The sequence below is a fragment of the Undibacterium umbellatum genome (genome assembly GCF_014284125.1).
Taxonomy (GTDB): Bacteria; Pseudomonadota; Gammaproteobacteria; order Burkholderiales; family Burkholderiaceae_D; genus Undibacterium; species Undibacterium umbellatum.
Window position 1 is genome coordinate 115,343 of the sequence record NZ_JACOFX010000002.1, and the last position, 56,680, is coordinate 172,022.

General features: G+C 50.9%; 58 protein-coding genes (2 of these 58 cut by a window edge). 37 read left to right on the top strand and 21 right to left on the bottom strand.

What is annotated here, in order from left to right; genetic code table 11:
- From H8L47_RS04990 to H8L47_RS05005, 4 genes are all read right to left on the bottom strand, one after another.
- A protein-coding gene (locus tag H8L47_RS04990; protein WP_186952131.1) for a symmetrical bis(5'-nucleosyl)-tetraphosphatase crosses the window boundary here: on the bottom strand, positions 1-241 show its 5' portion. The gene continues 584 nt to the left of window position 1, outside the view; 241 of the gene's 825 nt are visible here — the first part of the coding sequence; the start codon lies at positions 239-241; the stop codon falls past the left edge of the window.
- A gap of 7 nt (positions 242-248) precedes the next feature.
- On the bottom strand, positions 249-1,355 hold the full coding sequence (hemH, locus tag H8L47_RS04995) for a ferrochelatase (RefSeq protein ID WP_186952132.1): 1,107 nt from the start codon (positions 1,353-1,355) through the stop codon (positions 249-251).
- 14 nt (positions 1,356-1,369) lie between these two features.
- Positions 1,370-3,016, bottom strand: a complete 1,647-nt coding sequence (recN, locus tag H8L47_RS05000; protein WP_186952133.1) for a DNA repair protein RecN — start codon at positions 3,014-3,016, stop codon at positions 1,370-1,372.
- 122 nt (positions 3,017-3,138) lie between these two features.
- The gene (locus H8L47_RS05005; RefSeq protein ID WP_186952134.1) at positions 3,139-4,032 is read right to left on the bottom strand and encodes an NAD kinase; all 894 of its coding nucleotides are present in this window, start codon (positions 4,030-4,032) and stop codon (positions 3,139-3,141) included.
- Positions 4,033-4,107: 75 nt separating this feature from the next.
- Here H8L47_RS05005 and H8L47_RS05010 point away from each other — a divergent pair, with 75 nt between their 5' ends.
- From H8L47_RS05010 to H8L47_RS05020, 3 genes are read left to right on the top strand one after another with little or no spacing between them, the layout of a single operon-like run.
- Positions 4,108-4,794: an HAD family hydrolase gene (locus tag H8L47_RS05010; RefSeq protein WP_186952135.1), complete on the top strand. Its 687-nt coding sequence runs from the start codon at positions 4,108-4,110 to the stop codon at positions 4,792-4,794.
- Positions 4,795-4,838: 44 nt separating this feature from the next.
- The gene (hrcA, locus tag H8L47_RS05015) at positions 4,839-5,870 is read left to right on the top strand and encodes a heat-inducible transcriptional repressor HrcA (RefSeq protein ID WP_186952136.1); all 1,032 of its coding nucleotides are present in this window, start codon (positions 4,839-4,841) and stop codon (positions 5,868-5,870) included.
- 57 nt (positions 5,871-5,927) lie between these two features.
- Complete coding sequence (locus H8L47_RS05020) at positions 5,928-6,311, top strand: response regulator (protein ID WP_186952137.1); 384 nt, start codon at positions 5,928-5,930, stop codon at positions 6,309-6,311.
- Positions 6,312-6,374: 63 nt separating this feature from the next.
- On the opposite strand, the gene fur is transcribed toward H8L47_RS05020, so the two are convergent.
- On the bottom strand, positions 6,375-6,803 hold the full coding sequence (gene fur, locus H8L47_RS05025; protein ID WP_186952138.1) for a ferric iron uptake transcriptional regulator: 429 nt from the start codon (positions 6,801-6,803) through the stop codon (positions 6,375-6,377).
- Between the two features lie 75 nt (positions 6,804-6,878).
- On the opposite strand from fur, the gene H8L47_RS05030 reads away from it, so the two are divergent.
- The 16 genes from H8L47_RS05030 to H8L47_RS05105 all read left to right on the top strand — a co-directional run bounded on the left by H8L47_RS05030 (position 6,879) and on the right by H8L47_RS05105 (position 23,836).
- A complete protein-coding gene (locus H8L47_RS05030) occupies positions 6,879-7,442 on the top strand; it encodes an outer membrane protein assembly factor BamE (protein ID WP_230413598.1) in 564 nt (187 codons plus the stop codon).
- A 12-nt stretch (positions 7,443-7,454) separates the two neighbouring features.
- A complete protein-coding gene (gene dapB / locus H8L47_RS05035) occupies positions 7,455-8,261 on the top strand; it encodes a 4-hydroxy-tetrahydrodipicolinate reductase (protein WP_186952139.1) in 807 nt (268 codons plus the stop codon).
- 24 nt (positions 8,262-8,285) lie between these two features.
- On the top strand, positions 8,286-8,948 hold the full coding sequence (locus tag H8L47_RS05040; protein ID WP_408057688.1) for a MotA/TolQ/ExbB proton channel family protein: 663 nt from the start codon (positions 8,286-8,288) through the stop codon (positions 8,946-8,948).
- A 15-nt stretch (positions 8,949-8,963) separates the two neighbouring features.
- Positions 8,964-9,407, top strand: a complete 444-nt coding sequence (locus H8L47_RS05045; RefSeq protein WP_186952141.1) for an ExbD/TolR family protein — start codon at positions 8,964-8,966, stop codon at positions 9,405-9,407.
- 142 nt (positions 9,408-9,549) lie between these two features.
- Complete coding sequence (leuS, locus tag H8L47_RS05050; protein ID WP_186952142.1) at positions 9,550-12,177, top strand: leucine--tRNA ligase; 2,628 nt, start codon at positions 9,550-9,552, stop codon at positions 12,175-12,177.
- Between the two features lie 45 nt (positions 12,178-12,222).
- A complete protein-coding gene (locus H8L47_RS05055; protein ID WP_186952143.1) occupies positions 12,223-12,732 on the top strand; it encodes an LPS-assembly lipoprotein LptE in 510 nt (169 codons plus the stop codon).
- A gap of 1 nt (position 12,733) precedes the next feature.
- The gene (holA, locus tag H8L47_RS05060) at positions 12,734-13,753 is read left to right on the top strand and encodes a DNA polymerase III subunit delta (protein WP_186952144.1); all 1,020 of its coding nucleotides are present in this window, start codon (positions 12,734-12,736) and stop codon (positions 13,751-13,753) included.
- Positions 13,754-13,871: 118 nt separating this feature from the next.
- A complete protein-coding gene (locus H8L47_RS05065; protein ID WP_186953071.1) occupies positions 13,872-15,137 on the top strand; it encodes a glutamate-5-semialdehyde dehydrogenase in 1,266 nt (421 codons plus the stop codon).
- Positions 15,138-15,166: 29 nt separating this feature from the next.
- The gene (locus H8L47_RS05070; protein WP_186952145.1) at positions 15,167-15,589 is read left to right on the top strand and encodes a CopD family protein; all 423 of its coding nucleotides are present in this window, start codon (positions 15,167-15,169) and stop codon (positions 15,587-15,589) included.
- Positions 15,590-15,811: 222 nt separating this feature from the next.
- A complete protein-coding gene (locus H8L47_RS05075) occupies positions 15,812-17,026 on the top strand; it encodes a THUMP domain-containing class I SAM-dependent RNA methyltransferase (RefSeq protein ID WP_230413599.1) in 1,215 nt (404 codons plus the stop codon).
- A 111-nt stretch (positions 17,027-17,137) separates the two neighbouring features.
- Positions 17,138-18,619: an NAD-dependent succinate-semialdehyde dehydrogenase gene (locus tag H8L47_RS05080; RefSeq protein WP_186952146.1), complete on the top strand. Its 1,482-nt coding sequence runs from the start codon at positions 17,138-17,140 to the stop codon at positions 18,617-18,619.
- 98 nt (positions 18,620-18,717) lie between these two features.
- Complete coding sequence (locus H8L47_RS05085) at positions 18,718-19,953, top strand: multidrug effflux MFS transporter (RefSeq protein WP_186952147.1); 1,236 nt, start codon at positions 18,718-18,720, stop codon at positions 19,951-19,953.
- Positions 19,954-20,305: 352 nt separating this feature from the next.
- Entirely contained in the window at positions 20,306-21,415 is a 1,110-nt protein-coding gene (locus tag H8L47_RS05090; protein WP_222616417.1) for a porin, read from the top strand.
- 204 nt (positions 21,416-21,619) lie between these two features.
- Positions 21,620-22,063, top strand: coding sequence for a hypothetical protein (locus H8L47_RS05095; RefSeq protein WP_186952149.1), 444 nt, complete (start codon positions 21,620-21,622; stop codon positions 22,061-22,063).
- 31 nt (positions 22,064-22,094) lie between these two features.
- On the top strand, positions 22,095-23,057 hold the full coding sequence (locus tag H8L47_RS05100) for a homoserine kinase (RefSeq protein ID WP_186952150.1): 963 nt from the start codon (positions 22,095-22,097) through the stop codon (positions 23,055-23,057).
- On the top strand, positions 23,054-23,836 hold the full coding sequence (locus tag H8L47_RS05105; RefSeq protein WP_186952151.1) for a BPSS1780 family membrane protein: 783 nt from the start codon (positions 23,054-23,056) through the stop codon (positions 23,834-23,836). Before H8L47_RS05100 ends, H8L47_RS05105 begins: the two co-directional genes overlap by 4 nt.
- On the opposite strand, the gene H8L47_RS05110 is transcribed toward H8L47_RS05105, so the two are convergent.
- Positions 23,821-24,276 (bottom strand): OsmC family protein, encoded by a 456-nt coding sequence (locus tag H8L47_RS05110; protein ID WP_186952152.1) that lies wholly within the window; start codon positions 24,274-24,276, stop codon positions 23,821-23,823. The two genes, H8L47_RS05105 and H8L47_RS05110, sit on opposite strands and share 16 nt — an antisense overlap.
- 432 nt (positions 24,277-24,708) lie before the next feature.
- Between H8L47_RS05110 and rplM the strand changes: the two genes are divergently transcribed.
- The 9 genes from rplM (at position 24,709) to glcF (ending at position 32,895) form a co-directional block, all read left to right on the top strand.
- Complete coding sequence (gene rplM / locus H8L47_RS05115) at positions 24,709-25,137, top strand: 50S ribosomal protein L13 (protein WP_110255178.1); 429 nt, start codon at positions 24,709-24,711, stop codon at positions 25,135-25,137.
- A 9-nt stretch (positions 25,138-25,146) separates the two neighbouring features.
- Positions 25,147-25,539: a 30S ribosomal protein S9 gene (gene rpsI, locus H8L47_RS05120; RefSeq protein ID WP_110255177.1), complete on the top strand. Its 393-nt coding sequence runs from the start codon at positions 25,147-25,149 to the stop codon at positions 25,537-25,539.
- Between the two features lie 148 nt (positions 25,540-25,687).
- On the top strand, positions 25,688-26,725 hold the full coding sequence (gene argC / locus H8L47_RS05125) for an N-acetyl-gamma-glutamyl-phosphate reductase (protein ID WP_186952153.1): 1,038 nt from the start codon (positions 25,688-25,690) through the stop codon (positions 26,723-26,725).
- A gap of 8 nt (positions 26,726-26,733) precedes the next feature.
- A complete protein-coding gene (locus tag H8L47_RS05130; protein WP_186952154.1) occupies positions 26,734-27,459 on the top strand; it encodes a DUF6776 family protein in 726 nt (241 codons plus the stop codon).
- Positions 27,460-27,560: 101 nt separating this feature from the next.
- Positions 27,561-27,950, top strand: a complete 390-nt coding sequence (locus tag H8L47_RS05135; RefSeq protein WP_186952155.1) for a bactofilin family protein — start codon at positions 27,561-27,563, stop codon at positions 27,948-27,950.
- 48 nt (positions 27,951-27,998) lie between these two features.
- Positions 27,999-28,349: an iron-sulfur cluster insertion protein ErpA gene (erpA, locus tag H8L47_RS05140; RefSeq protein WP_110255173.1), complete on the top strand. Its 351-nt coding sequence runs from the start codon at positions 27,999-28,001 to the stop codon at positions 28,347-28,349.
- Positions 28,350-29,064: 715 nt separating this feature from the next.
- On the top strand, positions 29,065-30,543 hold the full coding sequence (locus tag H8L47_RS05145) for an FAD-linked oxidase C-terminal domain-containing protein (RefSeq protein ID WP_186952156.1): 1,479 nt from the start codon (positions 29,065-29,067) through the stop codon (positions 30,541-30,543).
- 31 nt (positions 30,544-30,574) lie between these two features.
- A complete protein-coding gene (gene glcE, locus H8L47_RS05150; protein ID WP_186952157.1) occupies positions 30,575-31,639 on the top strand; it encodes a glycolate oxidase subunit GlcE in 1,065 nt (354 codons plus the stop codon).
- A gap of 5 nt (positions 31,640-31,644) precedes the next feature.
- Positions 31,645-32,895 (top strand): glycolate oxidase subunit GlcF, encoded by a 1,251-nt coding sequence (glcF, locus tag H8L47_RS05155; protein ID WP_186952158.1) that lies wholly within the window; start codon positions 31,645-31,647, stop codon positions 32,893-32,895.
- Between the two features lie 43 nt (positions 32,896-32,938).
- Here the strand turns inward: glcF and H8L47_RS05160 are convergent, their stop codons facing one another.
- Genes H8L47_RS05160 through H8L47_RS05170 form a run of 3 tightly spaced genes read right to left on the bottom strand, consistent with a single transcriptional unit; the run spans position 32,939 to position 35,618 of the window.
- Positions 32,939-33,421 carry a glutathione peroxidase gene (locus H8L47_RS05160; protein ID WP_186952159.1) on the bottom strand — a complete coding sequence of 161 codons (483 nt, stop codon included), beginning with the start codon at positions 33,419-33,421 and terminating at the stop codon, positions 32,939-32,941.
- Positions 33,418-34,554, bottom strand: a complete 1,137-nt coding sequence (locus tag H8L47_RS05165; RefSeq protein ID WP_186952160.1) for a PilT/PilU family type 4a pilus ATPase — start codon at positions 34,552-34,554, stop codon at positions 33,418-33,420. The genes H8L47_RS05160 and H8L47_RS05165 overlap by 4 nt, the downstream gene beginning before the upstream one ends.
- A 20-nt stretch (positions 34,555-34,574) precedes the next feature.
- The gene (locus H8L47_RS05170) at positions 34,575-35,618 is read right to left on the bottom strand and encodes a type IV pilus twitching motility protein PilT (protein WP_186952161.1); all 1,044 of its coding nucleotides are present in this window, start codon (positions 35,616-35,618) and stop codon (positions 34,575-34,577) included.
- A gap of 136 nt (positions 35,619-35,754) precedes the next feature.
- On the opposite strand from H8L47_RS05170, the gene H8L47_RS05175 reads away from it, so the two are divergent.
- Both H8L47_RS05175 and proC read left to right on the top strand, forming a co-directional pair.
- A complete protein-coding gene (locus H8L47_RS05175) occupies positions 35,755-36,459 on the top strand; it encodes a YggS family pyridoxal phosphate-dependent enzyme (protein ID WP_186952162.1) in 705 nt (234 codons plus the stop codon).
- Positions 36,449-37,279, top strand: a complete 831-nt coding sequence (gene proC, locus H8L47_RS05180) for a pyrroline-5-carboxylate reductase (RefSeq protein ID WP_186952163.1) — start codon at positions 36,449-36,451, stop codon at positions 37,277-37,279. The genes H8L47_RS05175 and proC overlap by 11 nt, the downstream gene beginning before the upstream one ends.
- A gap of 89 nt (positions 37,280-37,368) precedes the next feature.
- Here proC and H8L47_RS05185 read toward each other — a convergent pair whose 3' ends face one another.
- From H8L47_RS05185 to ubiA, 4 genes are all read right to left on the bottom strand, one after another.
- Positions 37,369-37,698: a YqjK family protein gene (locus tag H8L47_RS05185; RefSeq protein ID WP_186952164.1), complete on the bottom strand. Its 330-nt coding sequence runs from the start codon at positions 37,696-37,698 to the stop codon at positions 37,369-37,371.
- Between the two features lie 3 nt (positions 37,699-37,701).
- Complete coding sequence (locus H8L47_RS05190) at positions 37,702-38,088, bottom strand: phage holin family protein (protein ID WP_186952165.1); 387 nt, start codon at positions 38,086-38,088, stop codon at positions 37,702-37,704.
- Between the two features lie 3 nt (positions 38,089-38,091).
- Positions 38,092-38,403: a DUF883 family protein gene (locus H8L47_RS05195; RefSeq protein ID WP_186952166.1), complete on the bottom strand. Its 312-nt coding sequence runs from the start codon at positions 38,401-38,403 to the stop codon at positions 38,092-38,094.
- 107 nt (positions 38,404-38,510) lie between these two features.
- Entirely contained in the window at positions 38,511-39,365 is an 855-nt protein-coding gene (gene ubiA / locus H8L47_RS05200; protein WP_456243384.1) for a 4-hydroxybenzoate octaprenyltransferase, read from the bottom strand.
- 198 nt (positions 39,366-39,563) lie between these two features.
- Here ubiA and ugpB point away from each other — a divergent pair, with 198 nt between their 5' ends.
- The 4 genes from ugpB to H8L47_RS05220 all read left to right on the top strand — a co-directional run bounded on the left by ugpB (position 39,564) and on the right by H8L47_RS05220 (position 43,901).
- Positions 39,564-40,877: a sn-glycerol-3-phosphate ABC transporter substrate-binding protein UgpB gene (gene ugpB, locus H8L47_RS05205; protein ID WP_186952168.1), complete on the top strand. Its 1,314-nt coding sequence runs from the start codon at positions 39,564-39,566 to the stop codon at positions 40,875-40,877.
- A gap of 182 nt (positions 40,878-41,059) precedes the next feature.
- A complete protein-coding gene (gene ugpA, locus H8L47_RS05210; protein WP_186952169.1) occupies positions 41,060-41,941 on the top strand; it encodes a sn-glycerol-3-phosphate ABC transporter permease UgpA in 882 nt (293 codons plus the stop codon).
- A 2-nt stretch (positions 41,942-41,943) separates the two neighbouring features.
- On the top strand, positions 41,944-42,795 hold the full coding sequence (ugpE, locus tag H8L47_RS05215) for a sn-glycerol-3-phosphate ABC transporter permease UgpE (RefSeq protein ID WP_186952170.1): 852 nt from the start codon (positions 41,944-41,946) through the stop codon (positions 42,793-42,795).
- A gap of 29 nt (positions 42,796-42,824) precedes the next feature.
- Positions 42,825-43,901, top strand: coding sequence for a sn-glycerol-3-phosphate import ATP-binding protein UgpC (locus H8L47_RS05220; protein WP_186952171.1), 1,077 nt, complete (start codon positions 42,825-42,827; stop codon positions 43,899-43,901).
- Positions 43,902-43,924: 23 nt separating this feature from the next.
- Here the strand turns inward: H8L47_RS05220 and H8L47_RS05225 are convergent, their stop codons facing one another.
- A complete protein-coding gene (locus tag H8L47_RS05225; protein WP_186952172.1) occupies positions 43,925-44,161 on the bottom strand; it encodes a hypothetical protein in 237 nt (78 codons plus the stop codon).
- 236 nt (positions 44,162-44,397) lie between these two features.
- On the opposite strand from H8L47_RS05225, the gene H8L47_RS05230 reads away from it, so the two are divergent.
- Positions 44,398-45,195, top strand: coding sequence for a helix-turn-helix domain-containing protein (locus tag H8L47_RS05230; protein ID WP_186952173.1), 798 nt, complete (start codon positions 44,398-44,400; stop codon positions 45,193-45,195).
- Here H8L47_RS05230 and H8L47_RS05235 read toward each other — a convergent pair.
- The 5 genes from H8L47_RS05235 to H8L47_RS05255 all read right to left on the bottom strand — a co-directional run bounded on the left by H8L47_RS05235 (position 45,168) and on the right by H8L47_RS05255 (position 52,126).
- On the bottom strand, positions 45,168-47,423 hold the full coding sequence (locus H8L47_RS05235; protein ID WP_186952174.1) for a patatin-like phospholipase family protein: 2,256 nt from the start codon (positions 47,421-47,423) through the stop codon (positions 45,168-45,170). The two genes, H8L47_RS05230 and H8L47_RS05235, sit on opposite strands and share 28 nt — an antisense overlap.
- A gap of 156 nt (positions 47,424-47,579) precedes the next feature.
- Positions 47,580-48,125 (bottom strand): ribosomal protein S5-alanine N-acetyltransferase, encoded by a 546-nt coding sequence (rimJ, locus tag H8L47_RS05240; RefSeq protein WP_186952175.1) that lies wholly within the window; start codon positions 48,123-48,125, stop codon positions 47,580-47,582.
- Between the two features lie 19 nt (positions 48,126-48,144).
- Positions 48,145-49,089, bottom strand: a complete 945-nt coding sequence (locus H8L47_RS05245) for a hydrogen peroxide-inducible genes activator (protein ID WP_186952176.1) — start codon at positions 49,087-49,089, stop codon at positions 48,145-48,147.
- A gap of 287 nt (positions 49,090-49,376) precedes the next feature.
- A complete protein-coding gene (locus H8L47_RS05250; RefSeq protein WP_186952177.1) occupies positions 49,377-50,288 on the bottom strand; it encodes an SDR family NAD(P)-dependent oxidoreductase in 912 nt (303 codons plus the stop codon).
- A 1,016-nt stretch (positions 50,289-51,304) separates the two neighbouring features.
- Positions 51,305-52,126: an SDR family NAD(P)-dependent oxidoreductase gene (locus H8L47_RS05255; protein WP_186952178.1), complete on the bottom strand. Its 822-nt coding sequence runs from the start codon at positions 52,124-52,126 to the stop codon at positions 51,305-51,307.
- A 140-nt stretch (positions 52,127-52,266) separates the two neighbouring features.
- Between H8L47_RS05255 and H8L47_RS05260 the strand changes: the two genes are divergently transcribed.
- Positions 52,267-53,145, top strand: a complete 879-nt coding sequence (locus tag H8L47_RS05260) for a LysR family transcriptional regulator (RefSeq protein WP_186952179.1) — start codon at positions 52,267-52,269, stop codon at positions 53,143-53,145.
- 24 nt (positions 53,146-53,169) lie between these two features.
- Here the strand turns inward: H8L47_RS05260 and H8L47_RS05265 are convergent, their stop codons facing one another.
- Positions 53,170-53,658, bottom strand: coding sequence for a GNAT family N-acetyltransferase (locus tag H8L47_RS05265; RefSeq protein WP_186952180.1), 489 nt, complete (start codon positions 53,656-53,658; stop codon positions 53,170-53,172).
- Positions 53,659-53,664: 6 nt separating this feature from the next.
- Positions 53,665-55,821, bottom strand: a complete 2,157-nt coding sequence (gene recG, locus H8L47_RS05270; RefSeq protein ID WP_186952181.1) for an ATP-dependent DNA helicase RecG — start codon at positions 55,819-55,821, stop codon at positions 53,665-53,667.
- A 196-nt stretch (positions 55,822-56,017) separates the two neighbouring features.
- Here recG and queA point away from each other — a divergent pair, with 196 nt between their 5' ends.
- Positions 56,018-56,680 carry the 5' portion of a tRNA preQ1(34) S-adenosylmethionine ribosyltransferase-isomerase QueA gene (gene queA / locus H8L47_RS05275; RefSeq protein WP_186952182.1) on the top strand. The gene runs 387 nt beyond the window's last position, so only the first 663 of its 1,050 coding nucleotides appear in the window; its start codon is at positions 56,018-56,020; its stop codon lies off the right edge, out of view.

The following is a 56,680-nucleotide window of genomic DNA, read 5'->3' on the forward strand; positions in this document are numbered from 1 at the left end:
GTATGTCATGCGCAACGGCGAGTAAATGCAGGTCATGGTTGCCGAGCACGGATTCTGCCCGTCCAGCGATTTGTAAATCACGTATCAGGCGTAGGCTGGCCAGTGATTTTGGGCCTCGATTGACCAGATCTCCGGCAAACAAATACTGGGCATGTGGCTCGGTCTGCTCTATCTTGCTGAGCAGGTTTTGCAACTGGTCGGCACAGCCTTGTATGTCACCGATAAAATAAGTCTTTGCCATTGCTGCCTCAGGGCTCTCCACCCAGGCGTTTGGCTTCTGCCCGGCTGATCAGTGCGTGTTGCTTTTGCTCTTCGCGCACGCTGGCAGTGATCATGGTAGGCCAGCCTATCAGGTGTTGTTCCGCGATTTCAGCCAGAGCGCGCATCCAGGCCGGTGATTCATTCAGACAGGGGATGTAATTGAATTCCTTGCCGCCCGCTTTGAGAAAATCATCTTTTACTTCCATGGCGATTTCTTCCAGGGTTTCAAGGCAATCCGCAATAAAGCCGGGGCAGACCACGTCCAGCCTTTTTATACCTTCTTTTGCCAGTTTGACGACAGTCGGCGCGGTATAGGGTTGCAGCCATTCTGCCCGCCCCAGGCGCGATTGGAAGGTGACGATATAATCATCTTTACCCAAGCCCAGTCTGTCTGCCAGCAGGCGGGCAGTCTTATAGCATTCACAATGATAGGCATCGCCACGCAGTAAAAAGGCCTTAGGCAAGCCATGAAAGCTCATGATCAATTTTTCTGGCCGCCCATGGGTTTCCCAGTGATTCATGATGGACAATTTCAGTGCCTGTATATAGCCATCATTGTCATGGTAATTTTTGATAAAGCGCAGTTCTGGCATGTTCCTGACTTGCTGGTAATGCTGTGCCACTGCGTCAAAATTTGAGGCCGTTGTGGTGGCAGAATATTGCGGGTAAGCAGGAAGTATCAGTATGCGTTCACAGCCGTCTTGTTTGAGCTTTTGCAAGACATCGGGTATGGAAGGTGAGCCATAACGCATGGCATAAGCAACCTGGACTTCATGGCCGCGTTCACCCAGATATCCCTTCAGCAAGGATGCCTGCTTTTGTGTGTGTATCTTTAGTGGTGAGCCATCCTTGGTCCAGACAGAGGCATATTTTTTTGCAGACTGGCCAGAACGGAAAGGCAAAATGACGCCATGTAAAATCAGCCACCAGATCGGACGTGGCACTTCGACTACGCGCCTGTCCCACAAAAATTGTTTGAGGTAGCGCCGTACTGCCGATGCCGTTGGCGCATCTGGTGTACCGAGGTTGATCAGCACCACGGCTGTCTTGGCGATTTTGCCGTGTGAATATTCAGGTTCTTTAAGGAAGCGCATGATGTATTTTTTTCTTAGGATGCCAGTAATTCTCTGGCGTGTTTGCGCGTAGTCGCCGTAATTTCTATGCCTCCCAGCATGCGGGCGATTTCTTCCACTCTTTGTTTATTGTCGAGTGTTTCTATCTGTGAAACGGTTTTGCCATTCTGGTTGGCTTTGCTGACTTGGAAGTGTTGGTTAGCCTGGCTGGCAACTTGCGGCAGATGGGTAACGCACAAGACTTGCCTGTCTTGCCCAAGACGTTTCAATAAACGCCCAACCACTTCAGCCACACCACCACCTATGCCGCTGTCAACTTCATCAAATATGAGGGTAGGGGTGGCTGTAGCGCAAGAGGTGATGACCGAAATCGCCAGCGAGATACGCGCCAGCTCGCCGCCAGATGCAACCTTGGCCAGCGGCCTTGCTTGTACCCCGGCATGGCCTGCCACCAGAAATTCCACTTGTTCAAGGCCATAGGCGGCTGGTTCAACCGGGTTCAGTGCGACCGAGAAACTGCCACCGCCCATGCTCAGGTCCTGCATGGCTGTGGTGACTGCGCCCCCCAAATCCTTAGCGACTTTTTGCCTGGTCTTACTGAGTTTTTGCGCGGTCTGCAGATAAGCAAGCCTGGCTTTTTCTTCCTGTGCTTTCAGCGCGTCCATATCGGTCGCATTTGACAATTGCGCCAGTTGCGCAGACAGCGTGGCGAATTCTTCATGCAGCTTTTCTGGTGCAACGTGGAAGCGCCTTGCCGTGGTGTGTATCGCTTCGACGCGGTTTTCCACGACGCGCAAACGGGCAGGGTCAAGTTCAGTGCGGCTCAGATAATCGTTGAGGGCATAAGTGGTTTCCTGCAAATTGATGCAGGCAGATTCCAGCGCATCAGTGACGGGCTTCAATGCAGCATCATAGGCCAGCAGTTTTAAGAGTTTTTGCTGAATGGCTGTCAGTTGAGACAAGACAGGATGCTCGGATTCAGAGATCAAAGCGGCTGCTTCCTGCCCGCCTTCCAGCAGACTGGCTGCATGGGCGAGGCGGGTATGTTCCTGGCTGATACTTTCCCATTCGCCCGGTTTGATCTGCAATTTATCGAGTTCACCGACCTGCCATTCGAGGCGCTCGCGCTCTTGCAAGACGCTCTTGGCATTGATTTCAAATTCTTCGCGTTGTTTGCTGATATTGCGCCAGGCGCGGTAACGCAAGCCAACTTCACTGACTTGCTCTTGCAATCCGCCTTGCATGTCCAGCAAATCGCGCTGTGCTTCGGTTTTCAACAGTGATTGGTGCGCATGCTGACCATGGATATCCACCAGCATGTCTCCTATCTCGCGCAACTGGCTTGCTGTGGCGGTGATGCCATTGATCCATGCCTTGGAGCGGCCTGCATTATCGATGGTACGGCGCAAGATCAGCGGTTGGTCCTGGTCAAAGAATTCATGTTCTTTAAGCCAGACGGCGAGTGTTTCATTGACGGCAAATTCTGCACTGATATCAGTTTTGCTGGCAGATTCGCGCACCATGCTGGCATCACCCCTGCCACCCAGGGCCAGGGTCAGTGCATCGATCAGGATGGATTTGCCGGCACCGGTTTCTCCGGTCAGCACACTGAAACCGGAAGAAAATTCAAGCTCCAGCGTATCGACAATGACAAAATCACGAATGGCAAGCGTGCGCAACATAATGGGCAGACATGAAGGAATTTGTTAAAAAACCGGCGCTGGAAAGTATCAGCCAGCATAGCGAAATCGCTATTCTAGCAACAGCCTGTGACTTCTGTGTTCGTAAGAGTGGGCGAAAAACCTTAATTCAGTGCACCCTCAACGGATGGATATTCATTCCAGTGCAGTTTCTCGCGCAAGGTGTTGTAATAATTCCAGCCTGGAGGATGCAGGAAAGTCACCGTATGGGCAGAGCGGTTGACGATAATCCTGTCCTGATGCTGCAGGCTGGCAAAATTTTGCATATCAAAATTCAGGCTGATATCGCGCCCGGCCACGATGGTAATCACGATTTCACTACTGTCTGGCAAGACTATGGGCCGGTTCGATAAGGCATGCGGGGCAATCGGCACCATCGCAATGCCGGACAGGCTGGGGTGCAACAAGGGGCCACCGGCAGAAAGTGCATACGCCGTAGAGCCAGTCGGCGTCGAGACGATAAGACCGTCCGAGCGCTGGTTGTACATAAAATGCCCGTCTACCTCTACCCGCAATTCGACCATGCCTGAACCAGCGCCACGTGATACGACGATGTCATTGAAAGCCACGCCGCTGAAAATCTGGTTGCCATCGCGTGTGACGATGGCCTGCAGCAGGCTGCGACGTTCTGAGACATATTTACCATCCAGCATTTCCGAAATGACAGGGATCATGCGGTCCAGTGCAATATCAGTGATGAAGCCCAGCCGCCCCTGGTTGATGCCAATCAGGGGAATATTATAGGGTGCCAGTTGCCGAGCTATTCCCAGCATTGTGCCGTCACCACCAACCACAATGGCCACATCCGCCAGCTTGCCTATCTCTGGGACTGGCATGCTGCTGAACTCGCTTAATTGCGGGTATTGTGCCGTTTCTCCTTCGATGACGACACGATGCCCTGCGCTCGCGAGAAAATTGGCCAGTTCCTTAATCGAGTCAGCAATGCCTGCCGCGTTAGATTTTCCAACAAGTGCAATTGTTTTGGCCTGTACTGTCATAAACAAGGGTAGGGTGACATGATGGCTAAGATTAGAACATAATTAGGGCATCTATGAATGGAATGAGTGCTCTTTATGGCAATTAAAGCAGTTTTGCTGGATCTGGATGATACTTTGTGGCCTGTTGCGCCGGTAATTCGCCATGCCGAATCGGTTTTGCAGCAATGGATGCATGAACATGTGCCTGTCGTTGCGCAAAATTATAATGTGGAAGAATTGCGTGAGCGCAGGAATCTGTTGGTGGCGAGCGACCAGCGTTTTCAATACGACCTATGGGCCTTGCGTCATACCTTGCTGAAACAAGTATTTGATGAGCATGGTGTTGCAGCCGAAAAAGCTGACCATGCCATGGCGGTATTTGCCGATGCGAGAAACAAAGTGGACTTGTACAGCGATGTCAGGCCCGCTTTGGAAGCCTTGCAAGAAAAACTGGCCTTAGGCACGGTCTCGAATGGCTTTGCGGATTTACAGGCGATAGGTCTGGCCCATCATTTCAAGGTGTCTATCGCTGCCTTTCGGTTTGGTTGTGCCAAGCCTGATCCCAGAATATTTTTGGCTGCTTGTCAGGAGCTGCGGCTGGAACCAGCAGAGGTCTTGTATGTAGGCGATGACTTATTGCTTGATGTGCAAGGTGCACAACAGGCGGGATTAAAAGGCGGCTGGATGAACCGTCAGGGTTTAAAAATTGAAGATGAGCGCCATCTTCATATCAAGCCCGATGCAGAATTTGCCAATCTGCATGAGCTGACTCTTTGGCTATGAATTTTTCTATGTTCATGTCAGTCATGAACGCATAAAATGAAACCATGCACCTAGATATCCGCGCACAAACTTTATTAAAAGCCCTGGTCGAGCGTTATATCGCTGATGGCCAGCCTGTGGGTTCCCGCGCCTTGTCAAAAATATCCGGCCTGGAATTATCGCCAGCGACGATACGCAATGTCATGGCAGATCTCGAAGAAATGGGTTTCGTCGCTAGCCCGCACACTTCTGCTGGCCGTATCCCTACCCCCAGAGGGTATCGCGTTTTCGTCGATAAATTGCTCACTGTGCAAGATATTCATGGAGGCGACATGGATACTCGCCTGCACTCCAGTCTGCAATCTCCTATGAATGCGCAGTCGCCGCAAAAGTTGATTGCCAATGCAGCGCAGATATTATCGTCTCTGTCTCAATTTGCCGGTGTTGTCATGACACCACGTACAGAGTCGATGTTCCAGCAAGTTGAATTTTTGCGCCTGTCAGAAAAGCGCATCTTGCTGGTAGTTGTTACTCCAAGTGGCGAAGTTCATAATCGTCTTTTATTGACGGATGTTGACTATACACCTACGCAATTGGTGCAGGCTGCCAATTATCTGAATCAGAATTTCGGTGGGCTGAGCTTCAGCGACGCACGTTCGCGTATCAATAGCGAGTTGCGGCAATTGCAGAATGATATGACCAGGCTCATGCAAGCCGCCGTCGAAGCTGGTAGTAATGCCATGGATGAGGATAATGATGAAGTCGTCATCTCTGGCGAGCGCAATTTGTTGAATGTGCAAGATCTGTCTTCAAATATGGGGTCATTGCGCAAATTATTTGATATGTTTGAACAGAAAAGCAGCCTTATGCAATTACTGGATGTCTCCAGCAAGGCAACGGGCGTACAGATATTCATCGGTGGTGATTCGCAACTTGTGCCGATGGAAGAAATGAGTATAGTCACTGCTCCCTATGAGGTGAATGGCAAGATAGTGGGTACCCTGGGCGTTATCGGCCCCACCCGCATGGCATATGAAAGGGTCATACCCATCGTAGACATTACGGCAAAATTATTATCTAATGCATTAAGTCAATAAGGCACGATGTCAATTGGCGATGCGTGTAAGTAAACATTCATCCGAAGCAGGGTTGCTATGGAAAAGAAAAACGCAAAGATTTTATTGATTGATGACAATGATGTAACCCGCGAAGTGCTCAGGGTTATATTGCGCAGTGAGGGGTATAATGTTGTCGGCGAAGCAACTGATGGCGGTAGTGGTCTGGAATTGGCGCTTAAACTAAAACCAGATTTGATCATGCTGGATATTGTCATGCCAAAAATCAGTGGCACAGAGATTTTACCCCGTATCAGGGATTTGCTGCCTGATACCAGAGTGCTGATGGTGACCGCGAATAAGGACCAGGAAACGATTACAGAGGTAGTCAAAACAGGCATACATGGCTATATCCTAAAGCCATTTAATGCGCAAAAAATTATTGATACTGTGGCCGGTGTGGTAGGCAAGATCAATAGATAGACGTATCAGAAGATTTTCAGTCAATTGATACGTCTGAAAAAAGAAGCACGTTTGAGGTTTGATTTATCCCTTGTGTTCGCAATTCGGCTTGGTGCAATTGCCATAAATCGCTAGCGCATGCTCAGCAATCTTGAACCCGCGGTCCAGGGCCACAGTTTGCTGGCGCTGTTCGATCTCCTCATCAAAAAATTCTTCTACACGGCCACAGTCGAGGCAAACCAGGTGATCATGATGTGAACCTTCATTCAATTCAAAAATGGCTTTGCCGGTTTCAAAATGATTGCGGTTTAACAGGCCGGCCTGTTCAAACTGGGTCAGCACGCGGTATACCGTTGCCAGGCCAACATCCATATTTTCATTCAGCAGGATCTTATACACATCTTCTGCTGTCAGATGACGTACCCGGCTGTTCTGGAAGATTTCCAGGATTTTCAGTCGGGGCAGAGTGGCTTTCAGACCGCTGGCCTTGAGGTTGGGGGTACTGTTTGTCATGTTTTCGATCAAAAAATTGCTATCTGCTTTATGATATCGGGTTTTAGGGCTTGTTGCTCAATTAAGAGGTTATCTATGCAACTGTTGTTTTCAAAAGTAACACGGAAGAAGATGAGCCGCGTAGCGGGCCTGGCTTTGCTGGCGTCTCTGACTGCAGCATGTACGTCTCCACTGGGTATATTGTCGTCCGCTGACAAGACTTCAGTATATGCAACTTCGGGCACGCCGAGTGACACTAATGGTGCGCAAGTGGTAGAACCTAGCGGTTTTGCCAAGGTACTGACTTTCATTTCGCCTTATCGCGTTTCCATACAGCAAGGAAACTTTGTTTCTCAGGAAATGGTGGCCCAATTAAAAGAAGGCATGACGCGCGAGCAAGTGCGTTTTGTACTGGGCACGGCCTTGCTGACAGATATGTTCCATGAAGACCGCTGGGATTATCCTTTCCGCCTGATCAAGCCAAATGGCGAACGCATTACCAGCCGGGTTTCTGTGTATTTTAAAAACGGTACGGTTGCCAAGTTTGAAGGTGGTAATTTGCCTACGGAAAAAGAATACCTGGCTCGAATTACTGAGTCAGCCCTGGGCTTGAATCGTGTGCAATCGATCGTGGAAACCGACGCTCCCAAGAAAAAATAGAAATAAACTAACATGACAGCACTCAAAATTGCAGTGGCCGGCGCTTCTGGCCGTATGGGGAAAATGCTGGTCGAAGCGATCAGTAATGCCGATGATATGGTGTTGGTTGGCGCGCTGGACGTGCCGGCCTCACCGGCGCTGGGGACAGATGCTGCTGCCAGTTTGGGCAAGCCATCGGGTGTCGCCATTACTGCGGATCTGGCGGCAGGTCTGGCGAATGCCAGTTATCTCATCGATTTCACCCGTCCTGAAGGTACGCTCAAGCATCTTGAATATTGTGCCGCACATGGCATCAAGATGATCATAGGCACTACAGGTTTTGATGATGCTGGCAAGGCAGCGATTGCCGCTGCGGCAGAAAAAACGGCCATCGTATTCGCGCCGAATATGAGTGTGGGCGTGAATGTCACCATGAAATTGTTGGAAATGGCAGCCAAAAGCTTTGCCGAGGGCTATGACATAGAAATCGTCGAAGCCCACCACCGCTTCAAGGTCGATGCACCTTCCGGCACTGCCCTGAAAATGGGAGAAGTCATTGCCGATGCCCTGGGCCGTGACCTCAATGAAGTGGGTGTATTTGCCCGCGAAGGCGTGACAGGCGAACGCGATCCATCGTCCATCGGCTTTGCCACCATCCGTGGCGGCGACATCGTTGGCGACCATACGGTCTTGTTTGCCGGTATCGGTGAACGTGTGGAAATCAGCCACAAATCATCCAGCCGCGTGACTTATGCGCATGGCAGCTTGCGTGCCGCACGTTTCCTCGAAAACAAGTCGGTGGGCTTGTTTGATATGTACGATGTGCTGGGTTTGCGTTAATCTGTTTGCATAGTAGCTATTGGCATAGACATGAATTCTGCAATTGCACATTATTGGGAACAGGCCGATGCCATGGGGCATCTGGTCGGCTGGCTATTATTGTTGATGTCAGTGCTTAGCTGGACGCTGATACTGATGAAAGCCTGGAGTTTTTGGCGCATCCGCAAAGCCGCGCCTGCCTTGCATACATTCTGGCGCGCTCCCAGCATGGCTGATGCCTTGTCTTCCCTGCGTCAGGCTGATCAGTCCAAAGTATTTATCAGTCTGGCAGAAGCTGCCCATGCTGCCAGCGATGCAACACAACGCAGTGCCACGCTGTCCGCCAATACCGGGCTCAGTGAAATTTTGACGCGCAGCCTGCGCCAGGAATTGCAAGGGCTGACAGTCAGGCTGGAAACTGGCCTGAGTTTTTTGGCATCAGTAGGTGCAACCGCCCCCTTTGTTGGTTTGCTGGGGACGGTATGGGGTATTTACCGTGCCCTGACTGCGATCTCTTCGAACGGCCTCGTGCAAATCGATCAGCTGGCCGGACCAGTGGGCGAGGCCTTGATCATGACTGCCCTGGGTTTGCTGGTGGCAATACCTGCCGTGCTGGCCTATAACGCTTTTAACCGCATCAACCGGATTACCCTGGCTGAACTTGATGGCTTTGCCTTTGACTTGCATGCTCACATGAGCAAGTCTTGATATTTATATTAAAAGATGACATTCGGTCAATTTCATACGCCGCGCGAATCTTCTTCCCGTCCTTTGACTTCGATGGCGGACATCAATGTCACCCCCATGGTTGACGTCATGCTGGTCTTGCTTGTCATTTTCATCATTGCAGCACCTTTCATGACGCATGCGGTCAAGCTCGATTTGCCACAGGCGCAATCTGAGGCCGCGCCAGAGCAAGCTGATACAGTCAGTATTTCATTTGACGCCGATGGTATCCTTTACTGGAATAACCAGGTACTGGCCATGATGGAGCTGGAGTCAAAACTGGCAGCACAGGCAAAAAAGAACAAGCAGGCCGAAATACAGTTACGGGCTGACAAAGCCACCCGCTATGAAATTATTGCCAAGGTCATGGCGGCGGCCCAATCCCAGGGCATGGCGAAGATTTCTTTCGTCACTGACAGCAAGCAAGCTAAAAAGCCCTGATGGTCTGCTTGCACTCAAAGTCAGCGATCCCCTCATAATTGACCCAGACAGTCTTGACCAGCAAGGCTTTCCTCAATAATGTGCCTGAACCAGTTATAATCAAAGGTTCTGAGTCATTTTCGCTTCCACTTCTGCTTACGCCATGCAAGAAAAATACACGCCCTCTGACGTCGAACAATCGGCGCAATCCCATTGGAAAAAGATCGATGCCTATAAGGCAGTAGAAAATAATCCACGTTTCCCTAAGGGCAAGTATTACGCTTGCTCCATGCTGCCCTACCCATCGGGCAAGCTGCATATGGGCCACGTGCGCAATTACACGATCAATGACATGCTGGCGCGCCAGCTGCGCATGAAGGGTTATAACGTCCTCATGCCCATGGGCTGGGATGCGTTTGGCTTGCCAGCAGAAAATGCAGCGATTGCCTACAAAAAATCGCCAGCAGAATGGACTTACTCGAATATTGAGGACATGAAGTCGCAAATGCAGCCCCTGGGCCTGGCATTTGACTGGACGCGTGAAGTTGCAACCTGCGACCCGGATTACTATCGCTGGAACCAGTGGCTGTTTCTGAAGATGCTGGAAAAAGGCGTCGCTTACAAAAAAACTCAGGTTGTGAACTGGGACCCAATTGATCAAACCGTGCTGGCGAATGAGCAGGTGATTGATGGCCGCGGCTGGCGCTCAGGTGCTCTGGTAGAAAAGCGCGAAATCCCTGGCTACTACTTTGGCATCACCCAATATGCAGACGAATTGCTGAACAGCATCGACGATCTGGATGGCTGGCCTGAGCAAGTACGTACCATGCAGCGTAACTGGATAGGCAAGAGCGAAGGCGTACGCTTTGCTTTCCCACACCAGATCGCTGACGAAACTGGCGCGTTGCTGCAAGATGGCAAGATGTATGTGTTTACTACCCGCCCTGACACCATCATGGGCGTGACTTTCTGCGCAGTAGCAGCAGAGCATCCTATCGCCACGCTGGCAGCAAAGAATAATGCAGCGCTGGCAGCCTTCATCGAAGTTTGCAAAGCTGGTGGCACGACAGAAGCCGAAATGGCTACCAAGGAAAAAGAGGGCATGCCGACTGGCCTCTTCGTGACTCATCCTTTGACTGGCGAGCAAGTCGAAGTCTGGGTCGGTAACTATGTCTTGATGACGTATGGCGATGGCGCTGTCATGGGCGTGCCTGCGCATGATGAACGTGATTTCGCTTTCGCGAAAAAATACCATATCGCCATCAAGCAGGTAGTGGCAATCGAAGGTGAAAATTTTACGACGGATGCCTGGGCAGAATCCTATGGCGACAAGCAGCGTGGCGTCACCGTCAATTCTGGCAAATATGATGGCTTGAGTTTCAAAGCTACTGTTGATGCAGTCGCGAATGACCTGGTTGCCAAAGGTCTGGGCGAAAAGAAAACCACCTGGCGTTTGCGTGACTGGGGTATTTCCCGTCAGCGTTACTGGGGTACACCCATCCCTATCATCCACTGCGACAGCTGTGGTGATGTGCCTGTGCCATATGAAGATTTGCCGGTGGTATTGCCAACTGACTGCATCCCTGATGGTTCTGGCAATCCATTGAAACAACGTGAAGATTTCCTGAATGTGCCTTGCCCTAAATGCGGCAGCCCGGCACACCGTGAAACCGACACCATGGACACCTTCGTTGATTCTAGCTGGTATTTCATGCGTTATACCTGCCCGGATGCAACGACGATGGTCGATGAACGCAATGATTACTGGATGGCGATGGACCAGTACATTGGCGGTGTTGAGCATGCGGTTTTGCATTTACTGTATGCACGCTTCTGGACCAAGGCCATGCGTGACCTGGGTCTGGTCAAGATCGATGAACCTTTCAAGAACCTGTTCACCCAGGGCATGTTGCTTAACGAGTCTTACTATCGTGAAGATGTCAGCGGCAAGAAGATCTGGTTCTATCCGAATGAAATTGAAGTCCAGCATGATGACAAGGGGCGTCCAATCGCCGCCATGTTGAAATCAGACGGACAGCCTGTGCAAATGGGCGGCATCGAAAAGATGTCCAAGTCCAAGAACAATGTGGTCGAACCGAAAGACATTATCGAGCAGTTCGGCGCGGATACCGCGCGCCTGTTCACCATGTTTGCTGGTCCTCCAGATCAAAGTGCGGCATGGAGTAATAGTGGCGTTGAAGGTGCATCGCGTTACCTGCGTCGCCTGTGGGCTTCGGCATTAAAACTGTCAGGTACGATTGCCTCAGGTACGACGGCACCTGCTGCTTATGCAAATGATGTCAAGGCATTGCGCCGTGAAGTGCATCTGACCCTGAAGCAGATCGATGCTGATTACGACCGCCTGCAGTACAACACGGTTGTCTCTGGTGCGATGAAGTTGCTCAACACCATAGAATCCTTCAAGTCAGAAGCTGAAGGCAGTGCAGCAGCCTTGCGCGAAGCGTTCAGCATCTTGCTGCGTGGCCTGTATCCGGTATGTCCTCATATCACTCACGTCTTGTGGCACGAACTTGGTTTAGCTGCTGATCTGGGTGAGATCATCGACGCACCGTGGCCGCTGGTGGATGAGGCTGCATTGGTACAGGATGAAATCGAATTGATGGTTCAGGTCAATGGCAAACTGCGCGGCAGCATCAAGGTCGCCAAGGACGCCGACAAGGCGACCATAGAAGCGACTGCATTGGGCAATGAAAGTGTGCAAAAATTCATGGAAGGCGCAGCCAAGAAAATCATCATCGTTCCTGGCAAGTTGGTGAATATCGTTGCCTAATGTTGATCTTGAAAAAATAGTCTTACCAGTAACAGGGAAAACCGCATGCAAACAAAATATGTAAAGCATCTGCAATGGCTGGCAGCCATCATGTCCATCATGTTGCTGTCGGCCTGTGGTTTTGCCCTGCGTGGCCCGGTGGCATTGCCATTCAAGAGCATTTATATAGGTTTGCCTGAGGCTTCAGCTTTGGGAGGCGAATTGCGCCGCCATATCCGTGCCAATGGTCAAACCCAGATCATGTCGGATGCCAAGGCTGCTCAGGTGGTATTGGAAGTGCTGGCCGAAACCAGGGACAAGCAAATCCTGTCCCTGAATAGCCAGGGCCGCGTGCGTGAATACAATCTGATTTATAACTTTCGCTTCCGCGTCCGCAATAGTGTAGGCAAGGAATTCCTGGAGCCAGTAGACATACAGCTCAAGCGTAATATCAGCTTTAATGAAACCCAGGTATTGGCGAAAGAGGCAGAAGAAGTCTTGCTGTACCGTGATATGCAAAGTGACCTGGTGCAGCAAATCATGCGCAGGCTGGCTGTTGTAAAGATGGACGACTGATATGCAATTACGCTTCGATGCCCTTGATGGCCATCTGGCGAAAACACTGGCGCCACTGTATGTGATCACCAGTGATGAGCATTTGCTGGCGCTGGAAGCTGCAGACAAGATACGCCGCACCGCAAAGGCGCAGGGTTTTTACGAACGTGAAATCCTGACGGTGGAGCGCAGTTTCAAATGGGGAGCCTTGCTGGCAGCGAATCAGTCGCAATCCCTGTTTGGCGATAAAAAACTCATCGACTTGCGCATCCCTACCGGCAAGCCCGGCAAGGATGGTGGCCAGGCATTGCAGGATTATGTGGCGAACCTGTCACCCGATAACCTGACCCTGATCACTTTGCCCAAGCTGGACTGGGCGACGCAAAAGGCCGCCTGGGTAGGCAGCTTGCAGCAGGCCGCGGTGTATATTGATATTCCGCTGGTAGAGCGCAATCAACTGCCAGGCTGGATCAGCATGCGCCTGTCCATGCAGCAGCAAAGCGCAGACAGGCAAAGCCTGGATTTCATTGCCGACAGAGTAGAAGGCAATTTGCTGGCTGCCCATCAGGAAATCCAGAAGCTGGCCTTGCTCCATCCGTCGGGCAAACTGAGTTTTGAACAAATCCATGATGCCGTGCTGAATGTGGCACGTTATGATGTATTCAAACTCAATGAAGCCATGCTGGCCGGTGATGTAGCAAGACTGGTACGCATGTTGAATGGCTTGAAAGGCGAGGGCGAAGCATTACCCCTGGTCTTATGGGCCATGGCAGAAGAAATACGCACCCTGCTGAAATTGAAGTCTGGTATGGCACAGGGCAGGCCTTTGTCAGCCTTGCTGAAAGAATATCGCATCTGGGGACCTAGGGAAAAACTCATGGATCCTGCCTTGCGCCGCGTCAGCCTGGCAAATTTGCGGGCCGCGCTGCAAGAAGCGTCACAAGTCGATAAGATGGTAAAAGGTTTACGAGCGAAGGCATTTGCAGGTGATCCCTGGGATGCCTTATTGCAATTGGGTTTGAGGGTGGCGAAAGCAGCTTGAAAAGTTGTTTGGCCTGCATCTGATAGCGACGGTTTATCAAACTGAAATGAATTCCCTCGCCACCTTGCTGGTGGCTGATCAACGAATATGGGGGCCAGTAGGTTCTCTCAATGACGATATGGATATCAAGCACTACATGAATGACCTCGGCATCCGTGCCCGCGCAGCATCACGCGCCATGGCCAAAGCCGATACTGCCGCCAAGAATAAGGCCCTGTCCCTGATCGCTGCCGCCATCAGGCGTGAAGCTGCCGCCTTGCGCGCCGCCAATGAGCTTGACCTGGCCGCAGCGAAAGCAGCAGGCATGGAAGCAGCCATGCTTGACCGGCTGACCCTTTCCGACAAGGCGATTGCCACTATGGCCGAAGGTCTGGAACAGATCGTCAGCCTGGCTGACCCTATCGGCGAAATCTCGAACATGAAATACCGCCCCACCGGCATACAGGTAGGGCAAATGCGGGTGCCACTGGGTGTTATAGGCATCATTTATGAAGCACGCCCGAATGTCACAGTAGATGCGGCTGGCCTGTGTATCAAGAGTGGTAATGCCACCATCTTGCGAGGCGGTTCTGAAGCGATACATTGCAACCAGGCCTTGGCGAAACTGGTCAAGGAAGGCCTGGCCGGTGCCGGTTTGCCTGCTGACGCGGTGCAGATCGTCGAGACCACAGACCGCGCTGCTGTCGGTGAACTGATCACTATGCCGCAATATGTCGATGTCATTGTCCCGCGCGGAGGCAAGGGCCTGATTGCGCGTTTGATGCAAGAAGCGACTGTGCCCATGATCAAGCATCTTGATGGCATCTGCCATGTGTATATTGATGATAAGGCTGACCTGAAAAAAGCCGTGGATGTCGCATTCAATGCCAAGTGCCATCGCTACGGCACCTGCAATACCATGGAAACCTTGCTGGTCGCACATGGTATTGCCGCCCAGGTCTTGCCAGCATTGGCTGAATTATATGCAGGCAAGCAGGTCGAATTGCGTTGCGACGAAGCGGCCGCTGCCATACTGGCAGGCTACCCGCATCTGGCCAAAGCAACAGAAGAGGACTGGAGTACTGAATACCTTGCTCCTGTCCTCGCCATCAAGGTGGTGGCTGATCTGGATGAGGCTATCACGCATATCAATGATTATTCATCCAAGCATACAGAATCCATTATCACAGAAGACTATAGCCGCGCCCTGCGTTTCTTGCGCGAAGTGGATTCTGCCTCGGTGATGGTGAATGCCTCCACCCGTTTTGCCGATGGTTTTGAATATGGCCTGGGTGCCGAGATTGGTATCTCGAATGACAAGCTGCATGCACGTGGCCCGGTTGGTCTGGAAGGGCTGACTTCGGTGAAGTATGTGGTTTTTGGCCACGGCGAAGTACGCCAGTAATAATGTCGCACCATTAAGGAAAGTAAGCCATGCTCTGGGTAAAAGTTTTACACATTCTGTTCGTCACATCCTGGTTCGCAGGCCTGTTTTATATGCCACGCATCCTGGTCAATCTGGCGATGGAAAATCATGCGCTCACGACAGAGCGCCTTTTGCTGATGGCGCGCAAGCTTTACCGTTTCATGACAATATTGGCAGTGTTAGCTTTGATTTTTGGTCTATGGTTATGGCTAGTCTATGGCATAGGCAAGGGGCCGGGTAATGGCTGGCTGCATGCCAAGCTGACTTTCGTGATCTTGCTGATAGGCTATCACCATGCCTGTGGCAGCTTGTTGAAAAAGTTTGAGAAGGGTGTTAACAAGCGCAGCCATGTCTGGTTCCGCTGGTTTAATGAAGTGCCGGTAATTTTGTTGCTGGCGATATTGATTTTGGTTGTCGTCAAACCTTTCTAGGGAACCTTTGATTAAGTTACTGCGCGACGCTATTTTGGGCCTGCGATGCTCGCCGTACAGTCGTACGACTGCGCTTCTTAACCCAAACTAGCGCCGCTCGCTGCACTTAATCAAAGATTCCCGAGGTTTGAATGTAGAGTTGACCTGGAGTGCAGAACTCCAGGCCAACAAATGGCGGTGAATATTCACCATAGTTTTTATTAACGGATAAAGGGTACTCCTATGACGCGTTATTCTTATTTTTGCCCATGCCCACGTGGCCTGGAAATCGCCCTGGCTGAAGAGCTGGGGGAAATTGCAGCCATGGATAAAACCATGACTGTACACAATCAGGTGCCGGGTGGCGTACATTGCTCAGGTAGCCTGCATGATGGCTGGCGTATCAACCTGCATTCACGCATTGCATCGCGCGTGTTGATGCGTATGGCGCATTCTGGCTATACCAATGAAAACGATATTTACGACCTGGTGCTGGATCAGCCCTGGGAAGACTGGTTTGGTTATCACCACACCATTCGTGTCGATGTCACTGCAGTCAAGTCACCCTTGAAGAGCCTGGATTTTGCCACGCTCAAAATCAAGGATGCAATCTGCGACCGTTTCCGCGACCAGTTCACCCAGCGCCCATCGGTCAATACCAAGAACCCGGACATGCGCATCGTCGGCTTTATGGATGCACGCAATTTCACGGTGTACCTGGATATCTCTGGCGAGCCTCTGTTCAAGCGCGGCTGGCGTATGGAAACCGGTGATGCACCCTTGCGTGAAAATCTGGCAGCAGGTTTGTTGCGCACTGCAGGCTGGAAACCTGGCACACCTTTGTTTGACCCCATGTGCGGTTCAGGCACCATCCTGATCGAAGCAGCGCAAATCCTGGCAGGCATACCGCCCGGCCTGAAGCGTGATTTTGCGTTCGAGAAAATGCATCAGTTCGATGCTGACGCCTGGGCACAGATCAAGGCCAACGCCAAGCCACATCCTCTGCCTGCTGAACCAACGATTTTCGGCAGCGATATTTCTGGCGACATGATAGTCATGACGCGCAATAACCTTAACAAGGCAGGCATACGTTTTGACGTGCCACTCAAGCAGATAGAAGCGCAGGAAATCAAGGCACCAACGACAGAGCCAGGTATCTTGCTGACCAATCCACCTTACGGCGAGCGTATCGGTGTGCGCGGCGACAGCTCGATGGAAGATGATGACATGGCCAAAGATTTCTTCAGCGCCTTCAGTACTACGCTCAAGCAGCGTTTTGCTGGCTGGAGTGTTTTTCTGTTTACTGCTGATCTGGGTTTGCCCAAGATGCTGCGCCTGAAAGAGTCACGCAAGACACCATTCTTCAATGGCGCACTGGAATGCCGCTTGTTCCGCTTTGACATGGTGGCCGGCTTTAACCGCAGGGAAGAAGCCAAGCCTAAAGATATAGCTGAATAATTTTCATGCTGTGGCAATAAGTTACTGAAAAAACGGCCCTGTCGCAGCAGACCTGGCCGTTTTGCTTTAGGCTTGAGGCTTTACTTCAAGATTCTGCAAGGAGATGTAGTCATGGCACTGGAAGCAACAGCAAAGCATTTGAATTTGAAAGACCCATCCTTATTGCGCGACCAGGCTTACATCAATGGTGAGTGGGTCTCATGTACGGCCAGTTTTGAAGTGAATAATCCTTCCACGCTGGCAATACTGGGCACGGTTCCCAATCTGGACGCCAGTCATACCGAAGCCGCCATCAAGGCTGCGCAAGTTGCCTTTCCACTCTGGGCCGCAAAGACTGGCAAAGAGCGCGCTATGCTCATGCGTAAATGGTTTGACCTCATGATAGAAAATGCCGACGACCTGGCTGCCATCATGACGGCAGAGCAGGGCAAGCCATTGGCAGAAGCCAAGGGTGAAGTTATTTACGGTGCCAGCTTCATAGAATGGTTTGCCGAAGAAGCCAAGCGCGTATCTGGTGATGTCATGGCATCGACCTGGAGCGACAAGCGCATGGTGGTTCTGAAGCAGCCTATTGGTGTCTGCGCGTCCATCACGCCGTGGAACTTCCCTATCGCCATGATCACGCGCAAGGTGGCTCCTGCGGTCGCAGCCGGTTGCTCCATCGTTATCAAGCCAGCCGAACAAACACCTTTGTCCGCACTGGCCATGGCAGAGCTGGCGCACAGGGCTGGCATCCCCGCAGGCATCATCAATATTGTGACTGCTGATTCCGAACAATCCATCGCTGTCGGCAAGGTCTTGTGCGATAGCCCTGTGGTCAGACATTTGTCGTTTACCGGTTCAACGCCGGTAGGCCGCATTCTCATGCGGCAATCTGCTCAGACAGTAAAAAAACTGGCGCTGGAACTGGGTGGCCATGCTCCCTTCATTGTGTTTGAAGATGCTGACCTGGATGCTGCTGTCGAAGGTGCGCTGCAATCTAAATTTCGTAATTCTGGCCAGACCTGTGTCTGTACCAATCGCTTTTATGCGCATGAATCAATTTACGATGCCTTCGTCGAAAAACTTTCAGCCGGGGCAAAAAAAATCAGGGTAGGTGATGGCTTTGGTGCTGGCATCAACCAGGGGCCGATGATCGATGCACAGGCAGTCGCCAAGGTAGAAGAACATGTGGCCGATGCCCTCAATCAAGGTGCAAGCTTACAGGCGGGCGGCAAATTGCTGGAAGCTGGCAAACTTTTTTATGAACCAACTGTGCTGTCGAATGTCACACCTGGCATGTTAATCATGAATGAAGAGACCTTTGGCCCTGTGGCCGCAGTCGTCAAGTTCAATACCGAAGAAGAAGTCATTGCCGCTGCGAATAACACCGACTTTGGCCTGGCGTCATACTTTTATTCACGCGACATAGGTCGCGTGTGGCGGGTTGCTGAAAAACTGGAATACGGCATGGTGGGTATCAACACCGGCCTGATCTCGAATGAAGTAGCACCGTTTGGCGGCGTCAAGCAATCCGGCCTGGGGCGAGAAGGCTCCAAATATGGCATGGATGAATATCTGGAAATGAAATACCTTTGTATGGGTGGTATCTGAATCGCAGCGTAGTATTCGCTTCTGGTATTCGGCCACCCAATTTGTAGTCTCATGCCTGATAGCCGCCCTGGCGATCAGGCGCAACACTGAATTTGCCCATGTCCTCTGCAACCAAGATCAGCAATGCTGGCCTGGCGACCTTATTGGCTGCTTTGGCCATGCTTGGTCCGTTTTCCATAGATACTTACCTCCCTGCCTTCCCCAACATCCAGGCTACCCTGCATGCCAGCCCACTGGAAGTACAGCAGACGCTGACGGCCTATATGCTGTCCTTTGCCGTCATGACTTTGTGGCATGGCGCGCTGTCAGATGCTTTTGGCAGACGCAATGTTATCCTGGTTGCTCTGGCGGTCTTTGCCGTAGCCAGCTTTGGGTGCGCCTCGGTGCACAGTATTCATTACTTGTGGGGCTTCCGCATCCTGCAAGGCGTGTCCGCTGGTGCGGGCATGGTAGTGGGGCGCGCCATCATACGCGACTTGTATGCAGGTGCACCGGCCGAGCGTTTGCTGTCGCTGGTGACCATGATTTTCTCTATTGCGCCTGCAATTGCTCCTATCCTGGGCGGCTGGGTGGTCAGTTTCCTGAGCTGGCGGGCGATTTTCCTTTTATTGTTTGGCTATACGGTAGCCTTATGGTGGGCCAGCTACAAGTATTTGCCGGAATCTTTGCCCATGGATAAGCGCCAGCCTTTTAGTGCAGAATTTTTATGGACCAGTTATAAAAATGTCTTCAAGTCCCCGCTATTCCATTTGAAGGCTGGGACGATAGCCTTTAATTTTGCCGGCCTGTTTCTCTATGTTTCAGCCGCTCCTGCTTTCATTACACAGCATTTGCATTTGGGGCCTGATCAATTCGGCTGGCAGTTTGTGCCCTCGGTAGGTGGGATTTTCTTTGGTGCACTAGCTGCCAACCGGCTGGCAGGCAGAATGACCGTGTGGAAGCAAGTCAGCATAGGATTTTGCTTTTTAATTGGGGCGTCCCTGTTTAACGTCATATTCCATTATTTTTCGCCGCCCATACTCCTGTGGTCAGTGACCCCGCTGTTTTTTTATACCTTTGGCATGTCATTGGTGGCACCAGGAGCGACCTTGTTGGTGCTGGACCTGTTCCCGAATATACGGGGCATTGTTGCCTCTTGCCAGTCTGCAACGGTGACACTGCTGGGGGCAGTCATCGCAGGCGTCGCCGCGCCTGCACTGGACCATTCTGTCCTGACATTGGCGCTGGGCCAGTTTGCCTGTGCTGGCATAGGTGCGGTCATGTGGTACACCGGTCGTGCGTACTCGCGCGCCTTAATTGCACAAAAGCAAAATGCCTGGGAATCTATAGAATAAATTCTGGCTGAATAGTCAATAAAAATCCTCGTTAATATATAGAAAAGCGAGAGAATAAATAAATTTCAAGTCAGTTACTTGAAATGCGTATTGCCAGCCTTATATAATTGGTGCTTTGCAACAATGGTGCAATATCAGGTGTGTCAGCAGATTTCCTGGTTTTTGTGTACTATTCGTTCCGCATATGCAAATAAGATATCCATCGTGTCTTTATTTTGCGAACTTATTTAAAGTGTAGCTTTCTAAACACATTGAATTCATCAAGTTGTCACTTTTCACAGGTATCGTGCCGCTTGTCATTGGATCTCTTGCTGATTCAAGGCTGTAAAACACCTGTGCTTCTGTTTTTACCGTGCTTGATGATGTTGGTAAAAACTTAACATTCATTTTTGGATACATGATAATGAAAAAATCAATTTTCGCACTCGCTCTGCTGGGTGCTTTCTCTGGCGCGGCTTTCGCACAATCTACAGTGACTATCTACGGTGTTGTAGACGTTGGCTTCCAAAGCCTGGACAACGGTACTCCAGCTGGTCGCTTCAACAAGATCCAAAGTGGTCAAGAAGCAGGTTCCCGTATCGGCTTCAAAGGCGTTGAAGATCTGGGCGGCGGTTTGAAAGCAAACTTCGTTCTGGAACAAGGCGTTCAGGTTGATACAGGCGAATCCGATCAAGGTCGTACTTTCGGTCGTCGTTCCACAGTTGGTCTGTCTGGCGATTTCGGTGCAGTTGATTTCGGTCGTGACAAGTCTCCAACTCTGAAATACTTCGACAATTTTGATCCGTTTGGCTCTGCTTTGGTTAACAACGGCAATGGCGTTCGCGCTTTGTACTTCGTTGGTGGCTCTGCAACTGTTGCTGGCGTCAATGCTAACTCCACAGGCCGCGTAAGCAATTCCGTTTTCTATTACACACCAGGTAACCTGAGTGGTTTCTCTGCTGCTGGTCAATACGGTTTCGGTGAAGCAGCAGGTAACAATTCTGCTGGTCGTTCCCTGGGCTTGACACTGGGCTACAAAGTTGATGCTCTGGAAGTTGGCTTTAACTACCTGAAAGACAGCGCGCAAGACGCTAAACTGTTCACTAACGCCAAGAAAGGTGTTTCTGTTGCAGCATCTTACAATTTCGGTGTAGCCAAGCCAGTATTCATCTATCAAAAAACGACAGATGATCTGACTTTGGAAAAGAAAGCCTATACATTGGCTGTGACAGTTCCAGTTGATGCAAACAGCAAAGTATTTGCTGGTTTCACACAAGTGAAAAACGACACTCCAGTTGCAGCAGGTAAAGTTGTTGGCGATGCAAAACAATTCGCGATTGCTTACAACTACAATCTGTCCAAGCGTACTGACCTGTACGCTGCATTTGCACGTTTGACACAAGATTCAACTTCCAGAGAGTTGGCAGCTGTTAACGGCGCATCTGTAAAAGAATTGACTGCTGGCGTACGTCACCAGTTCTAATTCCATGAAGGGCTAGTCCCTTCATGCGTTAAAAGAGAAGAGTGTCCTGTATGGGCACTCTTTTTTTTTGTGAATTCCTGCGACGTTGTAATTCCAGCGTATGCTCAATGAAAATTGCTTTGTGCTGGCAACATTCCGGATATTCCTGTCAGTCCAGTCTGGGCTTTGTTACAATGCCTATATAATTCGCTCCTGGGCTTCAACATGAAAATCACAAAAAAATCTGCATCCCTGCTGATGCTTATGCTGGCTTGTAGTGCAACGCAAGCAGTTTTCGCGCAAACCCCTTCCAAGGCTGATGTGCCGCCGCCTCCCAAGCTTGAGAAGCTGGAAGAAGTTTCTGACCCCAAAGGGATATCTGTCAGCAAGCCTGAGCCAAAAAACAAGATGATGGAAAAGCGCAGCAATGGCGGTAAGGTGACTGAAGTCCAGGTCAAATCAGGGAAAAGCAATTACACGGTCAAAGCTGATCCTGAAGTGGGAAATGCTCCCAAAGGAACAGTACAGGGTGATGCCAATCGGGCAGCGCAATGGACTATCCTGGAGTTCGGTGGCAAGAAAGAAGTCAAAGAGGGTAACCCGCCTGATGTTTTGGCACCCGCGCAAGCAAAATCAGCTGCAACAGCCAGTTCTGCTGCATCAAAGTAAGTATTCACTATAGCTCTTATCTTTAATTGACATGGCAGTTTTTACACCGGTAAGTCTGGAAGACCTTGGCCCCTGGATGCAGCAATTCCCTTTGGGTAAAGCCCTGGATATTAAGGGCATCGCTTCAGGCATAGAAAATAGCAACTTTTTCATCAATACCGAAGCAGGCGAGTTCGTATTGACGATTTTTGAAAATCTGAGTTTCGAGCAGTTGCCGTTTTACCTGAAACTCATGCGTCACCTGGCTGATCGCGGGGTACTGGTGCCAGCGCCTATCGCCAATGATCAGGGTGAGTTAGTAGTTGCTTTGCATGGCAAGCCTGCCGCTATTGTCAGCAAGCTGGAAGGTAGCTCACAGATGACGCCACAGCCAGTACATTGTGCTGCCGTAGGCAGCATGCTGGCGCGCATGCATCTAGCGGCGCAAGATTTCAATATCGCACAACCAAACTTGCGCTCGCTTGATTGGTGGCATGCCACCACGCCCAAGGTTTTACCTTTTCTTTCGGATGAATTGCAGCACCTGCTGCGTGCAGAAGTGCATTTCCAGGATGCTTTTGACAGTACGCCAATTTACCGCGCCTTGCCAACCGGGCCCGTCCATGCAGACCTGTTCCGCAATAATGTCATGTTTGACGGTGAGCGCCTGACTGGCTTCTTTGATTTTTATTTTGCTGGTTGTGATACATGGATTTTTGATGTGGCAGTGACTGTCAATGACTGGTGTATTGATGTGGCTACTGGTGTGCTCGATGAAGAGCGCGTACTGGCCATGCTGAATGCCTATCATGCCGTGCGCCCCTTCACTAAAGAAGAATGTATTGCCTGGCAACCAATGTTGCGTGCTGCGGCACTGCGTTTCTGGCTGTCGCGTTTGTATGACTTTTATCAGCCCAGGGATGCTGAAATGCTGACGCCGCATGACCCTGCCCATTTTGAGCGCATCCTGCGCTTGCGCGAATCAGGCCAGGTACCAGCCCTGCCTGCAGTATGATGAAAGTAATTAACGCACAGTCCGGCTGGACATGGGTAAAGCAGGGCTTTGTTTTGTTTCGCAAGCGTCCTATGGAATTACTCAGCCTGTTTTTTTTGTGGATGATGTTGACGCAGTTACTGAGGTTCATTCCAGTAGCCGGCCAATTTCTTACCTTGTTTTTGTTTCCGGTATTCTCAGTGGGATTTATGCAAGCCTGCCGGTATCTTGAAAATGAGCAAAAAATAACACCGGGATTACTGTTCACTGGCTTTCAGTCCCCGCATGTGGTTGCCTTGCTAGGTTCTGGCCTGCTTCGCATAGCAGCTCTCTTTTTTACCTATTGGTTCTCGAACTTGATCAATGACGAGGCGCTGTCGGAGTTCATGAAGGCAGCGGCGAAGACCGGACCTATGGATGCAGGCAGTCTGGAGAAGGTTTTGCCAGTCAAGGCGATCTTGTTGACTGTGCTGATCTATATTCCATTTGCCATGGCGTTCTGGTACAGCGTCCCGTTAATAGCCTGGCAGCGCATGACTTTGATTAAATCCATGTTTTACAGTTTTTTTGCTGTACTTCATTCTTGGAAGGCATTTCTTGTTTATTTCCTTGCCTGGTATGGTCTTTCAATATTAGTTAGCCCGTTGGCCATAATTTTTCTGGGAATTGATATCAACATTGGCGTGGTGATGTTAACAGCCATGTCATTTATTATTTTCGTCATTGTTTATTGTTCTTCTTATCCGACTTACACAGATGTTTTTGGTAAGCCGGATGAAGACAATCAAGCAGCGGTCTGATGCTCTGAAGGCAGTTCAAGATCTTCAATAATCTCAAAGCTATGCGTCATCTCCGCAGTCTTTGCCAGCATGATGGATGCAGAGCAGTATTTTTCATGTGACAGCTTGATGGCGCGCTCTACCAAATTTGGCTTTAATTGACGGCCACGTACGACAAAGTGGAAATTGATTTTCGTGAATACCTTAGGCTCAATTTCTGCGCGTTCTGCCGTCAGCTTGACATCGCAGCCACGGATATCCTGTTTGCCCTTGCGCAAAATCAGCACTACGTCATATGCTGAGCAACCTCCTGTACCCAGTAGCACCATTTCCATAGGGCGCGGTGCCAGGTTGCGGCCACCGCCATCGGGTGCGCCATCCATTAAAACGGCATGACCAGAACCCGTCTCTGCCAGAAAAGACATGCCAGATGAGCCCGTCCAACGTACTGTAGCTTCCATACTTCTACCCTCTCGTTATCAAAGAAAATACCATCTATAAATTGTAGCCTATTGCGCAGAATCGTAAAATTTTGCGCAACAAACTGTAAATTACCTTGCACTGCACAATTTCTTATCCTATTATTGACTCATCGGTTAGTTAATAGTAAGGCTGTCAACTAACCCTGCAATTGTCTCCTCCACCTACTCCTTTTGGTGGATTCAACCCGAAGCCAGTCTTCGGGTTTTTTTTGCCTGTATTTCCACTTGCTTCCAACAAAGTCTGCACAAAAATTAAACAGTTCTTGCACTAAGTCTTTGAAAATACTATAATTTCCGACTCCCTGATCGCCCAAGGGAGAAGTGATAAGGACGAGTCTGCTGAAATTAATGGCAGAACCACCAAAAACACAGAATATTTGAGGGCGTTTTTAACTTTTATTAGGATTCAACATGAAAACCTTTTCCGCTAAGGGCCATGAGGTTCAGCGCGACTGGTTCGTGATTGACGCGACAGATAAAGTACTCGGACGTGTTGCCAGCGAAGTGGCACTCCGTTTACGCGGCAAACATAAACCAGAATTTACACCACACGTAGACACAGGCGATTTTATCGTTGTTGTTAACGCAGGCAAACTGCGCGTGACTGGTACTAAAGCTCTGAACAAAACATACTACCGTCACACTGGTTATCCAGGCGGTATCTATGAAACAAATTTCCAGAAAATGCAAGAGCGTTTTCCAGGTCGTGCACTCGAGAAAGCTGTTAAAGGCATGTTGCCTAAAGGCCCACTCGGCTATGCAATGATCAAGAAGCTGAAAGTCTATGCAGATGCAACACATCCGCACGCAGCTCAGCAACCACAAGTACTCGACATCTAAGGATTAGCCATGATCGGTAATTACAACTACGGAACTGGCCGTCGCAAGAGCGCAGTTGCTCGCGTATTCCTGAAATCCGGCAGCGGCAAGATCGTTGTCAACGGCAAACCAGCAAACGAGTATTTCTCTCGTGAAACTGGCCTGATGGTCATCCGTCAACCTCTGGAACTGACTAATAATCTCGAAACATTCGATATTATGGTTAACGTTCACGGCGGCGGCGAATCCGGCCAATCAGGTGCTGTTCGTCACGGTATCACTCGTGCCCTGATCGACTACGATGCAGCTTTGAAACCAGAACTGTCAAAAGCTGGCTTCGTTACTCGTGATGCTCGCGAAGTTGAACGTAAAAAAGTTGGTCTGCGCAAAGCACGTCGCGCAAAACAATTCTCCAAGCGTTAATTTTTTATCGCTGGAAGCAATTGCTACAAAGAAGCCGCCTGTATGGGCGGCTTTTTTGCTTTGGAGCATGTAACGAGTTTTTTCAGTCTCTACGGCATGGACTCTTATGCTGCTAGAATAGCGTCAAAATTTCTTGCAAGGAAAGCATATGATTAAAATTGGCATTGTAGGTGGCACGGGTTATACCGGGGTTGAATTACTGCGCATATTGGCCACTCATCCGAAGGCGCACATCACGGCGATCACTTCCCGCAAGGAAGATGGCTTGCTGGTTTCTGAAATGTATCCTTCCTTGCGCGGGCGCGTGGACATCGCTTTTTCTGCGCCTGACAAAGCCAACCTCAAAGAATGCGACGTCGTCTTCTTCGCCACACCGCATGGCGTCGCTATGGCACAAGCACCAGAATTGCTGGCCGCTGGCGTCAAGGTCATCGACCTGGCAGCAGATTTCCGCATGAAGAACGTGGCTGAATTTGAAAAATGGTATGGCATCCCGCATACATGTGCCGAGGTGCTGGAAGAAGCCGTGTATGGCTTGCCAGAACTGAACCGTGACGCCATCAAGACTGCCAGAGTGGTTGGCAATCCAGGTTGCTATCCAACCACCATGCAGCTGGGCTTTTCCCCTCTGCTGAAGGCTGACATCATTGATGCTGGCAACCTGATCGCTGACTGCAAATCGGGTGTCTCCGGCGCAGGCCGCAAGGCTGAGCTGGGTCTGTTGTTCTCGGAAACCAGTGACACCTTCAAAGCCTATGGTGTGTCCGGCCACAGGCATACCCCTGAGACCATAGAGCAATTGCAACGCATCAGCAAAGACCAGATCGGCCTGCTGTTCACGCCGCACTTGGTGCCCATGATACGCGGCATGCATTCCACCCTTTATGCCCGCCTGAACACAGAAATCAGCAACGAAGACTTGCAAGCCCTGTTTGAAAACGCCTACAAGGATGAAATCTTTGTCGATGTATTGCCATTTGGCTCACATCCGGAGACCCGTTCTACCCGCGCCTCGAATATGTTGCGCCTGGCTTTGCACAGGCCAAATAATGGCAATACTGTCGTTATACTGGTAGTGCAGGACAATCTGGTGAAAGGTGCATCTGGTCAGGCAGTGCAGTGTATGAACCTGATGTTTGGCCTGGAAGAAAGCACCGGGTTGATGCACGTACCTGTCATGCCATAAGCGTGGTCATGGCTAAGTCACGTCTGACTCCCAAGCGCTTTCTTGCGCCAAAAATGACGATTACCCATGAGCAGCCTTGGACATTCAAGGTGGCCATGGCTGGCCTCGTCATAGCGATCGCTGCCGGTATTGCCTGGTGGACTTATGATCTTGGCAAGAGTTTTGCCTCTGGTTCCAAGGTCAGCGCCGATGAAGTTGAAGAATTGAAAGAAAAAATAACGGAGCTGACTGCTGAGCGTGACAAGTTATCGCTGACGGCCAATACCATAGAAAGCACGGTCAATATCGACAAGTCCACGCAAAAGCAATTGACTGACCAGGTCAAGGCCTTGACGACAGAAAACCTCAAGCTCAAGGATGATCTGGCATTTTTTGAAAGCCTGACACCCTCAGCGGTAGGAGCCGAAGGTATTTCCCTGCAAAATTTCAAGGTGGAAATGCTCGGCCCAGGTCAATTGCGCTATAGGGCGCTGGTTATGCAAGGCGGAAAGAATGGCCGGGATTTCACTGGGGAAATGCAATTCAGCCTGAACTTGGTACAAGTTGGTAAACCTGCTACGATGCTGTTTCCCGATCCTAAGTCGGGCGATGCCGGAAAGCTAAAATTGTCATTCCGTCATTATCAAAGGCTGGAAGGTACGATTACCTTGCCAGAGGGTGCTACGGTTAAAGGTGTGCAGGCCAAAGTGTTATCTAATGGTCAGATCCGTGCTCAACAAATGGTCAATTTATAAGCGGTCAATTTAAAACCACGCAAAGAAACTGCTGCAATTGCTAAAAATAGCATTTCTCATACGCTGCGGGTTCTGGCGCATTTCCTCAAAAGGGAGCAAGAATGTTTAATCGAAAAACCAAGAACACCATAGATAGCCTCATCGGTGCAACCACCGTCATACAAGGCGATTTGCACTTCAAAGGCGGTTTGCGTATTGATGGCCATATTCGTGGCAATGTCGTCGCTGACCTTGAAGCATCCAGCATGCTGATAATTTCTGAGCAGGCAAAAATTGATGGTGAAGTCCGCGCCGCCCATATCGTGGTGAATGGCGTCATCCATGGACCGGTATTTTCGTCAGAATTGCTTGAATTACAGCCAAAAGCACAAATATTCGGTGATGTGCACTACAAAACACTGGAAATGCTGAGCGGTGCCGTGGTTTCTGGCAAGCTTAGCCATGACCTGGCACAAGAACCTGTATTGAAACTCGCAGCGAACAATGCATAGATTTCTGTGCGGGTCTATAATGATGGTAAATAGTCTGAAGGAGTAATTATGAACGCTGTTGCCGAAATGCCCGCACCCATTGTTTTCACTGAAAGCGCCGCTGCCAAAGTGGCACAGCTGATTGAAGAAGAGGGTAACCCTGACCTGAAACTGCGCGTCTTCGTACAAGGCGGTGGTTGCTCAGGTTTTCAGTATGGTTTCACATTTGATGAGATCACCAATGAAGATGACACGACCATGACCAAGAATGGCGTCCATTTGCTGATCGATTCCATGAGCTACCAGTACCTGGTTGGCGCAGAAATCGATTACAAGGATGACCTCGAAGGCGCACAGTTCGTGATCAAGAACCCGAATGCAACAACCACTTGTGGTTGCGGTTCTTCATTCTCAGCTTAATTGCCAAGATAATCTTTGTTGATTTGCCTGGAAAAGGACGCTTCGGCGTCCTTTTGTTTTTTGCATGCTTATTTTCTAAAATCATTGTAGCGATGACGGCACATGCTGGCGAAGGCGATTTGAGCAAGTCAGAACGCCGCCAGTACATTGCCATGCTCAACGCGATTGTTGACAGTAACGCTCAGTCGTAGAAAACGCATCGAGGACAAGATCAATCTGGGGCTTGCAGTAAGACAGCCGCGCCACCTCACTTTCATGAAGCTGGCAGCATTGAAGGGTAATAACGACATTATCCTGGCATTGCTTAAAGCTGGTCAGTATAGAGTCCACGAATGGCGACGGGCATACACCTTTATTCTCTGCCGTGATGTCAATTAAGCTGAAAACAGTCCAACTTTTTATCAGCAAAAAAAGCTGACGTGACTGCGACTGCACCTAACGGTGATAAGCCTTTGTCATGGGCTAAGGTAGTAGCCAAGCCAAACAAGAAAATGATAGATGCCCTGGTCAAAGCCGGCGCTAGGTAATTTAATCTTCTGTGTCGACAAAGCTGATAATTTCCCACTCTGTAATTCTCTTCTATGCTCTCCTTGGCAAGCTGTTGCATACAGCACTTCTACAAGGAACAATGAAAAGTATTTGCTGCATTTTCTAATAACAATTCATCACAAGACAGGGAAAGCTGATTACACTCCTTGAATAAACAGGAGCCAGCATGGAAGCATCCCTCGCCATATCTTCACGCCAGCAAGATCTTGTGCGCGCACTGCGTCAGCAATTGCCTGCGCATTGCATTTTGTATGATGAAGAAGATACCCGTCCTTATGAATGTGACGGTCTGGCCGCTTACCGCCAGTTGCCCATGGTGGTGACACTGCCAGAGAATGAAAGCCAGGTCATCAGCATCATCAATATCTGCCGTGACAAGCAGATCGCCATCGTGCCGCGTGGTGCTGGCACTGGTTTGTCTGGCGGTGCCATGCCGATTGCTGATGGCCTGGTGCTGTCAACCGCCAAACTCAATAAGATCATCAAGGTCGATGCCTATGCCCGCACTGCGGTGGTACAGCCAGGTGTGCGTAATCTCGCCATCTCTGAAGCTGTAGCAGCTCACGGCTTGTATTACGCGCCCGACCCGTCTTCGCAAATCGCCTGCACCATAGGCGGCAATGTGGCAGAAAATTCTGGTGGTGTGCATTGCCTCAAATATGGCCTGACGGTACACAATGTCATGGCCGTGCGCGCCATTACCATGGAAGGCGAAGTCATAGAGCTGGGTGGTGGAGCGCTGGATGCGCCTGGCCTGGATTTGCTGGCAGTGTTCATAGGCTCGGAAGGCATGCTCGGAGTCGTCACTGAAGTGACCGTCAAACTCATTCCCAAGCCGCAAGCTGCACGTGTGATCATGGCTTCGTTTGATGACGTCGTCAAAGGTGGCAATGCGGTGGCCAGCGTGATCGCCGCAGGTATCATCCCGGCCGGGCTGGAGATGATGGACAAGACCTCTTCGCGCATGGTCGAACCCTTTGTGCAGGCAGGGTATGACACCGATGCCGAGGCCATTCTGCTCTGCGAATCAGACGGTACCATAGAAGAAGTCGAAGAAGAGATTGCCCGCATGAGTGCCGTGCTGGAGCAGGCTGGCGCGACTGCGCTGGCAGTATCCAATACAGAGGCAGAACGCCTGCGTTTCTGGTCTGGCCGCAAGAATGCTTTTCCCGCTGCTGGCCGAATTTCACCCGATTATTACTGCATGGATGGCACCATCCCGCGCAAACATCTGGCGCAAGTCCTGATCGGTATCGCAGCCATGGAAGAAAAATATGGCCTGCGTTGCGCCAACGTCTTTCATGCAGGCGATGGCAATCTTCACCCGCTGATTTTATTTGATGCGAATAAAGAAGGGGAATTTCACAGGGCCGAGGAATTTGGTGCCGAGATACTGGAGCTATGTGTCAAGGTGGGTGGCACGATCACCGGCGAGCATGGTGTGGGCATAGAAAAAATCAATTCCATGTGCGTGCAGTTTTCGAGTGAAGAGATTACCGCCTTCCTCGCCTTGAAACGGGCTTTCGATCCTGCAGCCTTGCTTAATCCAGACAAAGCCATACCTACTCTGCATCGCTGCGCCGAATACGGCCGCATGCATGTAAAAAAAGGTGTGTTGAAATTCCCTGATTTGCCGCGTTTTTAAAGACAGAGGCTAGACTTAATTGGACGATGGCATGCAAACGACGCTAGACAATTTTCGTGAACGCATATTGGCAGCAAGCGCCAGCGGTATCGCATTGCAGATACAGGGCGGTGGCAGCAAGCACTGGTATGGGCAGGAAGTGCAGGGTGAGGTACTGGATACCCGCGCTTATAGCGGCATCCTGGCATATGACCCGACTGAGCTGGTGCTGACTGCCCGCAGCGGCACACCGCTGGCAGAAATAGAAACTGCCCTGGCGGCACAGAACCAGATGCTGGCATTTGAGCCGCCGCATTTTGGCGCTACCACCACCATAGGCGGTGTCGTGGCTGCAGGCTTGTCTGGCCCCCGGCGGCCAGCCGTAGGTGCTGCGCGTGATTTTGTACTGGGTGTCAGCCTCATGAATGGGCAAGGGCAGGTACTGGAATTTGGTGGTCAGGTCATGAAGAATGTCGCAGGCTATGATGTTTCGCGTCTGCTGACAGGTTCCATGGGCTGCCTGGGTTTGCTGCTGGATATTTCCATCAAGGTCTTGCCACGTCCCTTTGCAGAAACCACCCTGGTGTTTGCCCTGTCAGAGGCAGACGCATTGACGCGTTTGAATCAGTGGGCAGGCCAGGCTTTACCTATCTCGGCCAGTTGCTGGCATGTAGGCCGTCTGATGCTGCGCCTCTCAGGTGCAGAAGCCGCAGTGCGCGCCGCCAAGGTCAGACTGGGTGGTGAAGAAATGCAGGATGCTACAGCTTTCTGGATAGCCTTGCGCGAACAGACCCAGGATTTTTTTCAGCAGGAAGAAGAGCATGGTTTATGGCGCTTATCGCTGCCATCCACCAGCGCCGCCTTGAAGCTGACTGGCAAATCCATGATCGAATGGGGCGGGGCGCAGCGCTGGCTCTACAGCACAGAAAAACCCGAGCTGATACGTCTGACTGCGCTGGCTGCCGGTGGTCACGCCAGCCTGTTCCGTGGTGGTGACAAGAGCATAGGCGTGTTCGCCCCCCTGTCTGCACCACTGGAAAAAATACACAGACGCCTGAAGAATACTTTTGATCCCGCCGGTATATTTAACCCCGGTCGCATGTACAAAGGCTGGTAAAGACAATGCAAACCAATCTCGCTGATTTCATCAAAGACACACGCGAAGGCAAAGAGGCTGAAGATATCTTGCGCAAGTGTGTACATTGCGGATTTTGTACAGCCACTTGCCCGACCTATCAATTACTTGGTGATGAACTCGATGGCCCGCGTGGCCGTATCTACCTCATCAAGCAGGTATTGGAAGGCAAGCCTGCTACAGTCAAAACCCAGCAACATCTGGACCGCTGCCTGACGTGCCGTAATTGCGAAACCACATGTCCGTCCGGTGTGCAATATGGCCGACTGGTGGATATAGGCCGTCAGGTGGTGGAGAAACAGGTAGGTCGCCCGCTGTTCCAAAAACTGAATCGTGCTGCTCTCAAAGCCGTGCTGCCACGTAAATGGATCTTCAATCCAGCGATGAAGCTGGGTCAAAGCCTGCGCGCAGTCTTGCCCAAGTCATTACAAAATAAAGTGCCGGTAGCACAAGATGCAGGCTTGTGGCCGCAAACTGAACATGCCCGAAAGATGCTCTTGCTGGATGGCTGCGTACAGCCCGCCATGTCACCGAATATCAATGCTGCCACCGCCAGGGTGCTTGATGCCATGGGCGTGCAATTGCAAATTGCCCCCAAGGCTGGTTGTTGTGGAGCCATACGCTATCACTTGAATGAGCATGAAGATGGCCTCAATGACATGCGCATGAATATTGATGCCTGGTGGCCGTATGTGGAAGCTGGTGCAGAAGCCATCGTCATGACCGCGTCTGGCTGCGGTGCCACGGTAAAAGAATATGGGCATTTGCTGGCGCATGATGAAGCCTATGCTGCAAGGGCTGCAAAAATCTCGGCACTGACACGCGACCTCAGTGAAATTTTGCCTGAGTTCCAGCCTCAACTGGTGCAGTGCCTGCAAGGTAAAATCAACAAGCGTATTGCCTGGCATCCACCTTGTACCTTGCAGCATGGCCAGCAAATACGCGGCAAGGTCGAAGGCCTGTTGACGGCCATAGGCGTTGACGTGAAGCTGTGCGCCGACAGTCACTTATGTTGCGGCTCAGCCGGTACATATTCTGTCTTGCAACCCAAGCTTTCCTATCAGTTGCGCGATAACAAATTACGTAATCTGGCGGCGACCGATGCCGAGATGATTTTGTCTGCGAATATAGGTTGCCTGACGCATTTGCAATCAGGGACTGATACGCCAGTGATACATTGGGTAGAATTAATTGATCAAATGATGCAAGTTCAGGAAGCGGAGATTGAGCCTGGATAATTGGGAGCACAAAAAAAAGAGCAATCAATGATTGCTCTTTTGTTTATTCGGCCAGCAGCTTTTCTATATCATCCAGCAAGTCCTTGGGCGCTGTTTGTGGTGCATAGCGCTTGAAGACCGTGCCATCTTTCTTCACTAGGAATTTGGTGAAATTCCATTTGATGGATTGACTCCCTAATAAGCCAGGAGCCTGGCTTTTCAGGTGCTGGAACAAGGGGTGAGCCTTGTCGCCATTCACATCTATTTTGTCGAAAAGGGGGAAGGTCACACCATAATTCTTTTCGCAGAAAGAGCCGATCTCTCCAGCAGAACCAGGTTCCTGATGACCAAACTGGTTGCAGGGGAAGCCAAGCACCTCTACACCCTTGTCCCTGAACTGCTGGTAAATTGCTTCCAGGCCTTTGTACTGTGGCGTGAAACCGCAATTGCTGGCGGTATTCACGATCAGCAATACCTTGCCTGCATATTGCTTGAGATCGACAGGCTCTCCCTGCAGACTATTGGCCTGAAAAGCGAGCGCACTCATACGATACCCAGATGTTTGGTGCCAGCAGTCAGGTCCCTGTCCTTGGCATCTTTGCCTTTGAGCATGATGGCCAGGCGCAGTTCATTGACCGAGTCAGCATTACGCAAGGCATCTTCATAAGAGATCTCGTCAGCTTCATGTAAATCAAACAGCGATTGATCAAAGGTCTGCATACCCAGTTCACGGGATTTCTTCATGATCTCTTTGATCTCATGTACTGCACCTTTAAAGATCAGGTCAGACACCAGCGGTGTATTGAGCATGATTTCTACCGCGGCAGCACGGCCCTTGCGCCCCTTGAGTGGCACCAGACGCTGTGAAATAACCGCCTTCAGGTTCAGTGACAAATCCATGAGTAACTGCTGGCGACGTTCTTCCGGGAAGAAGTTGATGATACGGTCGAGTGCCTGGTTTGAGCTATTGGCATGCAGGGTAGCCAGGCAAAGATGGCCGGTTTCTGCAAAGGCGACGGCAAAATCCATGGTTTCGCGGTCGCGTATCTCACCAATCTGGATAACGTCCGGTGCCTGGCGCAGGGAGTTTTTCAGGGCTGCACCCCAGTCTTCGGTATCAATCCCGATTTCACGCTGGGTAATGATGCAATTCATATGTGGATGCACATATTCTATCGGGTCCTCGATAGTAATGATGTGGCCGTAACTATTCGCATTTCTATAACCTAACATGGCCGCCAGCGAAGTGGATTTACCCGAGCCGGTAGCACCCACCATGATGACCAGGCCGCGCTTGGTCATGGCGATTTCTTTGAGGTTTTCTGGTAACCCCAGGTCTTCCAGCTTGGGAATAGCCGTGGTAATCGTCCGCAATACCAGACCTACGCGGCCTTGTTGCATGAACGCTGAGACGCGGAAACGTCCCAAGCCCGCAGGGCTGATTGCGAAATTACATTCTTTGGTCGATTCAAACTCTGAGGATTGCTTGTCGTTCATGATAGAACGGGCAAGATCAATAGTGTGAGCAGGGGACAATGGTTGATTGGAGACTGGTGTTACCCGTCCGTCTATCTTGAAGGCCGGCGGGAAGTCTGCCGTAATAAACAAGTCTGAACCGTTTTTGCTGAGCATAAGCCTCAGCAAATCATTCATAAATTTGGTGGCCTGATCGCGTTCCATGTTTTTGTCCTTTTGATCTCTTAGCCTGGGAAGTTGTCTGGCTGTTTGGCTGCGCCACGTGCAGTTGCCACCGAGATGACATTGCGGCGTACCAGGTCAGTCAGATTTTGATCCAGGGTCTGCATGCCAATATTGCTACCAGTTTGTATCGAAGAATACATCTGTGCAATCTTGGCTTCACGAATAAGATTACGTATCGCTGGCGTACCCAGCATGATTTCATGCGCCGCCACACGGCCAGAGCCATCCTTGGTTTTGAGCAGGGTTTGCGAGATAACTGCTTGCAGTGATTCCGACAGCATCGAACGCACCATTTCTTTTTCTTCCGCTGGGAAAACGTCGACGATACGGTCAATGGTTTTGGCAGCGGAAGAGGTATGCAATGTGCCGAATACCAAGTGACCCGTTTCAGCGGCAGTCAGTGCCAGGCGTATGGTTTCCAGATCACGCAACTCACCGACCAGGATAGCATCAGGATCTTCACGCAGGGCAGAGCGCAGCGCGTTGTTAAAAGACATGGTGTGCGGGCCGACTTCACGCTGGTTGATCAGGCATTTTTTGGATTCATGTACAAATTCTATCGGGTCTTCGACCGTCAGGATATGACCATACTCGTGTTCGTTGAGATGGTTCACCATGGCAGCCAGGGTCGTTGATTTGCCAGAACCGGTAGGTCCGGTCACCAGTACCAGGCCACGTGGCTTCAATGCCAGCTCAGCGAAAATCTTGGGCGTATTCAATTGTTCCAGCGACAAGATCTTGGATGGAATGGTACGCATAACGGCAGCAGCACCACGTTCCTGGTTGAAGGCATTCACACGGAAGCGGGCCAGGCCAGGGATGGAGAAAGAGAAATCGCACTCCAGCGTGTCTTCATAGGCTTTGCGTTGCGAGTCATTCATGATGTCATAGATCAACTCATGGACATCTTTATGTTCCAGTGGTGGCAAATTAATACGTCTGACGTCACCATGTACCCGTATCATGGGCGGCAAGCCGGAAGATAAGTGTAAGTCGGAGGCATTGTTCTTGACGGAGAACGCCAGCAGTTCTGAAATGTCCATTTATAATTCCGGTAATGAGATCGTTGTTGATCTGGTTGGGTAATTGATTAATAGCGTGATAAAAGCCATATTAAGCTGCGGAGGGTAGTTTTGCCAGCAGTTCACAACGAAATAGATAGATTTTTGGTTACTGATTATGTCCTCAATTTCTGACAACTTGCAAGCCGTAACTGCGGATATCCGTGCTGCTGCGCTTGCCAACGGGCGCGATCCGCAACAACTGCACTTGCTGGCCGTATCCAAAACCTTTCCGGCTGATGCGGTCATCGAAGCTGCAGAGGCGGGTCAGCACTGTTTTGGTGAAAATTATCTGCAAGAAGCTTTGGAGAAGATGCAGGAAGTACAGGCAAAAAAGCCGCAACTTCAGCTCGAATGGCATTTTATAGGCCCTATACAAAGTAATAAGACCCGCCCCATCGCTGAGCATTTTGCCTGGGTACATTCAGTCGACAGGGAAAAAATCGCCCAGCGCCTGTCCGAGCAAAGGCCTGCAGAGATGCCAGCACTGAATATTTGTCTGCAAGTTAATATTAGTGGCGAGGCAAGCAAGAGTGGCGTTTTACCTGAAGAAGCTTTGGTGCTGGCAAAAAAAATTGCAGTGTTGCCGGGTCTGCAACTGCGTGGCTTGATGGCCGTACCGGAAGCCAGCCATGATGAGCAGGTGCAAAGAAAGGCATTCAGACAATTGAAGCAGTTGAGCGATGCCATTCAGGCTGCAGGAATAACGCTGGATACACTGTCCATGGGCATGAGTGCGGACATGCATGCGGCAATCGCCGAAGGAAGTACCATGCTCAGGATAGGAACAGCTATTTTTGGAAACCGGAACTATGCAAAATAAGAAAAAAGTCGCCTTCATAGGCGGTGGCAATATGGCAAATGCACTGATAGGCGGCTTGCTAAAAAACCTTACCACTGCTGAACATATCCACGTCATAGACTTGAGCCAGGCGTCGCTAGACAAGCTGGTCAGCGACTATGGTGTGACAACAGCGCTGACAATCGATGCCAGGCTGGCCGAGATGGATGCGATTATCCTGGCCGTCAAGCCTCAGCAATTGCGTGAAGTTGTGCAGGGGCTGGGTCCTTACGTGGATGCGCAATTACTGATCTCCATCGCTGCTGGGATACGTGCTACTGATTTGGCGCGATGGCTTGGGGGCTATGAAAAAATTGTGCGTACCATGCCCAATACACCGGCATTGATAGGCCAGGGCATGACCGGCCTGTTTGCCCTGGACGCTGTCAGTGCAGAGCAAAAACAAATGGCTGAACATATCATGCAGGCGGTGGGTGCAACCATCTGGCTGGAAGATGAAAGTTTACTGGACGCTGTGACTGCGGTATCTGGCAGTGGCCCGGCCTATGTGTTTTATTTCATTGAAGCGATGCAGCAGGCTGCCATCGAACTGGGTTTGAGTCCGGAACAGGGTTTGCAATTGGCGATGACGACGTTTACCGGTGCAGCGCAACTGGCATCACAGGCCACGGAACCAGTCGGTGTGCTGCGTGAACGCGTTACCTCCAAGGGGGGCACTACTTATGCAGCGTTAAGCAGCATGGAAAACGCTGGGGTCAAACTGGCCATTGTGAATGCCATCAAGGCCGCCGCTCACAGGGGTAAAGAGCTGGGTGACGAGTTTGGCAAAGAGAGTCTGTGATCAGGCAAGCTATTGTTTGAATCAGCTCTGGCAGCGGCGATTGCTACATCAGGAGCAATCGCCTGAACTACTTGCCTGGCAGTTGACTGTCAGTTACTGATATCGATCGCATCTGCGCGCATGCGTTGCACTATCGTCGCTACGCTGCGCCAGGTTTCCCAGCCCAGCAATGCAGACTTTGCAAAAGAAAATATCCTTCTGGGTTTTAGCACCAAAATTGCTGCGATGGCTATACCTCCTAGCAATGGGCGTTGACGTGCTATTTGCCCGGCTTTGCCAAGCAAACCTGCAGCGACATCGGCCATGCCCATGGATTGTTTGAAGTCCTTACAATGTATTGTCATCAGGCTGCGTTCTGCCTGTATCTTCAATAATAATGCCTGGCGTCTCAATGCCAGTCTTTCCTGATGATTGCCCATGCTTTACACCTGTCCTTTTTCACTGGCGTCATTGCCACGCAGGCTGGCAGCGTCTTTTTTCAATTCAGCCAAACTGTGTGACAGGAACCCAGGCTTGCGGCGGAATTTGCTCCGTAGCCAGGTGAATATGCCAAATGAGAGCAGCGCAAACAGCGCCAGCAAACTGAGCAGGACCGTATAGCGGTAGGTGTCCCAAAAAGCGGCAACCACAGTCAGTACCGCCAGCATGACAGCAATGCCGGCAAAAAAAAGCGCTGTCAATGACCAAAGCAAACCAGAAGAAAAGTGCGCCAACTCTTCTTCCAGTTCGACGGCAGCCAGTTCCAGCCGGGTGTGGACAAGATTGCCAAATGTCGTGGCAACTTGTCTCAGCGAGTCGCTGATGGCCATTACTTATCTGCTACGGCCAATGAGCAAGCCCACCAGCAAGCCTACACCAGCAGCAATACCTGCAGACTGCCATGGGTTTTCCTTGACATACACATCAGTCGCTTTGGCAGCTTCCTTGGTACGGGTAACCACCAGGTCTTCTATACGTTCTACTTCTGCCTTGGCATTTCTCAAGGTTTTTTCAAATCGGGCTTTGGCAGATTGGAAACCTTCGCTGCCATGCTGTTCGGTATTCTTCAATAGTTCTTCAGCATCACGGATGACAAGATGCAAGTCATTCATCAATTGTTCTCTATGTTCGTCTACTGTACTCATGATTCGTCCTTTCTGGTTGGTAAGTGAACTTCAGTCTATTCAAAAAGAGCCTGAGGAGTTTGCGTCAGCGCAAGAAAAATGCATTGGATAAGTTGCAAGTTATTGACTTACTTTACTGCATAGTCAATAGCAATGCCAGCAAAGATTGCGGCACCCAGCCAATTGTTATTGATGAAAGCTGCAAAACAGGCCATGCGTTCACGTTCGCGTATCAGGGTGTAGTGGTAGAGCGCGAAAATTATTGCGACACCCATACCAACAAAAAACCATGTGCTCAGCCCCAATTGCCAGCCTACCAGCGATATCAACGCGAAACTGATGGCATAGCACAGCATGACAGCAAACACATCATAGTTGCCAAAAGTAATGGCCGATGTCTTGATGCCTATCTTTAAATCATCATCCCTGTCCACCATGGCATACTCAGTATCATAGGCAACTGCCCAGAAAACATTTGCCAGCAACAGTATCCAGGCCGCCAAAGGTACGGTATTTTGCACTGCGGCAAAAGCCATGGGGATGCCAAAACCAAAGGCTATGCCCAGATAAGCCTGGGGAATGGCAAAGAAGCGCTTGAAATAAGGATAGCTACCAGCAACCACTACTGCGCCCACTGAAAGCATCTTGGTCAAACTGTTCAGGGGCAGGATCAGGCAAAAAGAAATCAGCGCCAGCACTACGGCAACACCCACAGCTTCTTTGCCGGATATCTTGCCGCTGGTCAGCGGCCGGTCTGCCGTGCGTTTTACGTGGCGGTCAAAATCGCGGTCAGCATAATCATTAATCGCACATCCGGCTGATCGCATCAAGGCTGTGCCCAGACTAAAAATCACTACCAGTTGCCAGTCTGGCTGGCCATTCGAAGCTATCCACAGGGCTGCCAAAGTTGGCCAGAGCAGTAAAAGTATGCCTATGGGCTTGTGTAGTCTGACCAGTTTGATGTACCAGCCCAGGCGAGTCAGCAAGAAATTCATGATTAAGCTTTGTTGTTGCGCATGGCAGAATTATAAGTGTTATCTATACAGAGGGTAGTTTCGAGTGATATCTTAGCGATTTGCTACATTCAGAGCTTGCCTGAAAGCCTGAAACCATCAGGTCATCTGCTCGGCGTGATGTTGCAATAAATTCATATAATTATGACGAGTTTTCCGGGGCTATCTATGAAATTGCATACCAAACTGGCTTGGGCCAGTGCCGCTGTATTGATGAGCTTTGCCGGCTCTGCCCATGCAGTGACAGAAATAAACTGGTGGCATTCGATGACAGGCGCACTGGGCGACCGTGTGACCGCGCTGGCTGATCAGTTCAATAAAAGCCAGAATGAATACAAGGTCACTGCTGTCTATAAAGGCAGTTATGACGAAGCCCTGGCGGCGGGTATCGCGGCCTTCCGTGCCGGTAATGCGCCGCATATCTTGCAGGTGTTTGAGGTTGGCACGGCGACCATGATGTATGCCAAGGGGGCGGTAAAGCCGGTATCTGAAGTCATGAAAGTCGCAGGTGAGAAATTCGATGCATCCGGTTATGTGGCCGCAGTAGCAGGTTATTACACTTCACCCAAGGGTGAAATGCTGTCCTTCCCTTTCAATAGTTCAACTACCGTGTTTTACTATAACAAGGATATGTTCACCAAAGCCGGGATGGATCCCAATAAGGCACCGACAACCTGGCAGGAAGTGGTTGCTGCGGCTGGTCGATTGAAAGCCAGTGGCGAAAAGTGTGCTTACACCACAGGCTGGCAAACTTGGGTGCATCTGGAAAGTTTTTCAGCCTGGCACAACGTGGAATTTGCTTCCAAAGGCAATGGTTTTGGCGGCCTCGACGCACGCCTGACATTCAACAGTCCGCTGCATGTACGTCATATAGAAAATCTGGAAAACTGGGCCAAGCAAGGTTATTTCACTTATGCAGGTCGCAAGAATGAGCCGGAAGCCAAGTTCTATTCTGGCGAATGTGGCATGCTGACTTCATCCAGTTCTGCCTACGGTAATATTTCCAAGAATGCCAAGTTCAAATTTGCCGTCGCACCGCTTCCTTACTATTCAGACGTCAAAGGTGCACCGCAAAACACCATCATCGGTGGTGCTTCACTGTGGAGCATGAATGGCAAAAAGACAGAGGAATACAAGGGTGTCGCCAGGTTCTACAAGTTTCTCTCACAGCCAGAGGTGCAGGCCAAATGGCATCAGGAAACTGGCTACCTACCCATCACCAATGCCGCCTACGAGATGACCAAGAAGTCTGGTTTCTATGAAAAAACACCTGGCCCTGGCGTTGCCGTGCAACAGATGATTGTCAAGACCACAGACAAATCCCGTGGCATTCGCCTGGGCAGTTTTGTCCAGATACGCACCATCATGGATGAGGAACTGGAATCAGTCTGGAGTGGTAAAAAATCAGCCAAGGCCGCGCTGGATAATGCTGTTTTGCGGGGCAATGAATTGCTGGATCGTTTCGAAAAAGCGAATAAGTAAGGTCAAGATCAAGACCTCTCAACACAGAGGCACAGAGCCACAGAGGTGCACAGAGAAGGTCAAAAGCTTAATGCTGAGGCTTACTTCTCTTGGACTTACACAGATTTTCTCTTGAATTTCTCTGTGTCTCGGTGCCTCTGTGGTGAGCCTTTCGGTCTGTCCCTAACTCAATAGAGGTTTTTTTGGAAAAGCGTGCGCGGTTTCGTTCGGCCTGGTTGCCTTATCTGTTGCTCTTGCCGCAGTTATTGGTAACGGTGCTGTTTTTTTTCTGGCCTGCGGTGCAGGCCTTGTATCAATCCGTCTTGTTGCAGGATGCCTTTGGCATGTCCACGCAGTTTGTCTGGTTTGATAATTTCAAGATGTTGTTTGCCGATGAGACTTATCTGGCAGCATTCAAGACCACCGCGCTGTTTTCCAGTCTGGTGGCTGTTCTGGGCCTGAGCCTGTCTTTGCTGCTGGCTGTTTTTGCTGACAGGGTAGTCAGGGGCAGTTCCATCTACAAGACTATGCTGATCTGGCCGTATGCGGTGTCACCTGTGGTAGTAGGTGTGCTGTGGATGTTCTTGCTCAATCCAACTCTGGGTATTGTTGCCCATGGCCTGCGCCATTTTGGTATTGAGTGGAATAATCTCTTGAATGGCCGTCACGCGATGATACTCATTGTATTGGCGGCGATCTGGAAACAGATCAGCTATAACTTTCTATTCTTCCTGGCGGGTTTGCAATCCATACCCAAGTCGCTGATAGAGGCAGCTGCCATAGATGGTGCCGGGCCATGGAGGCGCTTTTTCACCATCGTCTTCCCATTGCTGACACCAACAACTTTCTTCTTGCTGGTCGTGAACATCGTCTACGCTTTTTTTGATACCTTTGCAATTGTTGAGGCGACCACCCAGGGCGGTCCTGGCAAGGATACCGAGATTCTGGTATTCAAAGTTTTCAATGATGGTTTCAAGGGCGGTGATCTTGGCAGTGCTGCCGCGCAGTCCGTGATACTGATGACGATAGTGATTGTGTTGACTGTGCTGCAGTTCAAGTACATAGAAAAGAAAGTGCAGTATTAAGCATGATAGAACGCCGACCTTTTCTGGGTATGTTCAGCCACTTTATCCTGATACTTGGAGTCAGCCTGGTGGCTTTTCCCATCTATGTTGCCTTTGTTGCCGCCACCCAGACGGCTGAACAGTCTGCCCTGGCACCTATGTCCCTGATACCGGGCGACCAGCTCTGGATCAATCTGCAGGCAGTGTTGGGGAGCGGTACATCAGGCAATGTCGCCAGCAGCCCTGTGGGGCGCATGATGTGGGTCAGCCTGGTATCTGCGCTGATGATCGCCGTCGGCAAGATTTCGATTTCCATGTTGTCTGCTTTTGCGCTCGTTTACTTCCGCTTTCCTGGCCGTACGCTGTTTTTCTGGATGATTTTTGTCACCCTGATGCTGCCTGTTGAAGTGCGTATCAGTCCGACTTATAAGGTAGTGTCTGACTTGTCCATGCTCAATAGCTATGCCGGGTTGACTGTACCGTTGATCGCCTCGGCAACGGCGACATTCTTATTCAGGCAGTTTTTTTTAACTGTGCCCGATGAGCTGGCGGAAGCCGCACGCATCGATGGCGCTGGTCCCTTGCGCTTCTTCAAAGATATTCTGTGGCCGCTTTCACGTACCAATGTGATTGCCCTGTTCGTCATCATGTTCATCTATGGCTGGAATCAGTATCTGTGGCCCTTGCTGGTGTCGACAGAACAGAATATGTACCCGATAGGTGTGGGGATCAAACGCATGATTGCGGGCGGAGATGCTGCAGTCGAATGGAATATGGTGATGGCGACCCTGTTACTGGCGATGTTGCCACCCGGGTTGGTGGTAGTCATCATGCAGAAGTGGTTTGTTAAAGGTCTCGTTGACTCAGAAAAATAAATTAAAGAAACACGTTATACAAATACCTTATGGCACAACTACACTTTAAAAACGTTACCAAGACTTACGGCAAGGGCGATAAGGCAGTTGCTGTCATCCATGGCATTTCCATGGATATCAACCATGGAGAATTCATCGTCATGGTTGGTCCTTCTGGCTGTGGCAAATCGACACTCTTGCGCATGGTGGCGGGGCTGGAAGAAATTACTTCTGGCGATATCGTCATTGGTGACAGGGTCGTCAATGAGCTGGAACCCAAGGACAGGGATATTGCCATGGTGTTCCAGAACTATGCCCTCTACCCGCATATGAGCGTGTATCAGAACATGGCTTATGGTTTGAAGATACGCGGTTTTTCCAAAGCCGATATAGAAACCAGGGTACAAAAAGCCGCGCAGATACTGGAACTGGGTGCTTTGCTGGACAGGACTCCGCGCCAATTGTCTGGCGGTCAGCGCCAGCGGGTTGCCATGGGGCGTGCGATTGTCAGGGAACCTGCAGTATTTTTATTCGATGAACCGCTGTCGAATCTGGATGCCAAATTGCGGGTGCAAATGCGTCTGGAAATCCAGCGCCTGCACAAGGCACTAGGCACCACCAGCCTGTATGTCACCCATGACCAGGTCGAGGCCATGACTCTGGGCCAGCGCATGATCGTCATGAATGGTGGTGTCGCTGAACAGATAGGTACACCGGCAGAAGTGTATGCAACACCAGCCACTACTTTCGTCGCCAGCTTTATCGGTTCTCCACCCATGAATCTCTTGCATGGCAAGCTCACAGAAAATGGCCGGCAAATGCAGATAGGTAAGGCTCTGGTGTCATTGCCGCTGGCGCAAAGCCAAGCAGAGTGCGTCGCCAATCGTGAACTGATACTGGGCGTGCGTCCAGAACATTTGTTCATAGGCATGCCAGGCTTGCCACTTGAAGTACAACTGGTAGAGTCGCTGGGGGCAGATTTGCTGGTCCATGGTCTATGCGGTGGTGAACCCATGGTTATACGCACACCTGCAGGCACGGCGGTGCAAGCAGGTCAACGCACATCGGTTGGCTTTGCGCCGGATGTCGTGCACTGGTTTGATCCAGTGACTACCAAACGCATCTGACGTAGTCAGGGTTGCTGAGTGACTCAGACTATCAGCGCAGCTTTGCGCTGCGGCTTTTGCTGTTGAAAAAATTCAGAGCGCGCACTGGCGCGACTGGGTGGTCCACTCAATCCATTCGCCTTCTCAAATGCTGGGACAGCTTTGCCTGTCTGCTGGCCACAAATGTAACCGAGACCAAACACGACAATAGTCAGGAGTAGCGCTGTGACATATCTGCGTATCGTGTCACTGCTATCACCCATATCGCTTCTTGTTTTCATTCCTGTTCCCTCTAGACTGAATCACCGCGGCTGAAATCGCCATTAACTTGGTCACAATCAGCGTATTTCAATTCTGATATTTCCCGCTATTGAACTTCACACCGTATTTGCAGGTCGAAGTGTCGCAATAATTAAAAAAACGTACCAGAAAATTGCTGAAAGAATTGTTATTCAGTATCTTTGGTGTTGAATTGCGATACCATTTGCAAAATTTCACATTTAGTCAGGATGTCCTCATGAGCTCACCCGAATTAGTCTTGAAAGTCTTGCGTTCTGAATTACGTGCAGCAGGCGTAACGTACAAAATGCTGGCAGAGCGGATAGGTATGAGTGAATCCAGCATGAAGCGCATGTTTGGGCAAAAGGATATGAGCCTGTCGCGCCTGGCGGAAATCTGCAAGGCGTCTGGCATCGCCATGGAAGATGTATTGCGCCAGGCCGCCGATGTCACGCCCCATGCCGATACCCTGAGCCTGGCGCAAGAACAATCGCTGATGGCAGACCCCAAGTTATTACTGGTAGCGATTTGTTGCCTGGGACACTGGACCCTGGAGCAGATCATAGAAACCTATCACTTGTCGGAAGCAGAATGCGTCTTGCATCTGATCGCCCTGGATAAACTGGATGTCATAGAATTGCGCCCTTTGAACCGCTATCGCCTGAAGGTCTCGCCAGCTTTTCATTGGCGTGCTGATGGTCCGGTACAGCAGTATTTCCGTGATGTGGTGGTAGGGGATTATTTTGCTGGCAGTTTTGATGGACAGGGCGAAACCCTGCTTTTTGTCCCAGCCAGAGTGTCATCGCATAGCGCCATGGAAATGGTGCAAAAGATCCAGCAGCTGGCAGCTGAACTGGCGCGTTTGCATCAGGATGACCGTCGTTTAAGGCCAGAAGAGCGTGATGGTTTTACCCTGCTGGTTGGTTTTAGATCCTGGGAGTTTTCTGCCTTTACCGCGCTGCGTCGCCCTGAGGCTGCAGCGCCAGTCAAAGGTTTGACTCACCAGATTCACCAGATGGGACCGAGGAAAAGATAGAGCGAAGAGCCATTGCCACGCGTTGCACCGGCACCAAAGAACAGCGGGCCAAAACGGGTATCGACAGATATGTGGGCGCTGCCGGCCTGTTTTAAATTTCCAAGCTTCAGTGACTGTCCGCGACCATAGTTGTTTCCTAACTCTGCAGAAAAACCTATTCTGATCGCTCCTCCAACTGCCGTGGGCAAGGATCCGATCTTGCGTGCGAGAACGACACGCGCAAAAGCCGAGGTACTCCCTTCAAGCGAATTATTTGCTGTGCCTGAAAGACGCAAGAAACCACCCAGTGGTGAGGGAGCGTTGCCCTGCATGGACTTACCCCATTCTCCGTACAGGTGGCCAGCCCAATCCCCAGACTGAAAGGCAGCCATTGCCAAGACTTCTGATTGTGCTTGTGATGGTCCAACTGATCCTTTTGCTGGCGAATGCTCGAAATAAGAATCCAACAAAACACCTCGGGTTGGATTGGCAAGTGAATCCAGAGTGTCCAGACGGAAGCGCAAGAATTGCGTGGTGCCATAGGCGCGCAAGCTGTCTTGAACCGTTATTGCGGGCAAGAGAATATCGACTTTGCCAAAACTACGTCTGACCCCTGCTTCTATATTGCCCCAGTTGTCAAGCTGGCGTCCAAACGCCAAACTGGCTTGAGTGCCACGCACACCGATACGCAGACTCTTGCGACCTTCGTCATACAAATCCACGGAGCGGCCATTGTATTCGAGAGACGGGGCGATATACCAGGGGGAACCAGTTGCCAGTGGTTGCCAAAATTGTGTGCCGAACTGACGTATGCTACCTATCCGTGCATGGCTCCGCAGTTCAGCACCGTAAGTATTGAGTGAAGATGCTATATGCAAGACGCTCAGGCCAAAGCGATTTTCGTCAGCAAAATCACTGGTCAGTTCCAGTCCAACACGCAGTCTGTTACGGCTGGAATTTGACTCTGATGGTTTAATCAATACGTTGCGCTTGCCATCTTCGTCAGAGATGATCGTTTCTATATTGTCTATGTCACCACGGCCATACAGCTTGGCGGATGCTTGCCTGATCTGCTCCTGGGATAGAGCCTGGCCGGGCTTCAAGCCAGTCTGCGCTATCAATGCCTGGGGATTGATATAGCGAGGACCTTCGACTTCGATTTTTGCCAGCGGCAGTTTATCAGTGGTTTTTTTTGTCGTTTGGCTAATATTGGAACGCTGCTCTTCAAAAATGGCGTATTGCTCTTCCGGTACGCGCAAGGCAGTCAGTTGCGCTGCCATTTTGTTGGCGGCGATTTCGCCTGCTTTTATGGATCGCTGAAATTGCCCAAAATCGAGAAAGCTGATGCCGGATAATTCTGGTGCTATCAACACGTCCGTCTTGCGCAAGTCCTTGATCGAGCGCTGCACATTTTGCTCAGTCAGGATTTGCAGCATTTGTTTGGTGACATCAATGGCACTATTGAGTTCGTTTTCCTTCGCAAGGGGCGTGCCGACATTGACGGCAATGATTATATCCGCACCCATGGCACGTGCCAGCTCTACCGGCAGGTTACTGACCAGTCCGCCATCAACAACCAGTTTTTGCTTGATACGCACAGGGGCAAAAACACCCGGCAAGGCGAGTGAGGCACGCATGCTCATCAGCAGAGGGGTGTCATTCAATTCCACCATCTCACCAGTCAGCAAATCAGAAGCGACAGACAGGAAGGGCAGTGCCAATTGATTGACTGGCTGGTCGCGCATGCCTTCAGGCATCAGGCGCGTCAGGGCGTTTTCCAGCGCGGCATTGCCTGCGGCTGCTGGCGGTAAAAATACGCCAGACTTGGTGACCGCAAATTCTATGCGTGAAGGCAGCATCAAGTCTTCTTCTTTACGGCGGAAATCCAGGTCATAGCGGGCCGGGCGGTCAGCCAGTACGCTTTCCCAATCGGTTTCACGGACGATTTGCTCCAGCTCATCCGCAGAGCGACCGGCAGCGTAAGCACCACCAACGACAGCGCCTATACTGGTGCCGACCACCATATCCACCGGTATGCGCATTTTGCGCAAGGCACGCAAGACACCTATATGGGCGAAACCACGCGCCCCTCCTCCAGACAAAACCAGGGCAACTTTAGGGCGGCTGGTCTCACCATGGGCCGCAGGGCTGGAATTTTGTGTGTCGCCAGTGGTTTGCGCAAGGCTGTCAAAGGTGAAAAAGCTGGCTGCTGCGCAGGCGAGTACTGCCAGGATCCGGGACAATGACATGAACTGAAGCTTTCTGTAGAAATGTGGTGAACTGGGTTTGTTGTGATAGACCCTAATTTCACCAGCGAGTTTCGCAAAAGACCGCAGTATATACTTTTCGCTCTACTCAAAGATGAGCAGTTTGCTAGGGTGTGACTGTGAGATTAATTGTCTCGCTCAGTTATTTTGATTGACCAGGGCAGTCAAAATATGGTCTCGCCAGATGCCACTAATCTTGAGGTAAGACTTGGCATAGCCTTCCTTCTCAAAACCCAGACGCTCCAGCAAGGCGGCGCTGCGCAGGTTTTCAGGCACGTAATTGGCCATGACGCGATGCAGGCCCTGTTGCTGGAACATGTGGGCAATGCCAGCCCTCACTGCTTCCTGCATATAGCCCTGGCCTTGCTGTTTTTCTGCAATTGCATAACCCAGGTGACAGGCATGAAATACACCCCGGACGATATTGCTGAAATTGCAAATGCCTATCATCTTTTCATCCATGCAAACTGCAAAATGCAAGGCCAGACCAGCTTCTATGAGGCGTGAGCTGGAAAGCAGCCGTTCTTCGCATTTTTCCAGGGAGAAAAAATCTTCGTCACGTACCGGTTCCCATGGGGCAAGGTGGCTACGGTTGAGCAGCAAATATTGCTGCATCATGGGGGCATGTTCGGGCATCAGTACCCGCAATTGCAGGCGTGCGGTTGCTATCACAACTTTGCTCATGGTACGGGGGGGATAAAAATTATTGAGTGCTGGGCGCTTCGTCCAGCATGGTGACGCCAGGCAGATCGCAAGCCAGCACAGCCTTGCGTATGGCTTCAATCGCCGCCTGACGGGTAAAACTCTTGCGCCATGCAATCACGACGCGACGGTCGGGTGCCGGTGCAGTAAAGGGCAGGTAGCGCAGCATGCCATCCTTGGCATCCATATCAGGTACTGAGGCCATCGGCAATACCGTGATGCCTATGCCAGAAGCCACCATATGGCGTATGGTTTCCAGTGAAGAGCCTTCAAAGGTACGGGCAATGCCATCACCAGCAGTCGAGTAGCGTGACATTTCCGGGCACACTTCCAGCACCTGGTCGCGGAAGCAATGGCCATTACCCAATAAGAGCATGGTTTCTGATTTCAATTCTTCGGCCGAGACTTCCTTGCGCTCTACCCATGCATGGTCACGCGGCATGGCAACCACAAAAGGCTCGTCATATAGCGGTTGTATCATCATGCCCTGGTCTGGCAGGGGCAGGGCCATGATGGCGGCATCCAGTTCACCCTGACGCAATAACTCCATTAGTTTGACGGTGAAATTCTCTTGCAGCACCAAAGGCATTTGCGGCACCTGCTGTATCATGGTTTTCACCAGGGTAGGCAGCAGGTAGGGGCCGATTGTATAAATAACGCCGAGCCGGAAAGGGCCAGCCAGCGGGTCTTTGTTTTGTTTGGCGATTTCCTTGATGGCAGCAGTTTGTTCCAGCACGCGTTCAGCCTGGGCAACAATCTGTGCACCCAGGGGGGTGGTCGAGACCTCGGTGCCACCACGTTCAAAAATGGTGACGCCCAGTTCATCTTCCAATTTTTTGATGGCGACAGACAGCGTAGGCTGGGCGACAAAACAGGCTTCTGCCGCATGGCCAAAATGTTTTTGCCGGGCTACGGCAACAATATATTTTAATTCTGTGAGTGTCATGCCGTTAGTTTGGCACAGACTGAGGGCAGCGTCAGCAAGAGCTTTGTACAGAGCGCAAATTTTTTCCTGAATTTAACAATTACAGGGGGGAGTATTTTCTGACAGTCATACTGTATATACGATATCTACCTGTTTTGGCACATACTCTGCTTGAAATTAAATTCTTTGTGAGTCGCAAACTGTTTGCATCATGATTGATCTGGCGCAGTGTCTTGAGCCTGATTTATGGTGCATGACAAAGGAGTAGCCGTGATGTGCTACTCCTTCTTGAGTCAACATGGGCAGGATTAGCCCTTGGTCTGGCTCATCGCCTTGGTCAGTTCCAGATGCCCTTGCGCTGCGCCGCTTTCTGGCACAGTTTCACCGTCTCGTTGACGAACTTCAGCCAGACGTGCTGCCAGTTGCTCAGGTGCATCATCGCCGCGACCTACCCAGACACCCTGTGTCAGGGTGATATTCGCGGCTTCAAAGCTGCCAGCGCCCGCACACAGGATGGCACGGCTTGGTGCCTGCTCAGACGCCAGTACCAGCATGGCTGGTACCACATCAGATGGTTGCAATGCAGCCAGGAATTCTGCCGGGAACAGGCTTTCCGTCATGCGTGTTGCCGCTGTAGGTGCCAGGCTATTGACACGAATATCATACTTTGCCCCTTCCAGCGCCAGCGTTTGCATCAGTCCAACCAGAGCCATCTTGGCGGCACCATAATTGGACTGGCCAAAATTGCCATATAAACCTGAAGAAGAAGTAGTCATGACGATGCGGCCATATTTTTGTTCTGTCATGATGGCCCAGACTGCCTTGCAGCAATGTACCGCACCCATCAGATGCACATCCAGCACCAGTTTGAAGTCGGCAATGTCTATCTTGGCAAAACTCTTGTCGCGCAAGATACCGGCATTGTTGACCAGGATATCAACCCGCCCCCATTGTGCCATGGTGTCTGCCACCATCGCTTGTACTGCGTCAAAATCGGTGACCGATGCACCATTGGCTATCGCCTCGCCACCAGCAGCACGGATTTCTTCGACCACGGCCAGCGCAGCGGCAGACGAACCGCCGGAACCATCCCGCGCCCCACCGAGATCATTCACCACCACTTTTGCCCCACGCGCAGCCAGCGCCAGCGCATGTTCACGTCCCAAACCACCACCTGCACCGGTCACGATGGCGACACGGCCTTTGAAATCTATAGTCATTGCTGATCCTTATGTAGTGTGTGCACGAGCCGGTGAGTTTGGCATTTATGCGTTTGTAGTCAGAAAAAGTCTGCGGGGGATTTTACCTTGACATGAGGTGGGGGCGGTAGTTGTGATTTTGACTATGGCATTGGGAGAATGATTTGCCAATGAGGATTTACACACCCAGCAAATTGATGCGGGTTTTCTCGGATGACTTTTGCCGGAGCGATTTAGGGTACTGTGCTGAACATCCTAAATGCGTCTTTCCAGCGTACTTTTGGCTGGAATCCACCGGGCTGGCGCTCCAGCGGCGTTTATAGCATATCGTACAGTGTATTAACTTCAGGATCGCGGTGTTTTGAATGGCTTGATTTTCTAATACCTATATACGTATTTTAAGATTGCAGGCCGGGGGTAGCCCGGCAGCTACTTCCTTTTCTTGCTTTCGCCAAGAAAAGGAAGCAAAAGAAGGCGACCCAGGCGTCGTCGCCCCATGAAGGGGGTTCCCGTTTATGCAGTACAAAAAATGGGAAATGCCCGAAACTCGCTACGCTCAAACACGGGCATTTCTAATCCATTTTCTGTACCGCACAAACGGCGTCGACACATGGGAACTGCAAACTTCAAAGACAACAGCAAAACCAAAATCTAGATTGATCAACGATACTCAACGATATATGCATAGCGCTTGCATTGACGTTGTAGTTGCAGTTGTTTTTGATCTTCATCCGCTTGGGACGATGTAATTTGTGTTTCACAGAAAATGGATTAGAAAGCTTCGTTGTTTGAGCGTAGCGAGTTTCGAAGCTTTCCCATTTTTTGTGATGCACAAATTATGCTGGAGCGTAGCGTAAGCACCCGCAGGGCGAGTCTGCGGTCGCCTTTCTTTGAATACGTTCTTTGGCGAAGCAAAGAAAGTATTTCGGCTGCCGGGCCGAGACCCGGCTTGTATCTACGAAGAGCAATCGTTTAAATAAAGATTCAAGCTTGCAGCAGATAACTGCATGCTGGATTTCTAATTACCCAAGCCGCCCTCAAACATGCTCTGCCACAAACCCATTAAACCAGGGACGCAAGCCGCCTATGGTAAAGCCGCCATCCACCAGCAAACTTTGCCCGGTCACAAAACGCGCATCGTCGGACAATAACCATAGCACTGCATCGGCAACATCTTCCGGCTGACCTATGCGCTGCAATGGGGTTTGCTTTTCAAACGGTAGTGCAGATGTTCTGGATGCCAGTACGCCACTTGCCATGGGGGTGGCGATGATGCCGGGGCTGACGTTGTTGATGCGGATTTGCAGGGGGCCGACTTCGACTGCTACCGTGCGCGTCAGGGCATCAAGGGCGGCTTTGCCTGCGGCATAGGCTGACAGGCCGGGCATGGCACCGTGAGCGGTCCAGGAGGAGGTGTTGACGATGGCACCGCCGACACAGGCTGCCTGCATGGCGGCGATTTCGTGTTTCAGGCAGGCGAAGACGCCGCGCAGATTGGTCGCCATGACGGCATCGAAGTCAGCCAGACTGGTTTCCTGGAAGGGCTGGAAGCCGCCGAGGATGCCAGCGTTATTCCAGGCCATATGCAAGCCGCCAAAGGTAGAAGCAGTTTTTTGTACCAGCGCCTGGACTTGTTCTGCATCAGAGACATCGGCGGGTATAGCCAGGGCAATACCTCCTGCTGCCTTGATTTCGTCGGCAACCAGATTAATTTCTGCAGGACGGCGGCCAGCGATGACGACATTGGCTCCTTCACGGCCAAAGCGCAGGGCGGCGGCTTTGCCCATGCCGGTTCCTCCGCCTGTGATCAGAACGGTGCGGTTGGCAAAGCGGGACGCAAGTGTGGTGATGGTAGTCATGGTGTAGCTCCAAAAAAGTGTGAGAGGTTGATCACTGTTTGTTCGCCAGTACATGGCTGCAAACAAGGCTCTATTCTTATTTGAAACTAAAATGAGATAAATGAGTCTATGATTGATACATCTATAATCAGGAGTGTTGAATGGATTTGCTGGACAGCATGAAGGTCTATGTTCTTGCCGTGGAAAAAGGCAGCCTGAGCAGTGCGGCCACGGCTAGCGGGATTTCGGCAACCATGGCAGGCAACCATTTGCGTATGCTGGAAAAGCGCCTGGGCATGCAATTACTGCAAAGGACTACCCGGCGTCAGCACCTGACTGCTTTTGGTGAGGATTACTATGCGCGTTGCAAGGAGATCCTCAGGCTGGTCGCTGAAACCGATAAGCAGGCACAAAACCTGCAACTGGCCCCGGCAGGCAAGCTGCGCATTACTGCGCCAGTCAGTTTTGGTACTGAGGCGCTGATGCCTGCATTGTCAGAATATCTGGCGCGCTATCCTGAAGTCAGCGTCGATGTGAGTTTGTCTGATCGCGTTATGGATATGCTCGAAGAGGGTTTTGAAGTGGCGATACGCATAGGTGATTTACCCGATTCAGCACTCATCGCCAAATCATTGCGCCCATATCGCTTGATGATCTGCGCCTCACCTGACTACCTGGCGCGCAAGGGCATGCCAGAAAAGCCAGAAGATCTGATGCAGCATGAGTGCCTGTCTTTTAGTCCGGCAGCCATTACCAACTGGCGCTTGCAAGACCGGGATGATATTTACCGCATCCCCGTTACCGGCAGGTTGCAAGTCAATCATGGCCAGGCTTTACGGGTTGCTGCCTTGCATGGCCTGGGCATCGTCTTGCAGCCAGCAATACTGTTGCAGGCAGATGTGAAGGCCGGGTTTTTGGTGCAATTATTTCCCGGCTATGAACTGCCCAGTCGTGCGCTGAGCGTGGTTTATCTGCAGGACAGATACCGCACGCCCAAGCTGCGCAGTTTTGTGGATTTCATGGTGGAGAAGTTTGGCTGATCTCCATCAGGCAATGTGATGAAATCAGGCTTGGCCAATTTTCTTTTGCATGATGATCGCGCCACCAAATTCCGGGTTTAATTCGTACGGTGCGAAGCCCTCTGCACGATATAGATTTTGCGCACGGGTATTCCCCTCCAATACTTCCAGCGTCATCTTGCAATAACCCTGTTGTTCAGAAAGTGCAGTCAGGTGCTGCATCATTTTATTACCTATGCCCTGATCACGAAAATCAGGGTGCACAGCAAAGTCATGGATGTTCAATAAAGACTTGCAGGCAAAGGTGGAAAAACCTTCTATGCAAATCGCAAAACCGGCAGCCTGATCATCCACATAAGCGAGAATGGCGCGCACGGTATTGCGTTTTTTGAGCTCGCTAATGAGATTGGCCTGTGCATAATCAGACAAGGCTTCGCCACCGCCCATGGGGTCTAGCGCGTACATATTGAGCATGTTGACCAGGTCTTTGGCATGTTGCAGGTTATTGACATCAACATCGACGATATTCAGCATAGGTTTTTATACTCGTAAAAATTCTTCTTTATATCCCAGCCAGCGTTCCAGATGAGCAGCAACGGTGACAGGGTCATTTTTTAATAATTCATCAGCCAGATTACGTGCCTTGTCCACCAGCCATTGATCGGTTTCCAGGTTGGCAAAGCGTAACATGGCTTCGCCGGATTGACGCGCACCGAGAAATTCACCGGGCCCGCGCAATTCCAGGTCCTTGCGCGCAATTTCAAAACCATCATTACTCTCGCGCATGGTGGCCAGCCTTTGCTTGGCAGTGCCACCCAGTGGGCCTTGATACAGCAACAGGCAGACGCTGGCTGCGGCACCACGGCCTACGCGGCCACGTAACTGATGCAATTGCGACAGGCCAAAACGTTCTGCATGTTCTATCACCATCAGGCTGGCATTCGGTACATCGACGCCAACTTCAATCACCGTGGTAGCCACCAGCACCTGACTGTCATTACGGATGAAGGCTTCCATGGTGGCGTGCTTTTCTGCCGGTTTGAGGCGACCATGTACCAGACCCACATTCAGTTCTGGCAGGGCGGCTGCGAGCATGGCATGGGTGTCGGTGGCGGTTTGCAGTTGCAGGGTTTCTGATTCTTCTATCAGCGGGCATACCCAGTAGACTTGCTTGCCTTCCTGCCCCGCTGCCTGCACGCGGGCAATGACTTCATCACGGCGATTCTGGTCGATGACGCGGGTGACGATAGGTGTGCGGCCTGGCGGCAATTCATCGATGATGGACACCTCCAGATCAGCGTAGTAGGTCATCGCCAATGTGCGCGGGATAGGCGTGGCCGACATCATCAGTTGATGCGGCACCTTGCCAGCCTCGGTCTTGTTGGCCAGGTTCAGGCGCTGGCTGACGCCAAAGCGATGTTGTTCATCGACGATGACCAGACCCAGCTTCTTGAATTGCACGCTGTCTTGTATCAGCGCGTGGGTGCCTATCACCAGTTGCGCTTCGCCGGAAGTGATGAGGGCATTGGCAGCGTCTTTCTCTTTTTTCTTCAGGCTGCCAGTCAGCCAGGCAGTTTTTACTCCCAGGGGTTCCAGCCAGGCAGCGATTTTTCTGAAATGCTGTTCCGCCAAAATTTCTGTTGGTGCCATCAGCGCCGCCTGAAAACCATTGTCTATGGCTTGTGCGGCGGCCAGAGCTGCAACAATGGTTTTGCCGCTGCCTACGTCACCCTGCAACAGGCGCTGCATTGGGAAGGCTTCACGCAGATCATCACGTATCTCGGCCAGCACTTTTTCTTGTGACCTGGTCAGGGAAAATGGCAGGTTCAGCAGGAAGGCATTGCTGAGTTCACCCACCACTGGCAGGGCATTCGCACCTTTGCTGCGGCGGGTAATTTGTGCGCGCTTCAATGACAATTGCTGGGCCAGCAACTCATCAAATTTCATGCGCTCCCAGGCCGGGTGTTCGCGTTCTATCAGGCTATGTTGGTCTACATCTGATGGTGGATTGTGCAGGGTGCGTATGCTGCTTTCAAAATCCTGCAAATGCAGGTCGGCCAGCCGCGCGGGCGACAGGGTGTCGCGCCAGTTGACGCGTGTCATTGCATTGGCAATGGCCTTGCGCAATAAAGCTTGTGGCACACCTTCGCCGGACGGGTAGACGGGCGTCAATGCTGTTGGCAAAGGTGCGCCTTCATTGACGATCTTGTAGTGCGGATGCACCATCTCTGCACCAAAAAAACCATGGCGTAATTCACCACGCGCCCGCACCCTTACACCTACGGCCATTTGCTTGGTCTGGTTGCCATAAAAATTCAGAAAGCGCAGCACGACTTGCCCGCTATCATCCGCAATGGTGACCACCAACTGGCGGCGCGGGCGGTACTGGATATCGCATTCTGTAACCACACCCTCAACCTGCAAACTGCTGCCACCGCGGAAAGAGGCATCGCGCATGCTGATAATTGCAGTTTCGTCTTCATACCGCATAGGCAGGTGCAAAACAAAATCTATGTCCTTGCGCAAGCCTAATTTGGCGAGTTTTTCACTGGCCTTGGCTGCAGTGTTAGCGGGGGTCTTGGCTTTTTTTGCAGGTTTTTTTGGGCTGGATTCAGGCAATGCATAGCCGCCAGCCAAGACTGCGTCAGCTTGTGTATTTTTTAACTCTGCACTTGCACTTTGGTCTTCAGCGGCCATGGGGTGTAAAATGGTGGGTTTTGCTGTTAGCTTACTTTTTTCAGGAAATTCACAAAACCTTGGGCTTCAGGCTGTTTGTCTGTGATCTTACCCGGGTTTGCTACGATAGTGTGCATTTTACTGGTATTTTATACAGTGTAAAGTAGCTTTATGTCTGTTTTTCCTGTTTTACCCTCGTTTTTTGTAGAATTTTTGCATGTCTTACTCCCTAAGTGATTTTGATTTTGAACTGCCTGAAGCCCTGATCGCGCAAACTCCTTTGCCCGATCGCACCGCTTCGCGCCTCTTGCATGTAGATGGTGATCAATTGACAGACCGGCATTTTGCTGATGTCATTGATCAACTGTGTGCCGGTGATTTGCTGGTATTTAATGATACCCGCGTACTCAAGGCGCGCTTCTTTGGCGTCAAGGAAAGTGGCGGCAAGATACAGATGCTGGTGGAGCGTGTGCTGTCCAATAATGACAAGGAACGCAGCGTACTGGCACAGATGCGCGCTTCCAAGTCGCCACTACCAGGCAGTAAAATCCGTTTGGCTGACAGTTTCGACGTGGTCGTCGGTGAGCGTGTCGGTGAATTTTTTACCCTGTATTTCCCGTCTGATATCTTCACGCTGCTGGAAACTTATGGCCGTTTGCCTTTGCCGCCCTATATAGAACATGATGCAGATGACTTTGACGAGCAGCGTTACCAGACCGTGTATAACCGCGTGCCGGGTGCGGTAGCTGCACCAACGGCTGGCCTGCATTTTGACGAGGCGCTTTTGCAGCGTTGCCAGGACAAGGGTATCAAACTCGCCTATGTGACCCTGCATGTGGGCGCAGGCACTTTCCAGCCTGTGCGTACCGAAAACCTGGCA

Coding starts and splice junctions, on each gene's coding strand:
- hemH (WP_186952132.1), bottom strand. CDS start 1,355: ATGCGCTTCCTTAAAGAACCTGAATATTCACACGGCAAAATCGCCAAG.
- recN (WP_186952133.1), bottom strand. CDS start 3,016: ATGTTGCGCACGCTTGCCATTCGTGATTTTGTCATTGTCGATACGCTG.
- H8L47_RS05005 (WP_186952134.1), bottom strand. CDS start 4,032: ATGACAGTACAGGCCAAAACAATTGCACTTGTTGGAAAATCTAACGCG.
- H8L47_RS05010 (WP_186952135.1), top strand. CDS start 4,108: ATGGCAATTAAAGCAGTTTTGCTGGATCTGGATGATACTTTGTGGCCT.
- hrcA (WP_186952136.1), top strand. CDS start 4,839: ATGCACCTAGATATCCGCGCACAAACTTTATTAAAAGCCCTGGTCGAG.
- H8L47_RS05020 (WP_186952137.1), top strand. CDS start 5,928: ATGGAAAAGAAAAACGCAAAGATTTTATTGATTGATGACAATGATGTA.
- fur (WP_186952138.1), bottom strand. CDS start 6,803: ATGACAAACAGTACCCCCAACCTCAAGGCCAGCGGTCTGAAAGCCACT.
- H8L47_RS05030 (WP_230413598.1), top strand. CDS start 6,879: ATGCAACTGTTGTTTTCAAAAGTAACACGGAAGAAGATGAGCCGCGTA.
- dapB (WP_186952139.1), top strand. CDS start 7,455: ATGACAGCACTCAAAATTGCAGTGGCCGGCGCTTCTGGCCGTATGGGG.
- H8L47_RS05045 (WP_186952141.1), top strand. CDS start 8,964: ATGACATTCGGTCAATTTCATACGCCGCGCGAATCTTCTTCCCGTCCT.
- leuS (WP_186952142.1), top strand. CDS start 9,550: ATGCAAGAAAAATACACGCCCTCTGACGTCGAACAATCGGCGCAATCC.
- H8L47_RS05055 (WP_186952143.1), top strand. CDS start 12,223: ATGCAAACAAAATATGTAAAGCATCTGCAATGGCTGGCAGCCATCATG.
- holA (WP_186952144.1), top strand. CDS start 12,734: ATGCAATTACGCTTCGATGCCCTTGATGGCCATCTGGCGAAAACACTG.
- H8L47_RS05065 (WP_186953071.1), top strand. CDS start 13,872: ATGGATATCAAGCACTACATGAATGACCTCGGCATCCGTGCCCGCGCA.
- H8L47_RS05070 (WP_186952145.1), top strand. CDS start 15,167: ATGCTCTGGGTAAAAGTTTTACACATTCTGTTCGTCACATCCTGGTTC.
- H8L47_RS05075 (WP_230413599.1), top strand. CDS start 15,812: ATGACGCGTTATTCTTATTTTTGCCCATGCCCACGTGGCCTGGAAATC.
- H8L47_RS05080 (WP_186952146.1), top strand. CDS start 17,138: ATGGCACTGGAAGCAACAGCAAAGCATTTGAATTTGAAAGACCCATCC.
- H8L47_RS05085 (WP_186952147.1), top strand. CDS start 18,718: ATGTCCTCTGCAACCAAGATCAGCAATGCTGGCCTGGCGACCTTATTG.
- H8L47_RS05095 (WP_186952149.1), top strand. CDS start 21,620: ATGAAAATCACAAAAAAATCTGCATCCCTGCTGATGCTTATGCTGGCT.
- H8L47_RS05100 (WP_186952150.1), top strand. CDS start 22,095: ATGGCAGTTTTTACACCGGTAAGTCTGGAAGACCTTGGCCCCTGGATG.
- H8L47_RS05105 (WP_186952151.1), top strand. CDS start 23,054: ATGATGAAAGTAATTAACGCACAGTCCGGCTGGACATGGGTAAAGCAG.
- H8L47_RS05110 (WP_186952152.1), bottom strand. CDS start 24,276: ATGGAAGCTACAGTACGTTGGACGGGCTCATCTGGCATGTCTTTTCTG.
- rplM (WP_110255178.1), top strand. CDS start 24,709: ATGAAAACCTTTTCCGCTAAGGGCCATGAGGTTCAGCGCGACTGGTTC.
- rpsI (WP_110255177.1), top strand. CDS start 25,147: ATGATCGGTAATTACAACTACGGAACTGGCCGTCGCAAGAGCGCAGTT.
- argC (WP_186952153.1), top strand. CDS start 25,688: ATGATTAAAATTGGCATTGTAGGTGGCACGGGTTATACCGGGGTTGAA.
- H8L47_RS05130 (WP_186952154.1), top strand. CDS start 26,734: ATGGCTAAGTCACGTCTGACTCCCAAGCGCTTTCTTGCGCCAAAAATG.
- H8L47_RS05135 (WP_186952155.1), top strand. CDS start 27,561: ATGTTTAATCGAAAAACCAAGAACACCATAGATAGCCTCATCGGTGCA.
- erpA (WP_110255173.1), top strand. CDS start 27,999: ATGAACGCTGTTGCCGAAATGCCCGCACCCATTGTTTTCACTGAAAGC.
- H8L47_RS05145 (WP_186952156.1), top strand. CDS start 29,065: ATGGAAGCATCCCTCGCCATATCTTCACGCCAGCAAGATCTTGTGCGC.
- glcE (WP_186952157.1), top strand. CDS start 30,575: ATGCAAACGACGCTAGACAATTTTCGTGAACGCATATTGGCAGCAAGC.
- glcF (WP_186952158.1), top strand. CDS start 31,645: ATGCAAACCAATCTCGCTGATTTCATCAAAGACACACGCGAAGGCAAA.
- H8L47_RS05160 (WP_186952159.1), bottom strand. CDS start 33,421: ATGAGTGCGCTCGCTTTTCAGGCCAATAGTCTGCAGGGAGAGCCTGTC.
- H8L47_RS05165 (WP_186952160.1), bottom strand. CDS start 34,554: ATGGAACGCGATCAGGCCACCAAATTTATGAATGATTTGCTGAGGCTT.
- H8L47_RS05170 (WP_186952161.1), bottom strand. CDS start 35,618: ATGGACATTTCAGAACTGCTGGCGTTCTCCGTCAAGAACAATGCCTCC.
- H8L47_RS05175 (WP_186952162.1), top strand. CDS start 35,755: ATGTCCTCAATTTCTGACAACTTGCAAGCCGTAACTGCGGATATCCGT.
- proC (WP_186952163.1), top strand. CDS start 36,449: ATGCAAAATAAGAAAAAAGTCGCCTTCATAGGCGGTGGCAATATGGCA.
- H8L47_RS05185 (WP_186952164.1), bottom strand. CDS start 37,698: ATGGGCAATCATCAGGAAAGACTGGCATTGAGACGCCAGGCATTATTA.
- H8L47_RS05190 (WP_186952165.1), bottom strand. CDS start 38,088: ATGGCCATCAGCGACTCGCTGAGACAAGTTGCCACGACATTTGGCAAT.
- H8L47_RS05195 (WP_186952166.1), bottom strand. CDS start 38,403: ATGAGTACAGTAGACGAACATAGAGAACAATTGATGAATGACTTGCAT.
- ugpB (WP_186952168.1), top strand. CDS start 39,564: ATGAAATTGCATACCAAACTGGCTTGGGCCAGTGCCGCTGTATTGATG.
- ugpE (WP_186952170.1), top strand. CDS start 41,944: ATGATAGAACGCCGACCTTTTCTGGGTATGTTCAGCCACTTTATCCTG.
- H8L47_RS05220 (WP_186952171.1), top strand. CDS start 42,825: ATGGCACAACTACACTTTAAAAACGTTACCAAGACTTACGGCAAGGGC.
- H8L47_RS05225 (WP_186952172.1), bottom strand. CDS start 44,161: ATGAAAACAAGAAGCGATATGGGTGATAGCAGTGACACGATACGCAGA.
- H8L47_RS05230 (WP_186952173.1), top strand. CDS start 44,398: ATGAGCTCACCCGAATTAGTCTTGAAAGTCTTGCGTTCTGAATTACGT.
- H8L47_RS05235 (WP_186952174.1), bottom strand. CDS start 47,423: ATGTCATTGTCCCGGATCCTGGCAGTACTCGCCTGCGCAGCAGCCAGC.
- rimJ (WP_186952175.1), bottom strand. CDS start 48,125: ATGAGCAAAGTTGTGATAGCAACCGCACGCCTGCAATTGCGGGTACTG.
- H8L47_RS05245 (WP_186952176.1), bottom strand. CDS start 49,089: ATGACACTCACAGAATTAAAATATATTGTTGCCGTAGCCCGGCAAAAA.
- H8L47_RS05250 (WP_186952177.1), bottom strand. CDS start 50,288: ATGACTATAGATTTCAAAGGCCGTGTCGCCATCGTGACCGGTGCAGGT.
- H8L47_RS05255 (WP_186952178.1), bottom strand. CDS start 52,126: ATGACTACCATCACCACACTTGCGTCCCGCTTTGCCAACCGCACCGTT.
- H8L47_RS05260 (WP_186952179.1), top strand. CDS start 52,267: ATGGATTTGCTGGACAGCATGAAGGTCTATGTTCTTGCCGTGGAAAAA.
- H8L47_RS05265 (WP_186952180.1), bottom strand. CDS start 53,658: ATGCTGAATATCGTCGATGTTGATGTCAATAACCTGCAACATGCCAAA.
- recG (WP_186952181.1), bottom strand. CDS start 55,821: ATGGCCGCTGAAGACCAAAGTGCAAGTGCAGAGTTAAAAAATACACAA.